Source organism: Bacteroides sp. NSJ-39 (genome assembly GCF_014287315.1).
Lineage (GTDB): Bacteria > Bacteroidota > Bacteroidia > Bacteroidales > Bacteroidaceae > Bacteroides > Bacteroides finegoldii.
On the sequence record NZ_JACOOB010000006.1, the window covers coordinates 115,344 to 173,014 of the forward strand.

Annotated in this window: 41 protein-coding genes, 1 pseudogene and 1 riboswitch (2 of these 43 cut by a window edge); of the genes and pseudogenes, 25 read left to right on the forward strand and 17 right to left on the reverse strand. The window is 43.8% G+C overall.

What is annotated here, in order from left to right:
• Both H8S63_RS09050 and pncB read left to right on the forward strand, forming a co-directional pair.
• Positions 1-543: the 3' portion of an SDR family NAD(P)-dependent oxidoreductase gene (locus H8S63_RS09050; RefSeq protein WP_154031097.1), read on the forward strand. Its footprint begins 237 nt before the window's first position; only the last 543 of its 780 coding nucleotides appear in the window; its start codon lies off the left edge, out of view; the stop codon is at positions 541-543.
• A 152-nt stretch (positions 544-695) separates the two neighbouring features.
• Entirely contained in the window at positions 696-1,871 is a 1,176-nt protein-coding gene (gene pncB, locus H8S63_RS09055; protein WP_055278417.1) for a nicotinate phosphoribosyltransferase, read from the forward strand.
• Between the two features lie 137 nt (positions 1,872-2,008).
• Here the strand turns inward: pncB and H8S63_RS09060 are convergent, their stop codons facing one another.
• Positions 2,009-2,332 carry a co-chaperone YbbN gene (locus H8S63_RS09060; RefSeq protein WP_186926557.1) on the reverse strand — a complete coding sequence of 108 codons (324 nt, stop codon included), beginning with the start codon at positions 2,330-2,332 and terminating at the stop codon, positions 2,009-2,011.
• Positions 2,333-2,502: 170 nt separating this feature from the next.
• Positions 2,503-2,707, forward strand: a riboswitch (cobalamin riboswitch).
• 131 nt (positions 2,708-2,838) lie between these two features.
• Here H8S63_RS09060 and accC point away from each other — a divergent pair.
• From accC to H8S63_RS09075, 3 genes are read left to right on the forward strand one after another with little or no spacing between them, the layout of a single operon-like run.
• Positions 2,839-4,350 (forward strand): acetyl-CoA carboxylase biotin carboxylase subunit, encoded by a 1,512-nt coding sequence (accC, locus tag H8S63_RS09065; RefSeq protein WP_186926559.1) that lies wholly within the window; start codon positions 2,839-2,841, stop codon positions 4,348-4,350.
• Between the two features lie 22 nt (positions 4,351-4,372).
• Positions 4,373-4,882, forward strand: a complete 510-nt coding sequence (locus H8S63_RS09070; protein WP_004306894.1) for an acetyl-CoA carboxylase biotin carboxyl carrier protein subunit — start codon at positions 4,373-4,375, stop codon at positions 4,880-4,882.
• A 20-nt stretch (positions 4,883-4,902) separates the two neighbouring features.
• Entirely contained in the window at positions 4,903-6,438 is a 1,536-nt protein-coding gene (locus H8S63_RS09075) for an acyl-CoA carboxylase subunit beta (protein ID WP_186926561.1), read from the forward strand.
• A gap of 571 nt (positions 6,439-7,009) precedes the next feature.
• Here H8S63_RS09075 and H8S63_RS09080 read toward each other — a convergent pair.
• Positions 7,010-8,008, reverse strand: a complete 999-nt coding sequence (locus H8S63_RS09080) for an N-acetylmuramoyl-L-alanine amidase (RefSeq protein WP_186926563.1) — start codon at positions 8,006-8,008, stop codon at positions 7,010-7,012.
• A gap of 128 nt (positions 8,009-8,136) precedes the next feature.
• Between H8S63_RS09080 and H8S63_RS09085 the strand changes: the two genes are divergently transcribed.
• Both H8S63_RS09085 and H8S63_RS09090 read left to right on the forward strand, forming a co-directional pair.
• Positions 8,137-9,417 (forward strand): O-acetylhomoserine aminocarboxypropyltransferase/cysteine synthase family protein, encoded by a 1,281-nt coding sequence (locus H8S63_RS09085; protein ID WP_007751348.1) that lies wholly within the window; start codon positions 8,137-8,139, stop codon positions 9,415-9,417.
• Positions 9,418-9,603: 186 nt separating this feature from the next.
• On the forward strand, positions 9,604-11,091 hold the full coding sequence (locus tag H8S63_RS09090) for a beta-glycosidase (protein WP_186926565.1): 1,488 nt from the start codon (positions 9,604-9,606) through the stop codon (positions 11,089-11,091).
• An 86-nt stretch (positions 11,092-11,177) separates the two neighbouring features.
• On the opposite strand, the gene H8S63_RS09095 is transcribed toward H8S63_RS09090, so the two are convergent.
• The 3 genes from H8S63_RS09095 to H8S63_RS09105 are packed head-to-tail and all read right to left on the reverse strand — an operon-like array spanning position 11,178 to position 16,876.
• Positions 11,178-12,542 (reverse strand): TolC family protein, encoded by a 1,365-nt coding sequence (locus H8S63_RS09095; protein WP_186926566.1) that lies wholly within the window; start codon positions 12,540-12,542, stop codon positions 11,178-11,180.
• Positions 12,543-12,562: 20 nt separating this feature from the next.
• Complete coding sequence (locus H8S63_RS09100; protein ID WP_186926568.1) at positions 12,563-15,754, reverse strand: efflux RND transporter permease subunit; 3,192 nt, start codon at positions 15,752-15,754, stop codon at positions 12,563-12,565.
• Positions 15,755-15,772: 18 nt separating this feature from the next.
• Complete coding sequence (locus tag H8S63_RS09105; protein ID WP_186926570.1) at positions 15,773-16,876, reverse strand: efflux RND transporter periplasmic adaptor subunit; 1,104 nt, start codon at positions 16,874-16,876, stop codon at positions 15,773-15,775.
• A gap of 154 nt (positions 16,877-17,030) precedes the next feature.
• Here H8S63_RS09105 and H8S63_RS09110 point away from each other — a divergent pair, with 154 nt between their 5' ends.
• The 6 genes and pseudogenes from H8S63_RS09110 (at position 17,031) to H8S63_RS09130 (ending at position 22,286) form a co-directional block, all read left to right on the forward strand.
• Positions 17,031-17,879: an AraC family transcriptional regulator gene (locus H8S63_RS09110; protein WP_186926572.1), complete on the forward strand. Its 849-nt coding sequence runs from the start codon at positions 17,031-17,033 to the stop codon at positions 17,877-17,879.
• A 193-nt stretch (positions 17,880-18,072) separates the two neighbouring features.
• Positions 18,073-18,765, forward strand: a pseudogene (locus H8S63_RS09115) (carboxypeptidase-like regulatory domain-containing protein); the annotation flags it as partial.
• Positions 18,766-18,790: 25 nt separating this feature from the next.
• A complete protein-coding gene (locus H8S63_RS20075; RefSeq protein ID WP_229102190.1) occupies positions 18,791-19,150 on the forward strand; it encodes a hypothetical protein in 360 nt (119 codons plus the stop codon).
• A gap of 6 nt (positions 19,151-19,156) precedes the next feature.
• A complete protein-coding gene (locus H8S63_RS09120; RefSeq protein WP_229102191.1) occupies positions 19,157-20,272 on the forward strand; it encodes a hypothetical protein in 1,116 nt (371 codons plus the stop codon).
• Positions 20,273-20,681: 409 nt separating this feature from the next.
• Positions 20,682-20,846 (forward strand): hypothetical protein, encoded by a 165-nt coding sequence (locus H8S63_RS09125; RefSeq protein WP_186926653.1) that lies wholly within the window; start codon positions 20,682-20,684, stop codon positions 20,844-20,846.
• 3 nt (positions 20,847-20,849) lie between these two features.
• Complete coding sequence (locus H8S63_RS09130; protein ID WP_004321760.1) at positions 20,850-22,286, forward strand: calcineurin-like phosphoesterase family protein; 1,437 nt, start codon at positions 20,850-20,852, stop codon at positions 22,284-22,286.
• A gap of 121 nt (positions 22,287-22,407) precedes the next feature.
• Here the strand turns inward: H8S63_RS09130 and H8S63_RS09135 are convergent, their stop codons facing one another.
• A complete protein-coding gene (locus H8S63_RS09135; RefSeq protein ID WP_115484357.1) occupies positions 22,408-23,616 on the reverse strand; it encodes a multidrug effflux MFS transporter in 1,209 nt (402 codons plus the stop codon).
• A 564-nt stretch (positions 23,617-24,180) separates the two neighbouring features.
• Here H8S63_RS09135 and H8S63_RS09140 point away from each other — a divergent pair.
• The 3 genes from H8S63_RS09140 to H8S63_RS09150 all read left to right on the forward strand — a co-directional run bounded on the left by H8S63_RS09140 (position 24,181) and on the right by H8S63_RS09150 (position 28,286).
• Positions 24,181-25,500, forward strand: a complete 1,320-nt coding sequence (locus H8S63_RS09140) for a TolC family protein (protein WP_115484358.1) — start codon at positions 24,181-24,183, stop codon at positions 25,498-25,500.
• A 79-nt stretch (positions 25,501-25,579) separates the two neighbouring features.
• Positions 25,580-26,614 (forward strand): HlyD family secretion protein, encoded by a 1,035-nt coding sequence (locus H8S63_RS09145; protein ID WP_004321762.1) that lies wholly within the window; start codon positions 25,580-25,582, stop codon positions 26,612-26,614.
• Positions 26,615-26,672: 58 nt separating this feature from the next.
• Complete coding sequence (locus tag H8S63_RS09150) at positions 26,673-28,286, forward strand: hypothetical protein (RefSeq protein ID WP_186926574.1); 1,614 nt, start codon at positions 26,673-26,675, stop codon at positions 28,284-28,286.
• A 126-nt stretch (positions 28,287-28,412) separates the two neighbouring features.
• Here the strand turns inward: H8S63_RS09150 and H8S63_RS09155 are convergent, their stop codons facing one another.
• Entirely contained in the window at positions 28,413-29,528 is a 1,116-nt protein-coding gene (locus H8S63_RS09155) for an acyltransferase family protein (protein WP_004321766.1), read from the reverse strand.
• A 358-nt stretch (positions 29,529-29,886) separates the two neighbouring features.
• Here H8S63_RS09155 and H8S63_RS09160 point away from each other — a divergent pair, with 358 nt between their 5' ends.
• The 4 genes from H8S63_RS09160 to H8S63_RS09175 all read left to right on the forward strand — a co-directional run bounded on the left by H8S63_RS09160 (position 29,887) and on the right by H8S63_RS09175 (position 34,699).
• A complete protein-coding gene (locus tag H8S63_RS09160; RefSeq protein WP_022276287.1) occupies positions 29,887-32,175 on the forward strand; it encodes an NADP-dependent malic enzyme in 2,289 nt (762 codons plus the stop codon).
• 340 nt (positions 32,176-32,515) lie between these two features.
• Positions 32,516-33,850, forward strand: a complete 1,335-nt coding sequence (locus H8S63_RS09165; protein WP_007751388.1) for an NADP-specific glutamate dehydrogenase — start codon at positions 32,516-32,518, stop codon at positions 33,848-33,850.
• A 166-nt stretch (positions 33,851-34,016) separates the two neighbouring features.
• Positions 34,017-34,298, forward strand: coding sequence for a hypothetical protein (locus H8S63_RS09170; RefSeq protein WP_186926575.1), 282 nt, complete (start codon positions 34,017-34,019; stop codon positions 34,296-34,298).
• Positions 34,299-34,375: 77 nt separating this feature from the next.
• Positions 34,376-34,699 (forward strand): PIN domain-containing protein, encoded by a 324-nt coding sequence (locus tag H8S63_RS09175; protein WP_270565904.1) that lies wholly within the window; start codon positions 34,376-34,378, stop codon positions 34,697-34,699.
• Between the two features lie 182 nt (positions 34,700-34,881).
• On the opposite strand, the gene H8S63_RS09180 is transcribed toward H8S63_RS09175, so the two are convergent.
• The 7 genes from H8S63_RS09180 to H8S63_RS09210 all read right to left on the reverse strand — a co-directional run bounded on the left by H8S63_RS09180 (position 34,882) and on the right by H8S63_RS09210 (position 47,914).
• Positions 34,882-36,474 (reverse strand): PCMD domain-containing protein, encoded by a 1,593-nt coding sequence (locus H8S63_RS09180; protein WP_229102192.1) that lies wholly within the window; start codon positions 36,472-36,474, stop codon positions 34,882-34,884.
• 12 nt (positions 36,475-36,486) lie between these two features.
• Positions 36,487-37,371, reverse strand: coding sequence for a hypothetical protein (locus H8S63_RS09185; RefSeq protein ID WP_186926577.1), 885 nt, complete (start codon positions 37,369-37,371; stop codon positions 36,487-36,489).
• The gene (locus H8S63_RS09190) at positions 37,372-38,100 is read right to left on the reverse strand and encodes a hypothetical protein (RefSeq protein ID WP_186926579.1); all 729 of its coding nucleotides are present in this window, start codon (positions 38,098-38,100) and stop codon (positions 37,372-37,374) included. It abuts the gene before it with no gap.
• A 10-nt stretch (positions 38,101-38,110) separates the two neighbouring features.
• Positions 38,111-40,264: a DUF4493 domain-containing protein gene (locus tag H8S63_RS09195; RefSeq protein ID WP_186926581.1), complete on the reverse strand. Its 2,154-nt coding sequence runs from the start codon at positions 40,262-40,264 to the stop codon at positions 38,111-38,113.
• A 2-nt stretch (positions 40,265-40,266) separates the two neighbouring features.
• The gene (locus tag H8S63_RS09200) at positions 40,267-41,535 is read right to left on the reverse strand and encodes a DUF4493 domain-containing protein (RefSeq protein WP_186926583.1); all 1,269 of its coding nucleotides are present in this window, start codon (positions 41,533-41,535) and stop codon (positions 40,267-40,269) included.
• An 11-nt stretch (positions 41,536-41,546) separates the two neighbouring features.
• Positions 41,547-44,039, reverse strand: coding sequence for a DUF4493 domain-containing protein (locus tag H8S63_RS09205; protein ID WP_195545292.1), 2,493 nt, complete (start codon positions 44,037-44,039; stop codon positions 41,547-41,549).
• A gap of 905 nt (positions 44,040-44,944) precedes the next feature.
• Positions 44,945-47,914, reverse strand: coding sequence for a PEP/pyruvate-binding domain-containing protein (locus tag H8S63_RS09210; RefSeq protein WP_007751404.1), 2,970 nt, complete (start codon positions 47,912-47,914; stop codon positions 44,945-44,947).
• 171 nt (positions 47,915-48,085) lie between these two features.
• Here H8S63_RS09210 and H8S63_RS09215 point away from each other — a divergent pair, with 171 nt between their 5' ends.
• From H8S63_RS09215 to H8S63_RS09230, 4 genes are all read left to right on the forward strand, one after another.
• Complete coding sequence (locus H8S63_RS09215; RefSeq protein ID WP_186926586.1) at positions 48,086-50,197, forward strand: prolyl oligopeptidase family protein; 2,112 nt, start codon at positions 48,086-48,088, stop codon at positions 50,195-50,197.
• Positions 50,198-50,412: 215 nt separating this feature from the next.
• Positions 50,413-51,750, forward strand: coding sequence for an NADP-specific glutamate dehydrogenase (gene gdhA / locus H8S63_RS09220; RefSeq protein ID WP_007751409.1), 1,338 nt, complete (start codon positions 50,413-50,415; stop codon positions 51,748-51,750).
• Positions 51,751-52,018: 268 nt separating this feature from the next.
• Complete coding sequence (locus H8S63_RS09225) at positions 52,019-53,182, forward strand: Xaa-Pro peptidase family protein (RefSeq protein ID WP_007751411.1); 1,164 nt, start codon at positions 52,019-52,021, stop codon at positions 53,180-53,182.
• Positions 53,183-53,222: 40 nt separating this feature from the next.
• Complete coding sequence (locus H8S63_RS09230; protein ID WP_007751413.1) at positions 53,223-54,749, forward strand: arylsulfatase; 1,527 nt, start codon at positions 53,223-53,225, stop codon at positions 54,747-54,749.
• Here the strand turns inward: H8S63_RS09230 and H8S63_RS09235 are convergent.
• Positions 54,739-56,175 (reverse strand): CCA tRNA nucleotidyltransferase, encoded by a 1,437-nt coding sequence (locus H8S63_RS09235; protein ID WP_007751415.1) that lies wholly within the window; start codon positions 56,173-56,175, stop codon positions 54,739-54,741. The two genes, H8S63_RS09230 and H8S63_RS09235, sit on opposite strands and share 11 nt — an antisense overlap.
• A gap of 97 nt (positions 56,176-56,272) precedes the next feature.
• Here H8S63_RS09235 and H8S63_RS09240 point away from each other — a divergent pair, with 97 nt between their 5' ends.
• Positions 56,273-57,112 (forward strand): hypothetical protein, encoded by an 840-nt coding sequence (locus H8S63_RS09240; RefSeq protein ID WP_022276294.1) that lies wholly within the window; start codon positions 56,273-56,275, stop codon positions 57,110-57,112.
• Between the two features lie 37 nt (positions 57,113-57,149).
• On the opposite strand, the gene H8S63_RS09245 is transcribed toward H8S63_RS09240, so the two are convergent.
• Both H8S63_RS09245 and H8S63_RS09250 read right to left on the reverse strand, forming a co-directional pair.
• On the reverse strand, positions 57,150-57,287 hold the full coding sequence (locus H8S63_RS09245; RefSeq protein ID WP_007751419.1) for a hypothetical protein: 138 nt from the start codon (positions 57,285-57,287) through the stop codon (positions 57,150-57,152).
• Between the two features lie 11 nt (positions 57,288-57,298).
• Positions 57,299-57,671, reverse strand: partial view of a DUF3843 family protein gene (locus tag H8S63_RS09250; RefSeq protein ID WP_186926651.1) — the final stretch only. Its footprint extends 629 nt past the window's final position; 373 of the gene's 1,002 nt are visible here — the last part of the coding sequence; its start codon lies off the right edge, out of view; its stop codon occupies positions 57,299-57,301.

Genomic DNA, 57,671 nt, shown 5'->3' on the forward strand with positions numbered 1-57,671 from the left:
GAATATCAAAGAATAGACGTACTGATTAATAATGTAGGAGGAACTGATCCCAAACGTGACCTTAGCATCGAGAAGCTGGACATCAACTACTTTGACGAAGCATTCCATCTGAATCTCTGCTGCACGATGTATCTTTCCCAACAGGTCATTCCTATCATGACTGCCAATGGTGGCGGAAACATTGTCAACGTAGCTTCCATAAGCGGACTTACGGCTGATGCCAACGGTACTTTATACGGCGCCAGCAAAGCGGGTGTCATCAACCTGACGAAATATATCGCTACTCAAATGGGAAAGAAAAACATCCGTTGCAACGCCGTAGCTCCGGGGCTGGTACTTACTCCCGCTGCATTGGACAACCTGAATGAGGATGTACGTAATATCTTCCTCGGTCAATGTGCCACTCCTTATCTGGGAGAACCGGAGGATGTTGCAGCTACCATCGCTTTTTTGGCTTCGAACGATGCCAGATACATCACCGGACAAACGATTGTGGTGGATGGCGGACTGACCGTCCATAATCCGACAGTGGCGTTATCATAAAACAACCGGACACCGTATTATCGGTAAAGATGACAGGTTATTAACCGGCAACCATTACAAAAAATAATCTCTTTTTCCTTGATGTTACCGATAGGAAACATATCTTTGTGACCAACTAAAACGTATGGAGATTAGAATAAAGAACGAATGTCATGATTGTTAAGACATTACTAGATACCGATCTTTATAAGTTTACCACATCGTATGCTTATATCAAACTGTTTCCCTATGCAATGGGCACGTTTAGTTTCAACGACCGGAATGAAACTCAATATACCGAAGATTTCCTGAAGGCACTCAAGGCAGAGATCAAGAATCTTAGTCAGTTGAGGTTTACGGAAGAGGAGCTGGAATATATGACGAAAAACTGCAGATTCCTTCCGAGAGTCTACTGGGAGTGGTTGTCTTCTTTTCGTTTCGATCCGAATAAGATTGATATTCATCTGGATGAAGCTTGTCATCTCCACATCGAAGTGACTGACTTGCTTTATAAAGTGACTTTATACGAAGTGCCTTTGCTCGCGATTGTCTCTGAAATCAAAAACCGTTTCTTTGGCAATATAGCAGACATGAACGAGATTCTTTGCAAGCTGTCGGAGAAAATAGAATTATCGAATCAACATCAGCTCCGCTTTTCCGAATTCGGCACACGGAGAAGATTCTCCATTGATGTGCAGGAAACGGTTATCAAGAAGCTGAACGAAACAGCGCAATATTGCACCGGAACTTCCAACTGTAACTTTGCAATGAAATATGGAATGAAAATGATGGGAACTCATCCACATGAATGGTTTATGTTTCACGGAGCACAGTTCGGATATAAACATGCCAACTATATGGCACTCGAAAACTGGGTGAATGTTTATGACGGTGATTTAGGTATCGCACTTTCCGATACATATACTTCCGGCATCTTCCTTAGCAACCTTAGCCGTAAACAAGCCAAACTTTTCGATGGAGTGCGGTGTGATTCCGGCAATGAATTTGAGTTTATCGATAAGCTGGTTGCCCGCTACAAAGAGTTGGGAATCGACGCGACAACCAAAACCATCGTATTCAGCAATGCCCTAGACTTTACAAAAGCATTGGATATTCAAGAATACTGCAAAAACAAAATCCGCTGCTCTTTCGGGATCGGTACCAATCTCACCAACGATACCGGGTTCGAACCTTCGAACATCGTGATGAAACTGACACAATGTAAGATGAATGTCAATCAGGAATGGAGGGAATGTATCAAACTGTCTGATGATGAAGGAAAACATACCGGCAGCCTTGAAGAGGTACAGGCTTGCCTGTATGAGTTACGGCTCAACAGAAAGCAATAAAAATAAAGAAAAGCAGGAAGTACCTCACCGGAGAATACTTTCTGCTTTTCTTTATGCATATTAGAAGTATGCCAGACAAAGACATACCAGCATAGAATCAGCTACGCATATCATTGTAACAAACTATGCAATAATCGTCAGGATTTGAATCCTTTCACTGCTCTTTCCAATCTTTCCAAAGGTAATTCGCCGGATTGTCTCCAGAGCTGTTGTCCTTTTCTAAAAAGAATAAAGGTAGGAGTCGACTCAACTGTATAGAAATCTGTAAGGGCAGGTTCCTGATCAATGTCTACCAATACCACTTCCAATGTTCCTTCCATCAGTTTCTTAAATTCTTCAACAACCGGTTTCATACGTTGGCAATGAGGACACCACGTTGCATAAAACTCTGCCATTACCCAATCACCGTTAGCCAGTTTCTCCTGATTTCTTTCTTCACAAGCTATTTTCTTTTCTTTCATACGAATATCTCCTTTTAATTAATTACTATCAACCTAACAATATCAGGAGAAATATAGTTTAGAAAAGTAGCAAGGTTATACACTAATTAAAGAATCCTTATTTAAAGATAAGCATTGCACAAAAATGAAACTTTCGTGCAAAAAAGGAACATCTTATTTAATATTTATTTATCTTTGCCCCCCGAAATGGTTCAGAATCCGTATCCAACGGACGACGATTAATAGGGAATCGGGTGTAAGTCCCGGACAGTCCCGCTGCTGTGAAGCTCTGTTCAATGTCTTATAATTGAACTAATTTAACGCCACTGATGTTAATCGGGAAGGCAAATAAGACAAGAGTCAGTCAGAAGACCTGCCATTTTGTGTAAGACGCTCCCCTCCTCGTGGGTTAGGAGAAAGAGCATCACTTGTTAAGCCCCAAATCAAAAAAATACTGTTTTTCGTCGGGTGGAGTATGTCCATTAGATGGGAAGACATTAATAAGTATGTACTTAATTGAAAAAAGTATGATAAAAAAAATCTTAGTAGCCAATCGCGGTGAAATTGCCGTAAGGGTGATGCGTTCCTGCCGGGAAATGGAGATAACGAGTATCGCTATCTTCTCCGAAGCAGACCGGACCGCGAAGCATGTGCTTTATGCAGACGAAGCTTATTGCGTAGGGTCGGCAGCATCCAAAGAGAGTTATCTGAATATAGAAAAAATCATCGAAGTGGCGAAAGCAGCTCATGCGGACGCCATCCATCCGGGTTACGGCTTCTTGTCCGAGAATGCTACCTTCGCCCGTCGATGTCAGGAAGAAGGAATCATCTTTATCGGACCCAATCCGGAAACAATGGAAGCCATGGGGGATAAAATTGCTGCCCGTATCAAAATGATCGAGGCGGGAGTACCCGTTGTTCCCGGCACACAAGACAACCTGAAAAGCGTGGAAGAAGCCATAGAGCTTTGCAATAAAATCGGCTATCCGGTGATGCTGAAAGCGTCTATGGGCGGTGGCGGAAAGGGTATGCGCCTCATCCACAATGCCGAAGAAGTAGAAGAAGCTTATACCACTGCCAAGAGCGAATCGTTGTCTTCCTTTGGTGACGACACGGTTTATCTGGAGAAGTTCGTTGAAGAGCCTCATCACATCGAGTTCCAGATTCTTGGTGACAAGCATGGAAATGTCATTCATCTGTGCGAACGCGAATGTTCCGTGCAACGCCGTAACCAGAAAATCGTGGAAGAGACTCCTTCGGTTTTCGTCACTCCCGAACTGCGGAAAGATATGGGTGAAAAGGCGGTAGCTGCAGCTAAAGCGGTGAACTATATCGGTGCGGGTACTATCGAATTTCTCGTTGACAAACACCGCAACTATTATTTCCTTGAGATGAACACCCGTTTACAGGTGGAGCATCCGATTACGGAAGAAGTAGTAGGTGTAGACCTTGTGAAAGAACAGATCAAAGTGGCGGACAACCAAGTACTCCAGCTGAAACAGGAAGATATCAAACAACGCGGACACGCCATCGAATGCCGTATTTGTGCCGAAGACACTGAAATGAACTTCATGCCAAGTCCCGGAATTATCAAACAGATTACGGAGCCGAACGGTATCGGTGTGCGCATTGACAGCTACGTGTACGAAGGATACGAGATACCCATCTATTATGACCCGATGATCGGCAAACTGATCGTATGGGCCACCAACCGCGATTATGCCATCGAACGCATGCGCCGCGTGCTCCACGAATATAAGTTGACCGGAGTGAAGAACAACATCAGTTATCTGCGTGCCATCATGGACACTCCCGATTTTGTGAAAGGGCACTACGACACAGGATTCATTGCCAAGAATGGCGAACACTTGAAACAATGTATCATGCGCACCAGCGAACGTGCTGAAAACATTGCCATGATTGCCGCATACATAGATTACCTGATGAATCTCGAAGAGAACAAAGGTGATGCAACGGATAACCGTCCTATCAGCAAATGGAAAGAGTTCGGACTGCACAAGGGAGTGTTGAGAATCTAATTTTAACAAAAAGAATTCAATTATGGAAATTCATATAGGAAACCGTGTGGCCGAAGTAGAGTTGGTCAGCAAGGAAGATAACAAGGTGGTGCTTACCATTGATGGAAAACCGTTTGAAGCAGATGTAGTGATGGCGGAAAACGGCACTTGCAACATCTTGATGGACGGACGCAGTTCGAATGCACAGCTGATTCGCCGTGATAACGGGAAAAGCTATAAAGTGAATACGCATTATAGCAGTTTCAATGTAGAAATTGTGGACAGCCAAGCGAAATATTTGCGGATGCGCAAGAAAGGGGAAGAGGAACAGAACGACTGCATCATTTCTCCGATGCCGGGCAAGGTAGTGAAAATACCTGTTGTAGTCGGTCAGGAAATGAAAGCGGGAGATACTGCCATCGTTATCGAAGCAATGAAGATGCAGAGCAACTACAAAGTGACTTCGGATTGCCGCATTAAAGAAATTCTGGTTCAAGAAGGTGATAGCATAACCGGCGAACAGACATTAATAACATTAGAACCGATTGCATAATAATAAGAACGGATTGCATTATGGAAGAAATGAATAAAGCATACGCCACGTTCGAGGAACGTGACCGCATCGCTTCTCTTGGTGGAGGCGTTGATAAAATAGAGAAGCAACATGAAAGCGGTAAAATGACTGCTCGCGAACGTATCGAGATGCTGCTCGATAAGGGTACTTTCGTTGAACTGGATAAGTTGATGGTTCACCGTTGTACGAACTACGGTATGGATAAGAACAAAATTCCGGGAGATGGTATCGTGTCCGGTTATGGAAAGGTAGACGGTCGCCAGGTGTTTGTTTACGCTTATGACTTTACAGTATATGGCGGCTCACTGTCAGCTTCCAATGCCAAAAAGATTGTGAAAGTACAACAACTTGCATTGAAGAACGGTGCCCCGATTATCGCTTTGAATGATTCGGGCGGTGCACGTATTCAGGAAGGGATCGAGAGCCTTTCCGGTTATGCTGATATTTTCTATCAGAACACAATGGCCAGCGGTGTGATTCCACAGATTTCGGCAATCCTGGGTCCTTGCGCTGGAGGTGCCTGCTACTCTCCTGCCCTGACCGATTTCATCTTTATGGTGAAAGAAAAAAGTCATATGTTTGTGACTGGTCCGGATGTAGTAAAAGCTGTGATTCATGAGGAAGTAAGTAAAGAAGAGCTGGGTGGCGCAATGACACATAGCAGCAAAAGCGGTGTGACTCACTTTATGTGCAATACCGAAGAAGAATTGCTGATGAGCATCCGTGAACTGCTTTCTTTCTTACCGCAGAATAATATGGATGAAGCTAAGAAAAAACCTTGCACTGACGAAACAAACCGCGAAGATACTTCTCTGGATACAATCGTTCCGGTAGATCCGAACGTTCCGTATGATATGAAAGATATTATCGAGCGAGTGGTAGACAACGGCTATTTCTTTGAAGTCATGCCGAACTTCGCCAAAAATATCATTATCGGTTTTGCTCGTCTGGCAGGACGTTCGGTAGGCATTGTCGCCAATCAACCCGCCTACCTTGCCGGAGTACTTGATATTGACGCCAGTGACAAAGCAAGTCGTTTTATCCGTTTCTGCGACTGTTTCAATATTCCATTGATTACATTCGAAGATGTTCCGGGATTCCTTCCGGGATATACGCAGGAAAACAACGGTATCATCCGTCACGGCGCAAAAATAGTTTATGCGTTCGCAGAAGCTACTGTTCCCAAACTGACTGTTATTACCCGCAAAGCTTACGGCGGCGCTTATATCGTAATGAACTCCAAGCAGACCGGAGCTGACGTAAACTTCGCTTATCCAAGTGCCGAAATCGCAGTGATGGGAGCAGACGGTGCTATCAATATCTTGTTCCGTAAGGCTGACGAAGCAACGAAAGCTAAAGAGCTGGAAGCTTACAAAGAAAAATTCGCAACTCCTTATCAAGCTGCCGAATTGGGATATATTGACGAAATCATTTATCCGAGACAGACTCGTAAACGTCTGATTCAGGCACTGGAGATGACAGAAAATAAGATGCAGACAAATCCGCCTAAGAAACACGGTAATATGCCCTTATAACAACTAGATAAGGTGCTGCAAGACAGCACCAGCCCAACGGACTTACGGAATATCCTACTATCATATCAGGACTTTCGTAAGTCCGTTTTTTTCCCGAAAGGTTCTTTCCGACCAATACCAAAAAACGGCACCTCGATTCACATCGCAGCACCGTCACAACACAAACACAAAATAAAACACGACAAAACTACTATGCAATCTTCCTGTTATGCCGGGGAGGCATATCTTGCTTGACTTATCTATATTCGCATACCCATAAGAAGCTTTATCAGGCGATTTGCATTATTATAACAAACAGTTATATGTTTTGTTCATGAGAAATCAAAAAAAATAAGGGAACACAACCGGACATTACTAAAAAACGGTACTCCGATTCACATCGCAGCACCGTCACAACACAAACACAAAATAAAACACGACAAAACTACTATGCAATCTTCCTGTTATGCCGGGGAGGCATATCTTGCTTGACTTATCTATATTCGCATACCCATAAGAAGCTTTATCAGGTGATTTGCATTATTAAAACAAACAGTTATATGTTTTGTTCATAAAAAACATACTCTTCTACTTATTTTTTCTCTTTATAATCCTTTAAAAAGCCATCCATCAGCCATTTAGCCAATGCCTGTCGGTTGGAATTTATCACTAACCGGCGTTGATCGAAAGTATTTTGAATATTGCCCAACTCCACAAAGACAGAAACGGGAGTGGTACGGGAAAGCACATACAGATTACGGCCACTCACAGTGCCGGAAAAGCCCCGGTTGGGCTGATGCTTATCATATTTCGATTCAAATGTATCTTTCATATTATTCGCCAACCGTTTGCTATGCGCTTTCTTGTTCGAATGATAGAAAAAGACATCAGTTTGCTTTCCCTTGCTTCGACTATCCACATGGATAAAGATAGCCCTGCAATAGGCATAGTTTTTACGGTCTTTCTGATATAAAGCGTTGATCTTATTGCAACGCTGCTGAAGACGTTGTACCTGATTCAATGGAATCGGATCCCCCATACAAGTTTCGCGCTTACTGTTGGACAGATACGATTCATCACGAATTCCATCCTTAGCGTCCTGAATGATAATACGCACATCAGCACCTTCCTGCATCAGAACACGCGCCAGACGAAGAGCAATATCATATGCATATTCGTCTTCGTGAAGCTCATGCCTTCCTGCCCGTCCGATAGCTCCGGGATCGGGACCGCCATGTCCGCTGACCACATAGAAACAAGCACCGGCAAGACGATTGGAAGTAACCTTGACATTTGCCAATTCCTTACCAAACAAAGGCTCGTTAATAGTAGTTCCCAAATTTGCGTTTTTTGATTTCTCTTTGGGAGGAATAATATAACTCACCCCTACTTTAAGTACATTCTTTTTCCCCAGTTTCTTTTTATTCAGCTCTATAAAATCATCCATATATTTTTGGGGAGAACGATTATGTCTCAATAAAAAAGCAGAGATACCCTCACCCGCCTTCGGGGTCGCTTTCTGCTGCGCCCAAAGTGCTGTTCCTGAGAAAAGAAAAGCTAAGAATAAAAGAATATAGAGTTTATTTTTCATATCTGCACAATTATCTCCTTCATGTGACTATCATTTCACTCATAAACAGGGCAAAAATACAATTATTTTCCCTACTTTTGCGCCATTAAAACATTTTTTGGAATAAATCACTAAAACCCGATAACATTATGGCAAAACAATTCAAGCCCGAAACCCTGTGCGTACAGGCAGGGTGGACGCCTAAAAAGGGCGAACCACGCGTATTGCCCATCTATCAAAGTACAACTTTCAAATATGATACCAGCGAACAAATGGCCCGCCTTTTCGATTTGGAAGATAGCGGTTACTTTTATACACGACTGCAAAATCCGACAAATGACGCTGTTGCCGCCAAGATTGCCGCTCTCGAAGGTGGTGTAGCCGCCATGTTGACTTCCAGTGGTCAGGCAGCCAACTTTTATGCCATTTTCAATATTTGCCAGGCCGGAGATCATTTTGTTTGTTCTTCCGCTATTTACGGCGGTACTTTCAACCTGTTCGGTGTGACAATGAAAAAACTAGGCATAGACGTTACTTTCGTCAATCCGGACGCCAGCGAAGAAGAAATTTCCGCAGCCTTCCAACCAAATACAAAAGCATTGTTCGGTGAAACTATTTCCAATCCTTCTCTCGAAGTGCTGGATATTGAGAAATTCGCCCGTATCGCTCACAATCACGGAGTACCTTTGATTGTGGATAATACTTTCCCTACCCCCATCAACTGTCGCCCGTTCGAATGGGGTGCCGACATCGTTGTTCACTCCACAACCAAATATATGGACGGACACGCTACCAGCGTAGGCGGTTGTGTAATTGACAGCGGTAACTTCGACTGGGACGCTCATGCAGACAAATTTCCGGGCCTTTGTACCCCTGACGAATCCTACCACGGACTGACTTATACCAAAGCATTTGGCAAAGGCGCTTATATAACCAAAGCTACCGCGCAACTGATGCGTGACTTGGGCAGCATCCAAAGCCCGCAAAATTCATTCTTATTGAATCTGGGACTCGAAACACTGCACCTCCGTATGCCACAGCATTGCCGCAATGCACAGAAAGTAGCCGAATACCTTTCCAAGAACGAGAAAGTGGCTTGGGTCAATTACTGTGGCCTGCCGGATAACAAATATTACGCTTTGGCACAAAAATATATGCCGAACGGTTCTTGTGGAGTAATCTCCTTCGGCCTGAAAGGGGGACGCGATGTTTCCATCAAGTTTATGGATTCACTGGAATTCATTGCTATCGTCACTCACGTTGCCGATGCACGTAGTTGCGTGCTTCATCCTGCAAGCCACACACATCGTCAGTTGTCGGACGAGCAGTTGATGGAAGCAGGTGTACGGCCTGACCTAATTCGTCTGTCCGTAGGAATCGAAAACGCAGATGATATCATCGCGGATATTGAACAGGCATTGAACGCATAAACATACCTAACAACCTAAAAATGAGTGGGTGTCAGAATTAAAACCAGCAATTGTCGGCTTTAATTCTGACACCTGCTCTTTTTGTTACATCAGTCGTAGTATCTGTTACATATTTGTTCCTCCATACCCCTCTTCTTTTTTACCTTTGTCACCAGTCAACTAATAAATAACACTTTGAATAAAGACATGAGAAACATTGTAAAGAAAACCACTCTGGTAAGTAGTTTAGTCCTCGCACTATCAGCAAACTCCATGTATGCCCAATCTTTCGAATGGATCAGCAGTACGGAAGGTAACACCTGGCAAAAATCGAAAGCCAAGCTACAAACGAATGCCGCACAAACTCCCATATTGGATGTCAGCGGTTCGGAAGAAGGGACTGTTTTCAAAGCTTGGGGAACTTGCTTCAACGAATTAGGATGGGATGCACTCAATATGCTTCCCCGTAAGGAACAGGAAACGATTCTTCACAAACTTTTCTCTCCCGAAGGAGAGCTGAGGTTCACAATGGGGCGCTTTTCCATGAATGCCAACGACTATGCACGTGACTGGTACAGCTGTGACGAAGTGCCCGGTGATTTCCAATTAAAATACTTCAATATCAACCGTGACAAAACAACTTTGATTCCTTTTATCAAAGCCGCCCAACAGTATAATCCCAACATGACTTTCTGGATGTCCCCATGGTCACCCCCTTCATGGATGAAAATCAATCATTACTATTCGGTACGCAGTGACCGTAATCAAAATCAAATGTCTCCCTTGTCGGACGTAGCCCTCTTTGAAGGCAGTAAAGAGAAAAACACGAAGGTTTTCCCGCAACAGCTAGCCGTGAATGATTATTTTATCCAAGACCCACGTTACCTGCAAACCTACGCCAATTACTTTTGCAAATTCATCGATGCTTACAAGCAACAAGGCATTGCCATTTCAATGGTGATGTTCCAAAATGAATCATGGAGCTACACCAACTATCCGGGTTGTGCATGGACGGCAGAAGGTATCATCCGTTTCAACACAGAATATCTCGCTCCTACCCTAAAGAAGCAACATCCGGAAATTAAATTATACTTAGGAACAATCAACACCAACCGCTACGATGTTATCGATCAGGTCCTTTCTGATCCACGTATGCCGGAAACGATACAAGGCGTCGGTTTCCAATGGGAAGGCGGACAGATCTTACCGAAACTCCGTGCCAAATATCCGCAATATAAATATGTACAAACAGAAAGTGAATGCGGATGGGGCTCTTTCGATTGGAAGGCAGCAGAGCATACCTTCGGATTGATGAATCACTATCTGGGTAATGGTTGCGAAGAATATACTTTTTGGAACGCTATATTGTATGATGGTGGTTTCAGCGGATGGGGATGGAAACAAAACGCGCTAATCCATGTAGATTCAAAAGCAGGAACGGCAACCTATACTCCTGAGTATTATGCAGTACAACATTACAGCCATTACATAACGCCCGGTTCAAAAATCTTAGCTTATAAAACCGGCAAAGAAGACAAAACTCCGGTACTTGTCGTTATGACTCCTCAAAAGAAACAAGTGGCTATAGCCGGAAACTTCAACGAAAAAGCGAAAGATATAACCGTTAATTTAGGGAACCGCTATTTAAATATCACTTTACAACCTCATTCACTGAATACTTTCGTAGAAAAATAGGAAAAGAGAATAAAAAAAATACTCACTGCAATGAGATTCCCTCTCATCACAGTGAATATACTTAAGAATTTAGAATAACAACCTCCTTACATCCGGCCTCCTCCCAACGCCTGATATAAAGTAATCATACCCTGGATTTCGGTAAAGCGATTGGCTACTTGAGACAATTGTGCATTAAGCAACGTTTGTTGTGCAGTCAATACCTCCAGATAAGTGGTGTTGCCATGCTTCATCAAAAGACTTATGCTCTTGGCGGCCGTCTGTAAGGAAGCTACTTGCTTATCATAGAAAGCAGCCTTCTCACGGGCCGTCTGATACTGTACCAATGCTTCGTTCACCTCCACGCCCGCATTCAGTAAAGTCTGTTCAAAACTAAGGCGTGCTTCTTCCTGTTGCGCTTTTGCAATCTTGAGTTGTGCGATATTCAGTCCTTTATTAAACAAAGGCTGAGTCAGGGATGCTAAAGCAGAAGCAAGGAATTGTCCCGGATTGATAATCATGCTACCGGCACTGTTTGTCCACCCGGCACTACCACTCAAAGTGATGGAGGGATAGAAAGCAGCACGAGCTGCATTCGTTGTGTAGAAAGCCTGAGCCAGTGAAAATTCCGCACTACGAACATCGGGGCGATTGGCAAGCATTTGCAAAGGAACACCTACTGAGAAGTTCTCCGGCAACTGCTGATTTCCCAGTTTTCCACGCTGAATCTCGTGAGGAGTTTCCGCCAATAACAACGCCAACGAGTTCTCTGCCTGATTGATCTGCTCTTTCAGATCAAGCACAGTCGTACATATATTATAATAGGTAGCCTCTGTCTGCGCCAACCCGGCTTCAGTCACCATACCGGCATTTTTCATGGCACGGGTAGTCCTCACACTTTCCTTCCAAGCCGCTTCGGTAGCAACAGCAATCTCATATTGCGAATCAAGCATTAGCAATGTATAATAGGCATTTGCCATAGCAGCCACCAATTGTGTTTTCACAGCCTGCTCATACTCCTTACTCTGTTCGTAGGCAGCTTTCGCACGACGTTTGGCTGTCGTTACCTTTCCAAAGATATCCAACTCCCACGAAGCCGTGACAGGCAGAGAATAGGTCTGTGTGGCTTTCGCACGGTCTAAACTGCTGACAGCCCCTTCGGGCGCCAAAAACAGGGTAGGCAGATAAGACAATTTGGACGTCAAGAGTGAAGCTTCTGCTTCTTTCACACGCAGGTGAGCCGTCTGCATATCTGTATTCCGCACCAAAGCCGAATCGATCAAAGTCTGCAAATATGGGTCGGTAAAAACCTCCCTCCACGAGAGGTTACCGAAGTTTGCCGTATCGGCGGCAGCGACTGGCTCACTACCATAAAGTCCCTCCGGAACTTCCGACACCGGTTTGTATTTATTGTAAATACCGCAACTGCTCAGTACCAGTGTTGCTGCGGATAATATGATAATTTTTCTCATACTTTACTTTTCTATTTGAGTTATTTATCTTCGTTAAACACACTGCGTTCCGCCAAGCTTCTTTCCTTCTCCAATTCTACTTGTTGGTCCGCCTCCTCATACATCGGCTTACGGATTTTCTCCTGCAAGAACTCAAATGCAATGTAAAATACCGGGACTACAAACAATAATGCCAATGTACCCACAGCCATACCTCCTACGACACCTGTACCCAATGATGAATTACCGTTAGCGCCTGCACCGGAGGAGAACATCAACGGCAACATACCGAAAATCATCGTAAGAACTGTCATCAAGATAGGTCGCAAACGAGCTTGCGCCGCACTGTAGGCCGACTCGATAATTCCCATCCCTTTACGACGCCGTTCGATTGCGTACTCTGTAATCAGAATAGCCGTCTTCGCTAACAAACCGATCAACATAATCACACCCGTCTGGAGATAAATATTGTTCTCCAAACCGAAAATCTTGGCAAAGAGGAAAGATCCCATCAAGCCGAACGGTACGGAAAAGATAACGGCAAACGGTATCAGGAAGCTTTCATACAAACAAGCTAGAATAAGGAAGATCAAAACAATGCAAATACCATACACAAAAAGCGTTTTTGCACCGCCACTGCTGGCCTCTTCACGCGCCATTCCTCCATACTCGTATCCGTATCCCATAGGCAAGGTCTGTTCGGCAACCTCATTAATGGCTTTCTGGACCTCACCGGATGAGTATCCGGCAGCCGGATTCACGTTGGCTGTAATACTGCTATACAGGTTGAAGCGATTGGCAACTTCCGCTCCCATTACTTTCTTGATCGTCACAAACTGGCTGACAGGAGCCATTTCGGTACCATTACGGACATACATATTCTTGAGTGCGTGCTCATCCAAGCGATACTCCGGTGAAGCCTGCATCATAACACGATATACCTTACCGAACTGGTTATAGTTGGATATGTAAGCACCACCACAGTAACTACCCAGTGCATCCAATATCGTAGAGGGCGAAATACCTGCCCGCTTACACTTCGCCGGATCTACTTCTACCGACAGTTGGGGAAAGTTCATGGCGTAGGAAGTATATGCCATTGCCACTTCCGGACGCTGGTTCAACGCACCGAGGAACTTCATCGCATTGTTATAGAATGTAGTCATATCCCCACCAGTCTTATCCTGAAGGTTCAGTTCGATAGAGTTACCCATACCGTAGCCCGGAATCATACCCGGCTGGAAGCAGAAAATCTGTGCTTCTTTAATCATATAGAATTGTCCGTTCAGGCGTGTCATCACCGCATCAGCCGTGTGTTCGCTACCCTTACGTTCGCTCCAGTCCTTCAGACGGATAATAACCGTACCGTACGAAACACCCTGTCCGGCAATCAGTCCGTAACCGGCGACAGTAGTATATTGTTTTACCTCCGGAGTGCTCTTTATCACAGCTTCTACTTTATCGATTACTTTGTTGGTCTCTTCCAGCGTACTACCCGGTGCCACACTGACATTCACCATCATAACTCCCTGATCTTCCTGAGGAACCAGACCGGTTTTGGTTGTCGACATCAGATAAACGAGCAAAGCTATACAGCAAACCAAAGAAGTCCACACCATCCAACGGTGGTGGATAAAGAACATCACTCCTTTCTTATATTTACCCAGCATAGCATTGTAAGAAGCATTATAAGCGGCACGCACACGTCCGTTGATACTTTTCGCGCTCTTAGTGCCCGAAGCCGGACGCATCATCATAGCGCACAATGCCGGACAAAGAGTCAAGGCGCAAATACAGGACAAGCCAACGGAAGTTGCCATAGTGATACCGAACTGCGTATAGAAAATACCGGAAGTACCGCCCATAAAAGTAACAGGGATAAATACCGCCATAAATACACACGTACAAGAGATTACCGCCATCGTCACATCACTTAACGCATCTTTGGTGGCAAGATAAGGAGATGTGTAGCCGGAATCAAACTTTGCCTGCACTGCCTCTACCACTACAATAGCGTCATCAACTACCGTACCGATGGCAAGCACCAGAGCGAAAAGCGTAAGAATGTTGATACTGAATCCGGCTGCCGTCAGACAGGCGAACGTACCGACCAAAGAGACAATGATGGAAATAGACGGTATCAGCGTGCTTTTGAAATCCTGCAAGAAGAAGTAAACCACAAGGATAACCAAGATGATAGCGATGACCAATGTCTCCACCACATTGTGAATAGAAGCGAACAGGAAGTCGTTAGAACTCATCATCGAAAGAAATTCCGTACCCGCAGGCAGGTCTTTCGACATTTCATTCAGTTTGTCCGTTATGGCTTCGTTCACCGAAGTAGCGTTTGCTCCGGCCACCTGGAAGGCCATAAACGTCACGCCCGGATGTCCGTTTGTCTTACCATGAAAGCTGTAAGACAACGCTCCCAATTCCACCTTGGCCACATCTTTCAAGCGAAGTGTAGAGCCATCATCCTCTGCACGCAACACAGTGTTCTGAAATTCTTCCACACTCTTCAGACGACCGCGATATTTCATAGTGAACTGGAAAACATTTTTAGAATCCGCACCTAAAGAACCGGTAGGAGCCTCAAGGTTCTGCTCACCCAGTATTGCCGTCACATCCGACGGAACCAATCCGTATTGTGCCATCAATTCAGGTTTCAGCCAGATACGCATACTATAAGTATCTCCCAACTCCATCACGTCACCGACTCCCTCTATACGTTTAATTTCCGGAATAACGTTAATATCCAGATAATTGGCAAGGAAAGTTTCATCGTAACGGTCGTCCGTACTTACCAATGAATTAATCTGCAGGAAGCTGGTCTGTCGTTTACTCGTCGTTACACCGATCTTGGTAACTTCAGCAGGCAACAGCCCTTGAGCCTTCGATACACGGTTTTGCACGTTGACCGCAGCCATATCCGGATCTGTTCCCTGCTTGAAATAGACTTGAATAGTGGCAGTACCGGAATTGGTCGCATTAGAAGTGATATACATCATATTTTCAACACCATTGATACTCTCTTCCAATGGCATAATCACACTATTCATCACCGCATCAGCGTCTGCCCCCGTATAAGTGGCGGACACCATCACCGTAGGCGGTGCTATATCGGGATATTGCTCCACCGGCAAGGTGAAAAGCGAAATAAATCCAACAATCATAATCAACACGGAAATGGACATAGCCATCACCGGTCGCTTTATAAATATATTTCCTTTCATTTTTTGTATCTTACAGCTTTATTTTACTTGCGTTCCCTCTCTAAGCAGTCCGGCGCCTTGTGACACAATCTCGTCCCCGACTTTCAACCCGTCCAGAACGATATACTCGCGTCCGTCATTGATAGCAGCTACAGTAATCAACGTTGAAGTCGCTTTTCCGTCCACAACTTTATATACGGAAATCTTATCCTGCATTGCCACCGTAGCTTCCTGAGGAATAACAATAACACCTTTGTAGGAATTGGGAAGCAGGACACTGCCCGAAGCGCCACTGTGTAAAATACCCGAAGCATTAGGGAACACCGCACGGACACCTACCGTTCCTGTCTGACGGTTGATCACACCGCTGATAGACTCCACACGTCCTTTCTCGCCATACACCGAACCGTCAATCAGTTTTAATTCTACTTCCGGCATATTCTTCAATGCTTCGTCCATGTTTTTATACTGATTAATCAAAGAAAGCAATTCATTTTCGGTCAAAGAAAAGTAAACGTACATATCCGAATTGTCGGAAACCGTAGTCAAAGCCTGTGGAATGCTCGGTCCTACCAATGCTCCGACACGGTAAGGCAACATAGCTATCACACCGTCGCTGGGACTCTTCACTACCGTATATGAAAGGTTATTGCGGGCGTTCACTTCCTGTGCTTTCGCCTGTGCCAGCTGTGCTTTGGCTGCCAGAAGAGAATTCTTTGCCGTACTCAGATCGAATGCGGAAACCACATTCTCCTTATACAGTTCCTCTTTGCTTTCATAAGTAAGCTGTGCCGTAGCAAGAGCAGCTTCAGCAGACTTCACATTTGCCACCGCCGTCTGCAATGCGGCTTCGTAGGGCACCTGGTCGATAATGAACAATGTCTGTCCGTTTTTTACACGTTGTCCTTCCGTCACACATACTTTTGTCAGCGTTCCGCTCACCTGCGGATAAATATCAATATCCTGGCGTCCGCGAATTGTCGCCGAATATGTGCTCAGAATCATACGATCCGCCGGAGCGACGGTCATAACTTCATATCCTGTTTCCACTTGTGCAGGTGGAGCTTGCTTACATCCCGTAGCAGCAACCAGACAGCAGAGCAATAACAGCCCTTGCTTAACTTTACTAATCTTTCTACTCATTATGTTACCTATTAAATTTTTGAACGCGGCAAAGATAGGCTCTTTTTAGTATAGAAAACTGGTCATACTGTTTTGAGTTTTGTTCATTTTCGGAATATAAAAGCTAATATTTAGTAAAAAAGTCCTATTTTTGTCCGCGAAAAGAGAAATGTGTATGAAAGAAAGAAACTCCAGCCTTGCTATACTCCGCGAACCTTTTATTTCCGGAACCGACGAGAATCTGTCTCCGGTCATGCATCATTTATGGAAGTTGGAAGGAGGTGCCATTTACTTCTGCCGTAAGGGATGGGCACACGCTACAATCAATTTGAAGGATTATGAAATTGTAGAAAACACACAAGTAGTACTTCTTCCCGGTACCATTATCCGCATCAATGGTTGCAGCAGCGACTTCACCGCTTCGTTTTTCGGATTTCCAAAAGAGATGTTCATGGAAGCCTGCATGCGGTTTGAGCCTATATTTTTCCGGTTCATCAAAGAACAGCCTTGCTACGTTCTCCCCCAAGAAAACACCGGAGCCATCAACGGATTGATACGAGCCACAACAGCGATATACAACGACCGTGAAAACCGTTTCCGGAACCAGATAGCCAAGAATCATCTCCAATCGTTTATGCTAGATATTTACGATAAGTGTTACCGCTATTTCGGCAAGCATAAAATAGAAGGTGGTACCCGACAGGATGAAATTTTCAAAAGTTTTGTATCGCTTGTGCACGAGCATTGTGCCTCCCAACGGGAAGTCAGCTTCTATGCCGACAAACTGTGCATTTCTACCAAATATCTGACTGGTATCTGCAAAGCTGTCACTGGTGATTCCGCTAAAAAGATCATTGACGACTTTGCCATTCTGGAGATTAAAGTGTTGCTTCAATCAACCGAACTGACAGTGCAGGAAATTGCCGACCGACTCGTTTTTCCCGACCAGTCGTATTTAGGGAGGTACTTCAAAAGGCACGAGGGGATGTCACCGAAGGAATATCAGAGTAAGTATTCCATGTAATAATCTCCTGCAATATTCTCTTATATCATCAGGCTCGGATTCTTTAATTAGTGTTTACGACACAACACAGATTGTTAACAGATCTGTAATACTATCTTAATCTGCCTTGCATTCCTTTGCACCGTGAAACAAAAACACGGGTGTGAATAACTTTATTGCATTTAATAAATTAAAAGAAGCAAGGTAAAAGATTATGAAAAGAAACAAATGGCTGCTTTCTCTGTCGATTGGGCTCTTGTGCTGTGGCTCTGCATACGCACAGACAACAGTGAAAGGAAAAATCACAAGTGAAGGCGGGGAACCGTTAATCGGGGCTACCGTAGCTGTGAAAAACTCGACAGACGGCACGGTGACCGACATCGACGGAAACTACTCCCTGAAGACTAAGAAAACATTGATTCAAAAGGATTTGCTTGTATTCAGTTATGTGGGATATAAAACGCTACAGAAGAACTATGCAGGCAATACGATGAACGTAAAACTGGCGGAAGAGTCGCAACAACTGAATGATGTGGTGGTGACTGCCCTGGGGATCAAACGTGAAGAAAAAGGATTGGGATATGCCACGGAAACCGTGAAAGGGGATATGATTACGAGTGCCCTGCCCACCAACTGGTCGACGGCACTGAACGGCAAGGTAGCCGGATTGAGTGTTATCTCTTCCGGTGGTCCGCTTAATTCGAGCCGTATCTCGCTGCGGGGGGACGTCTCGCTGAACCAGAACGGAAACGACGCATTGGTGGTAGTGGACGGTGTACCGATGAGTAGTCCGATGACCAATCCGGGTGTTGCCTACGGTGCAGGTTCAAACAGCGAACTTTCCGTGGACTATGGTAACGGATTCTCCGACATCAATCCGGATGATATCGAAAGCATCCAAGTATTATATGTATAATTAAAATATTTAAATTATGGACGCGAAAAAAAACATCTTTCGATTGTTATTTTTAATAATGGGATATTGCCTGACGATGACTTCATGTTCTGATGACAATAATACTGACTGGAATCTTGCACCTTTGTTGACAACTCGTTCAGTGGTAACGCCCGATTTCGATTGGGAAAAAGCTGATTGGATGCCGACTCCTGCAGGATATGCACAAATACCAGTTCCTTGGATTGGAGCAGGGAGTTTATCTTCATTCTATGAAACAGACATACTTAATGATTATAAATCTTTTGATGGATGGGAGATGCTTTATAATGCTTTTAGTTCAGAAGCTTCTAATGTAGTGAATAATCCTTTCTTTGTATTGTATAATAAGTATTGAGGTACAATGAGAATATATTTATATATAACAACACCTTTCGTAGCAACTTCTTCTTATATACAAAATGGCATTTCTGTTATTTCTGCTAGGGAAACATCTATTTTAAACTTTTTAGGACAGCCAGTACTAGATGCAGTAGCAAAAGATCAGAAAAGCTATGTACAACTACAGCCTGCCCCTATTGATGGCTCAATGCCATTAGCTACTAACAGATGGTATATGATGGAATATGAATTGGCTTATGATCAGAATCTTTCTTCTATTCCCTATAATGAAATACGATTTAATTGGTTTTTGAACTACTATAGTGTTTCTAAAATATACTTAGATGGAAAAATGGAAGGAAAGCTTGATGCTATTCTAGGTCAAGGAGCAGTAGATCATTCAAATAAAATGGGGAATATATTACAATCTGATGAATTAAAATCAATAGGGACTGGAGTTTTGGCTGGAATTGGACTAAATTCTTTAGAGAGAAACAAAATATCAGATGCCAAAGATGGACAATCAAATAATAAGTTAGGGCTAAAAAATGGGATCTTTAATGCGTTATATAATGGAGTGAGTTCTGCATTAAAGGGATCTACGTCTGGTCTGCCAGGACTTATTATTGGATTTGTTAGTGGAATTGTGGGTGGAAGTAGCAACAAAGGAATAAATCCTCCGGTAAATTATCAATTGATGACTACAATTTCTTTGTCAGGTACAAGCACAAATAGCGGATCATTTCCTTCAATGCCAATTTCATTTTGGTTACCAGGAACAGAAAATGTTATAAATGCAACAGGTTATGTTCCATTATATAATAAAATACTGGGAGTCGTGAATTTTAAAGGAAAGCCAGATATAAAATCTCACGAACAATACTATGAATATCAGGGATTTGACCCAGAATATGGTGATTATATTAATGAAGTTCATCGCATTGTCTTTGATACAAGTAAAGATTATTCACCTTACTTAGAATTTAATCCAGAAGTAAAGGCAATTGCCGATATACGTGTAATAAATCAAGAGATCGTTTTATATTATAATAAAGAGACTTTATGTAGATCTTTAAAGACATCGTATAATAATGAAAAATATACTTATTGGGAAGAAGGAATTTATACTGACCACTAGAATACAGATTGGGCCAATTTTAACAAATATAACGGAGATGTTTGTGTACGTTTTTTCATCGAAATACAACCTAAAAATGGTGCGCCAGTTTCTCATATAATAAAAACATTCAAATTAAAGGAAAATCGCACTTCTGAAGAGTTAGAGTCAATGCCTAATTATTTAAAGCCTAATTATAACGATTATAATTTAGAGAAAGATTACCATCTAATTTTAAAACCTAAAAGATAAAAACATGAAATAAATTCCGAGTTCTTTGCCTACTTACTAAAAGGATGGAATACACCTTGCCCTCTAGTGTATATGCTGCAAGTCACTCTGCACAACGGGATAAAAAATCACATCGGTCTGCCCAGCGGTTATCTAAAGAATACTTCAACCATTACATCAGCACTGAAAAAAGGAAGAGGTGAGCCGGGAAGTTGCTACATTCAACATGGGTCATATTCTGGATTGCGCCAATGTGATGTGTTTCGATGATAACAGCAAGTCTTTTGAGGAGGCTCTCAAGTCGGCAGATGAACCGGAAGAAATTATCGCATTATTCAATCAGGTTACTTTAAGAAAGTTATAAGCAATGAAAAAGATCAATTTTAGAAAAACGCTGTTTGCAGCGGTTTTGCTTTTCCAGCTGAACGCTATTGCCGCCTTTGGTCAGACGGTGGTGAAAGGTAGTGTGAAAGATAATACAGGTAAACCCATCAGCGGTGTAGTGGTGACAGACGGGGCACATTTCAATACGACTGATGCAGAAGGAAATTATGTTCTGAACACTGATCCGACACGTTATCCAATGGTTTACATCTCTACTCCGGCAGCGTATGAGCTTCCTTCCAAAGAGGGGGTAGCCGATGGTTTCTATCAATATCTGGATGCCGGGAAAAGCGAGAACCAATGTGACTTCGTATTGACTAAACGGCAGAAGCCGGTGGATGAATTTGTCTACATCGTCCTTTCCGACCCGCAAGTGAGAAACGAAAAGCAACTGGACCGCTTCCGCACGGAAACAGTGCCCGATCTGAAACAGACTGCCGACTCACTAAAGAACTTCGAAATCGTCGGCATGGGACTGGGGGATCTGGTGTGGGATGCCATGAATCTGTACGCTCCTTACCGGCAAGCGGTGTCCAACTTGGGAATGACGATGTTCCAACTGATGGGAAACCACGACTTCAACCTGCTCTACAAATCTATAACGCAGACGGATCATCCGGCGGATGGTTATGGGGAACAGAATTATTATCAGTCATTCGGCCCGGCTAACTATTCATTCAATATCGGTAAAGTGCATGTGATAGCAATGAAGGATATTGATTACGACGGCAACAAGAAATACACGGAACGCTTCACGCCGGAAGATTTGGACTGGTTGAGAAAAGATTTAAGTTATGTGCCTAAAGGAAATATCGTGTTCCTGAACGTTCACGCTCCAGTAGCTAATAACACGGTAGCTGCGGGGGGAAATGCGCGCAACGCCAATGCGCTTTTCCAACTGTTGAGGCCTTACCAAGTACATATTTTCTCCGGACACACGCACTTTTATGAAAATCAGTTGCCCGCCCCTACCATTTACGAACATAATATCGGAGCGGCCTGCGGCGCATGGTGGGCAGGACACGTGAATCGTTGCGGAGCACCAAACGGTTATCTGGTGGTACAAGTGAAAGGTGATGATGTGAAATGGCGTTACAAGGCAACAGGGTGTTCGCCGGACTATCAGTTCCGGCTTTACCAACCGGGAGAGTTTGAAAGCCAGAAAGACTATGTGGTAGCCAATATCTGGGATTGGGACTGGACGTATACGGTAAACTGGTACGAGGATGGAGTGTTGAAAGGTGCTATGCAGGCTTTTGACGATGAGGATCAGGATTATATCAATATGGTAAAGGGAAAGAAAACGGGTTATCGCACACGTCATCTTTTCCGTGCACAGCCTTCTAAAGATGCAAAATCTGTCAAGGTGGTGGTTAAAAACCGTTTCGGGGAGATATTCACGGAAGAGATAAAACTGTAGTTTTATTTCAGTCTGTTTATACTGGTAGTAATTATAATTATACTGGTAGTAAATTATAAAAGTCATGAGGGAGTTTAAGCTTTAACTTCCTCATGACTTTTATTTTTGAAACAATCTCACTTTAACGGAAAATCCGGCACATCGCTACTTTCATCGGTACTTTCCTCATCGCCCATAGTGCACAAAGCAGGGAACAGATGGCGCAGACCACAAATGTAACTCCGGTAGATACAAGGATATTTCCCAAGCCGACCAACGGAGAAACAATACCTCCGGAAGCAAAACAGAGTGCTCCCAACAGGGCGGAAGCTGCTCCGGCGTAACGGCGTTCGCTATCCATCGCCAAGGTAGTGGAGGAAGTAAAGGTCAGTCCCATTGTGAAAAGTAATGCAAACATCAGCAGTTCATAGGTCCAAAAGCCGCATCCGTTATACAAGGCAATCATCACACAGACGGACAGGCACAACATACCGATGCATCCGGTCAGCGTCCCAGTTTCAGGTTGGCGGAATTTCACGGAGATAGCTGCTGCCACCCCGATAGCTACCGCATTCACCGCGAAGCAGATACTAAATGCAAAGGGGGAAAATCCGTAATGTTGTTGCACAATAAAAGGTGAGGAAGCTATGTAAGCAAAGAGGATGCCTTGTGCAAACGCCAGTTGCAGAACATAGAGCATGTAACGGGGGTTATGAACGATTGCACCGAAGTTACGGAAAGTAGAAACAATTCCCGTCTTCGAGCGTTTCTCTACGGGAAGTGATTCTTTAAAACGGATGCAGCCTATCCACAGCAGTACGCCAATAAACAGCAATATCACAAAAATCCCTTTCCATCCGATCGTCCCGGTCACCAACCCTCCGATTACCGGAGCTGCCACGGGAGCCACTCCATTAATCGCACCGATCACGGCCAGCATCTTGGCCAGTTCCTTCCCCGAAAACTTGTCCGTAGCCACCGAACGGGATATGACAATACCGCCTGCTCCTCCGATTCCCTGTATCAACCTCAAGGTGATAAACGAATAAATGTCCGGTGCAAAAAGACAGAATACGGTAGACACGATGAACAGTATCATCGAGACGAGCAACAACGGACGCCTACCGTATTTATCACTCAATGGTCCGAAAAAGATTTGTCCCAATGCCAAACCTATCATACTGGTGGTAAGCCCCAATTGCACCATCGACGAGTGGGTAGAAAAATAGTCTGCCATGGCTGGCAGACTAGGCAAATACATATCCGTCACAAAAGGTCCGAACGCTGACAACATACCGAGCAAAATCAGCAAAAATACCTTTGAGTTCTCCTTATTTATTATTGCAGTCATAAACTATTGATTAAAATTCGACTGCAAAGGTATAGGTTTTCTTTTATTTACTTATAGGCTTAATCAGAACAAAAAAGGAGCTTTTCAGAACAATTTTTCTTATTTAGTCGTATAGCTTCACCTTACGGTACATATTATATCGCATCTTTACTTCAGGAGTGGTTGTACTTCTTTCTATTCTTTCTCCTATTTGATATGCTAGCTGCCATTCGTTAAAAAACGTTATATTTGAGCCTATATAGGGTTACAACTTACTTGTTTTTTTTCATAATTTTGCAAACCAAAAATAGAAAAATAGGTATCAAGATGAAACTAAGATATTATCAAATCGCCATTCGTTACAAGAACAAAATGCATGACTTTCACGGTTGGGGTGTAGCAGCGCAGATTTGATAACCCTCCTATTTTCACTACAGAGAACGCCAGAGGACACAGCGTTCAAATAATCTTCATTAACTTGTGTCAACTGACATATTTCAAAAGAAAAAACTCTGTGTTACTCTGTATTATTCCGTGGTGAAGAAAATTCAAAATTCTACTATTAATTAAATTTCTTTTCACTTTATGAGCAAAAAAAGATGGCTCATAGTGCCGCTATGTGCCGTGCTATGCAGTCAGGGACTGTTTGCCCAGACGCTTGACAGGAGAGTGTTGGGCATTGACGAAATGTTCCGTCTGGCAGACGAGAACAGTCAGAGTATTCAAATGTATAAAACCGGAAAGGAAGCAGCCGATGAAGCTTTGAAGGCTGCCAAGTCACAACGTTTGCCGGACATAGGTGCCTCACTCTCATTTAGTTACCTGGGCGACGGATATATATGGGACCGTGACTTCAAAAACGGGCAGAATATCCCTATGCCACACTTCGGCAATAACTTTGCGTTGGAAGCGCAACAAGTGATTTACGCCGGAGGAGCCATCAACAGCAGTATTACTCTGGCTGAACTCGGTCAGCAAATGGCTGCATTGGACTGGCAGAAGAACCGTCAGGAAATCCGCTTTCTCCTGACCGGCTATTACCTGGATTTATACAAGTTGAATAACCAGCTGCAAGTGTTACAGAAGAATCTGGATTTGACGGAACAGGTGATCCGCAACATGGAATCACGCCGCACACAGGGAACGGCCTTAAAAAATGACATCACCCGCTATGAGCTACAGAAAGAGACGCTGAAACTGCAACTGGCAAAGGTGCAGGATACCCGCAAAATAATGAATCATCAACTGGTGACTACCTTACATCTGCCTGCCGGAACAGAAATCGTTCCCGATTCTACCTTGCTGAACGAGGAAGTGACAGCATTAGCCGAAAACGACTGGCAAATGATGGCCAGTCAAAGCAATGTAGGACTGCAACAAGCCCAGCTGGCTATGAAAATGAACGAGCAGAAAGTGAAATTGGAACGCTCGGAACTGCTTCCGAAAATTGCACTTGTGGCCGGTGAACATTTAGATGGTCCTATCACCATCGAAGTCCCGGTGCTCGACAATAACTTCAATTACTGGTATGTGGGGGTCGGTATCAAATACAATCTTTCTTCTTTATTTAAAAACAACAAGAAAGTGCGCCAGGCAAAACTGAACGTCCGCAGAGCACAGGAGGAATATTCACTGGCACAGGAACAAATAGAAAACGGTGTACAGGCGAACTACGTCAACTTTCTCACCTCTTTCACAGACCTGCGTACACAGGAGAAAAGCGTGGAACTTGCCGACCAGAACTATAACGTAACCAGCAATCGTTATAAAAACGACCTTGCCCTGCTCACCGATATGCTCGATGCCAGCAATATGAAACTAAGTGCCGACCTCGGTCTGGTCAATGCACGTATTAACTTGATATACAGTTATTATAAAATGAAATATATCACACACACTCTCTAGCAGAGAAGTAATGACTTATCAAAAAGAATCCAACTTATAATAGAACCAAATTCTCATCTCTCTTAAAATAGAACAGATTATGATAGCTAGAAAAACCCAGAAGATAATATACAACATTGTAATTATCTGTTTACTTATCGGTGGTGTCACTTATGTTTGTTCCCGGTTTATCCACTTGGGAAATATCGAATATACGGATAATGCGCAGGTGAAACAACATATCACGCCGATCAATACCCGTGTACCGGGATTCATCAAGAAAATCTACTTTGACGAGTATCAGCAAGTGCGCAAAGGCGACACGCTTCTTATCATCGAAGATGCGGAATTCCGTCTCCGTGTGGCACAGGCAGAAGCGGATTTGGCGAATGCCACCGCAGGACGCCAGGCCACTACCATCGGTATCGCCACTACGCAAAACAATTTAAGTGTGAGCGACGCAAGTATTGAAGAAGTACGTGTACAGATGGAAAATGCCAAACGTGAACTGAACCGTTTTGAGAAACTGTTGCAGGAAGACGCAGTGACGAAACAGCAATATGACAACGTACATACAGCATACGAAGCTGCCAAAGCCCGTTATGAACAGGTGTCACGGGCTAAAATGTCTACTTCTTTAGTGAAAAGTGAGCAGACTCATCGCCTGGGACAGAATGAAGCAGGTGTCCGCCTGGCAGAAGCTGCGTTGGAACTTGCCCGTCTGAATCTCTCTTATACAGTCATCATTGCTCCGTGTGACGGCACGACAGGAAAGAAAGAAATCCTGGAAGGGCAACTGGTGCAACCGGGACAGACTATGGTTGATATCGTAGACAGCAGTGATTTGTGGGTAATCGCCAATTACCGCGAAACCCAGCTTCCGAATATCAAAGAAGGTGCAGAAGTGGAAATAACCGCAGACGCCGTGCCGAACGTCACATTCAAAGGAGTAGTAGAATCCATCTCCGATGCAACAGGAGCCGCCTTCTCAATGATTCCGCAAGACAACGCCACCGGAAACTTCGTGAAAGTGGAGCAACGTATTCCCGTACGTATCAGTCTGAAAGGAAACAAACCAGAAGATTTGAAACGCATGCGTGCCGGTTTTAACGTGGAATGTGAAGTGAAATATTAACACTCCAATTCTCAATCGCTTTAATTTTTTAATTTTCAATTCTTAATTTTCAATTCTTATGAGTGCTCCTGTTCTGAACGGTCCTTTTGTTTTACCGATGTTCCGCAGCTTCGTGCCGCGGAAAATGCAACCGTGGATTTATCTTTTCATAGCCGTCACCTTCCAACTTTCGGGAGGTGTCTATTTGGGTGCATTGAATCAGATGATCGGCAGCATGTCACTGATGCGGGAGGATATTTTAATGTGCATATATGCCAACCTGGCCGGTATGGCGATCTACTTTCCGTTACTGTTCCGCATGAAGTTTCGTTTTACCAATAAAACCCTGCTTACATCGGCCGCATTGGGAGTATTACTCTGCAACCTGATAGCACCGCATATCACCTTTCTCCCTCTATTGTGGTTGGTCTGCTTCATCGAAGGTATGTGCAAAATACAGGGAACTTTCGAGTGTATGTCAAACATTCAGCTGTGGATGACTCCTAAACGGGATTTCACCGTTTTCTTTCCCTGGCTTCATATTGTTATTTTGGGAAGCATCCAGCTATCCGACCTGATTACGACCCGTTTGATGTATCATTATCACTGGACATACATGAACCTGTTCGTTGCCGGTCTGATGCTGATTGTCTTATTGATACAGTTCACTTGTGTGAAGCATTTCCGGTTCATGCGCAAATTTCCTCTGTTTGGTATCGACTGGCTGGGCGGGATACTATGGGCTGCCTTATTAGCGGAAATCGCCTTCCTCTTCAACTACGGAGACTGGTACGACTGGTGGAACAGCCCGGTCATCCGCCAACTTACCATCGTGATTTTCATCACTTTAGGAATTTGTATTTGGCGCATGATGACCATTCGACACCCATTTCTCGAACCAAAGATGTGGACGTACCGCCATTTTTTGCCTTTATTGGGATTAGTCACTTTAGTGGAAGCGTTCCTCGCCACGGAGCACGTGCTGGAGGAAGTCTTTTACGAGGAAGTAATGAAATATGAAGAACTGGTCAGTTCCCAACTCGATTGGCTCGCCATTGTCGGTATCGTATGCGGTTGTGTGTTTTCGTATTGGTGGATGCACGTCAAGCAGTATAATTATGTACGCCTGGTCATTGTCGGCTTTATCGGGTTGATCGGTTACCTGATCGGTTTCTACCTGACTTTATCCACCGACATCCATATTTCACAGCTTTACCTGCCGACCGTATGTCGGGGCTTCGCTTATGCCGTATTGAGTGCTACTTTTATGGTGTGTCTGGAGGAAATCATGACTTTCCAGCATTTCTTCCAGGGATTAAGTGTGTTCAATATGCTGCACATGGTAGTAGGCGGCGTAGTGGGAGCCGCAGTCTATGCACAGGGATTGGCGTATTATGTTCCCGACAATCTGGCCCGTTACGGTTCAGCCATCGATCATGTAGCTTTCAGCAGTAGTCCGTTCAATCTGGGTCACTATATGGAAGAGTTTATCAGTCAGATAATGGAGATAAGCATCAAGCAGATTTACGGCTGGGTGGCTTATGCCTGCATTTTCCTCTTCCTATTGTTATTGCTTTACGATTTCCCGGCTCGACGCTCACTAAAAAATATACCAAGCTGGAAAGAGGTGGCAAGGGAGGTGAAAAATACGTTCTGGCGGACAACACACACACCGTCGGAGAAAGAAAAATAGGAAGACTGTTTACCTGTATATTTATTGAACTGATAATCAATAGAGTTTATGCCATCCGGCTACGAAAACAAACTGCCGTAGCTATCCGGCATAAACTCTACCTTTTTCTAACTAGTCACTTACCTTCTATATCTTTATAAATAGTTGCTTTTTGTACAGCCCCCATACAATCAGATAATTGAATCCGATAAACAGAAGGCCGTAAATCAGAGAGGCCAGATGAGCATCGGGAAGAACGCTCCAAATGGAAGTGTAAATCTTCTCCTGCAAGCTACTCTCCCCAACTGTAATTACCTCCAGCAAAGTAGCTAACACACCGGCCACTATATAAATAAACAATGGATTCGTACCAAAAACATGGAAAGGATATCCCCATTTCTGCTTTTTACGAATATCAATCAGCCAGGTGAGAAACACAAGCAACAAGGAAGCAAAACCACAAGTCACCAGCACAAAAGTCGGACTCCATACTTTCTTATTCAACGGGCAGCCGTAACTCAACAACCATCCTGCAAACAAAAGAGCAATACCCAGTATGGAGATCTGCAACAGCCGGTGATGGATTTCAGTCTTCTCCCGCAAAATATTTCCGCAGAAATAACCGATAATCACTTGCGCAATGCACGGCAAGGTACTCAACAGGCCTTCCGGGTCGAAAAAGATACGCCCGCCATCCGGCAACCACTCCCGATACAAATGGGCTTCTCCGAATAGTGTGCGATCTGTAACGGCAATAATATTCTGTTCGGAAAGTTCAAATCCGTGTCCCAAAGCCAGCAAGATGGAATAACCTGCCAGAATGATCCCGGAGATCCATGCCAGATTTGCCGGACGCCGGACACCCACAATCAGCAAGGAACCAAAGAAATAAGCCAATGCCAACCGCTGCAACACTCCCAGAATACGTATGTGCGAGAAAGGTTGTTCTACTCCTGTGCACACCAACGAGAACCAGGAAAGAAAAAGTCCCAACAAAAACAAGATCACCGTGCGCCGTACCAGTTTGATGATAAAACCGCGACTGAAATGATGATCGAACCGGGATAAGGCAAAACTCATGGAAACGCCCATTATAAACATGAAGAACGGGAAGACCAAATCAGTCGGAGTCAGTCCGTTCCATTCGGCATGTCGCAAGGGTGCGTAAATGGATTCCCATGTTCCGGGGTTGTTCACCAAAATCATTCCGACAATGGTGATTCCCCGGAGTATATCTAATGAAAGTAAACGTTCTGATTTCATATTGTTCTTAGTGTGAAGATGTGTCGTAATGCACGATGCACCTTCTTCAAAAGCATTTTTATTTCCTTCTTTCAATAATTGAAGTTGCTGGGTGGTAATCATTATAAAATAAGGTTAAATCATATATCGATTCAAAAATAGCGAAATAACTAAATTGACAGATAAAGTATTTATTGAAATTTCAATAAATTAATATTATAGCACCTAAAAAAAATAGGATATAAATACATATCAGATTATAACTTCAGCCATTTTGCTATAAAATTAATAGAAATTACCAACAAGAGACTACAATATATAACTTTTATTCCTACATTTGCAGCCAAATGATAACTTATTAATAAAAAATACAGATACCATGGCTAAAATAACCAAAGAAGCCGCTTTGCTCTATCACTCACAGGGCAAACCCGGTAAGATCGAGGTAGTCCCTACCAAACCGTATAGTACACAAACAGATTTAGCACTCGCATACTCTCCCGGTGTGGCAGAACCTTGCCTCGAAATTGAGAAGAATCCACAAGACGCATACAAATATACTGCGAAAGGTAACCTTGTTGCTGTTATTTCCAACGGTACAGCCGTACTCGGACTAGGTGACATAGGTGCATTGAGTGGCAAACCGGTAATGGAAGGTAAAGGTCTGCTCTTCAAAATCTATGCCGGCATTGACGTATTCGATATCGAAGTCAATGAAAAAGACCCGGAAAAATTCATTGCAGCCGTAAAGGCTATCGCTCCCACCTTCGGCGGTATCAACCTCGAAGACATCAAAGCTCCAGAATGCTTTGAAATCGAACGCCGTCTGAAAGAAGAACTGGATATTCCTGTGATGCACGACGACCAGCATGGTACCGCTATCATCTCCAGTGCCGGATTGGTAAACGCCCTGCAAGTAGCCGGAAAGAAAATCGAAGATGTAAAAATCGTTGTGAACGGTGCCGGTGCATCTGCCGTGTCTTGCACTAAACTGTATGTGTCACTGGGTGCACGTCTCGAAAATATTGTCATGCTGGACAGTAAAGGTGTTATCAGCAAAACACGTACTGACCTGAACGAACAGAAGAAATATTTCGCAACTGACCGCACGGACATACATACACTGGCAGAAGCCATTAAAGGTGCAGACGTATTTCTCGGCCTGTCAAAAGGAAACGTATTGAGTCAGGATATGGTACGTAGCATGGCCCCCATGCCTATCGTATTTGCGCTGGCCAACCCGACTCCGGAAATTTCCTACGAAGACGCTATGGCAGCCCGCCCCGATGTATTGATGGCAACCGGACGTTCCGACTATCCGAACCAGATAAATAATGTAATCGGCTTCCCGTATATCTTCCGTGGTGCATTGGACACTCATGCCAAAGCCATCAATGAAGAAATGAAAATTGCGGCCGTACACGCTATCGCCAATCTGGCAAAACAGCCAGTACCCGATGTTGTTAACGCGGCCTACCATGTAAACAACCTTTCCTTCGGTCCGGAATACTTCATCCCGAAACCGGTAGACCCACGCCTCATCACAGAGGTGTCTTGCGCTGTAGCAAAAGCTGCGATGGAAAGTGGAGTAGCCCGTACGGAAATCAAGGACTGGGACGCATACTGTGTACATCTGCGCGAATTAATGGGTTACGAATCCAAACTGACCCGCCAACTGTATGATACTGCCCGCCGCAACCCGCAACGTGTTGTATTTGCAGAAGGGATCCACCCCAATATGCTGAAAGCTGCCGTTGAAGCAAAATCTGAAGGTATCTGTCATCCTATCTTATTAGGAAACGATGAGGCTATCGGTAAATTAGCAGAGGAGCTGGACCTAAGCTTGGAAGGTATCGAGATTGTAAATCTCCGCCATCCGGACGAGTCGGAACGCCGCGAACGTTATGCCCGTATTTTAGCCGAAAAACGTGCACGCGAAGGCTTTACTTATGAAGAAGCCAACGATAAAATGTTCGAGCGCAACTACTTCGGTATGATGATGGTAGAAACCGGAGACGCTGATGCGTTCATCACCGGACTTTATACAAGATACAGCAACACAATCAAGGTTGCCAAAGAAGTGATCGGCATCCAACCGGGATTCAAACATTTCGGAACCATGCACATACTGAACTCCAAGAAGGGTACCTACTTCCTGGCAGATACATTAATTAACCGCCACCCCGATACCGACACATTGATTGATATAGCCAAGCTGTCCGACAAAACAGTCCGTTTCTTCAACCATACTCCGGTAATGGCCATGCTGTCCTACTCTAATTTCGGTGCTGATACAACAGGAAGCCCTGTAAAAGTGCATGAAGCCGTAAATTATATGCAGAAAGAGTATCCGGAATTGGCTATCGACGGTGAAATGCAGGTAAACTTCGCCATGAACCGCGAATTGCGCGATACCAAGTATCCGTTCACCCGTCTGAAAGGAAAAGATGTAAATACATTGATTTTCCCGAACCTGAGTTCAGCGAATGCCGGTTACAAACTGCTGCAAGCAATGGATCCGGATACGGAATTTATCGGCCCTATCCAAATGGGATTGAACAAACCGATCCATTTCACCGATTTCGAAAGTTCTGTACGTGACATCGTCAATATTACAGCTGTAGCAGTAATTGATGCTATCGTAGACAAGAAGAAAAAAGAAGGCTAATGAGAAGACCGTTATCCAAATCACAAATAGTTTGCATTAGCCTGCTTTGGTTGGCGCTTTGCTATTTAGTTCTCACAAAAGCCGAACGGATCGATGGGATGACAGTAGTAATGCTTGTCATTTCGGCAGCATTAGTATTCATTCCTGTTTATAAGTCGATAAAAAGGAATAAATAAATATCTTTTTTCCTATTTTTAATGCGATAAAATATCAAATTTGATGTTTTATCGCATTTTTCTTTATAAAATGTTTGCTAGTTTAATTTTTATCTTTACTTTTGCAACCGCATAAGAGAAATAGATAATCGAATTTTAAACAACCAATAAAAGAAAAAAAGATTATGAATGCAGCAAAGGTATTAGACGATCTGAAAAGAAGATTTCCCAATGAACCGGAGTATCATCAAGCAGTAGAAGAAGTACTTTCGACTATTGAGGAAGAATACAACAAACACCCTGAGTTCGATAAAGTAAACTTGATCGAACGTTTGTGTATCCCTGATAGAGTATATCAGTTCCGCGTGACTTGGATGGATGATAAAGGTAACATTCAGACTAACATGGGTTACCGTGTTCAACATAACAACGCGATTGGCCCGTACAAAGGCGGTATCCGTTTCCACTCATCCGTGAATCTTTCTATCTTGAAGTTCCTTGCCTTTGAACAGACATTCAAAAACTCACTGACCACATTGCCTATGGGTGGCGGTAAAGGTGGTTCCGACTTCTCTCCCCGTGGTAAATCAAACGCAGAAGTAATGCGCTTCGTGCAAGCTTTCATGTTGGAATTGTGGCGTCACATCGGTCCTGAGACGGACGTTCCTGCCGGTGATATCGGTGTAGGTGGCCGCGAGGTAGGTTTCATGTTCGGTATGTACAAGAAACTGACTCACGAATTCACTGGAACATTCACAGGTAAAGGCCGCGAATTCGGAGGTTCACTGATTCGTCCGGAAGCAACAGGTTACGGTAACATTTACTTCCTGATGGAAATGCTGAAAACCAAAGGTACTGACTTGAAAGGTAAGACTTGCCTGATTTCCGGTTCCGGTAACGTTGCTCAATACACTGCAGAAAAGGTTCTTGAACTTGGCGGTAAGGTTCTGACTATGTCTGACTCTGACGGTTACGTTTATGATCCGGACGGTATCGACCGTGAGAAACTGGATTACATCATGGAATTGAAGAATCTGTATCGTGGCCGTATCCGTGAATACGCAGAAAAATATGGCTGCAAATATGTAGAAGGTGCTCGTCCTTGGGGTGAGAAAGCAGATATCGCTCTGCCTTCTGCAACTCAGAATGAATTGAACGGTGATGATGCTAAGAAATTGGTTGCTAACGGTGTGATAGCTGTATCCGAAGGTGCTAACATGCCTTCTACTCCGGAAGCTATCCGCGTATTCCAAGAAGCCAAAATCCTTTATGCTCCGGGTAAAGCTGCCAATGCAGGTGGTGTATCAGTATCCGGTCTTGAAATGACTCAGAACTCTATCAAACTGAGCTGGAGCTCTGAAGAAGTAGACGAGAAGTTGAAGAGCATTATGAAGAATATCCATGCAGCTTGCGTTCAATACGGTACTGAAGCTGACGGATACGTAAACTATGTGAAAGGTGCTAACGTAGCCGGATTCATGAAGGTTGCCAAAGCAATGATGGCACAAGGTATCGTATAATCAGCCACAGATATAAATAAGCTATAGTTAAAAACTCCCGCCTTCCGAAAGGAAGAACGGGAGTTTTTTCATCAATAAATAAGATAAAAAGAATAAAAAGAATTGTCGGTATAGCGCAAATAGTTATCTTTGTAATACTCAAGTACATAAAAGAAAGGAACAGATCATGAAAACGTTTGATGTAAATATACACTTAGCTGATTATTATTTTTCTGTCCTCAATTCTCTGAGTGATAAAGCAAAGTTGTATTTGGTGAATAAACTAACAGAATCCTTAATAAATAGTGCTGATAAAACTGAAAAAATTAAAGAAGCTGAGAAAGATAATGCTTTCCATAAATTGGCTGGTATATGGGCTAACGATCCGGATATTGACAGAATAGAGAAATCTGTCTTGACAGGGCGAAGAAGTAATAAGACACGTAACCTGATACCATTTGACGAATGACCAAATATTTATTAGACACAAATATTTGTATATTCTTCCTGTAAGAAAAATATAACGTTCCTGCACGTATAAAAGAAATAGGACGAAAAAACTGTTATATTTCAGAAATAACAGTGAGAGAATTATTGTATGGTGCTGCATGTAGTAGCAAAAAAGAAGAACATCTCGCCCAAGTCAACGAATTTGTAAACTTGTTTGTTGTCCTGCCTATTTATCCAATATTACCATTTTTTGCTGAATCTAAAGCAGAATTGCGCAAACAGGGACAGTTAATTGATGATTTTGACATATTAATCGGAGTCACAGCAGTAGCCAATAAAATGACTCTAGTTTCAGAAAACCTAAAACATCTATCACGTATTCCCAACATTAAGACAGAGAATTGGATAATGAAAAAATGATAACATAGAGTACCACAAGAGTTTCCACCGAATCCCTTTCACATTTTATGCACAAGCAACTTGTACGACACCCGAATCTCAGTATACATGAGTCCCGGGTGTCGTCGCAACTATCTTTGCAATAAAAGGTACGCACTATTACAGTTCACAACCGGAAGGAATACATTGAATAAGAGATAAAACTAATCATCATAGTCATATTCCAAACTAAAGTCATCCACCCAAAGAGTAGCACCTTCCCCTCCAGTGAAATAATCGCCATATTTGCTGGCAGAACATACGACCAAAAGATATTTCGGTTCACGATTAACTGCTCGATATTCCAGTTCTAATTCAAGCTTTTGATATTCACTTACCGTCTTTCCTGTATTAAATTCAGCATAGGCAATCACATGAGAATCATTCTTATCAAACAGTTTCCTTTCAGAATATTTAGTATAAACTCCTACCGGACTATCCCAATCACCTAGTGCTATATATATAGCACAAGTATCAGGCTTACCTTTATAAGAAACAAAACGTTTATAATCAAGCGGGGCATTCTTCTCACTCGGCAAATTATCAATCGGAGCCGTTGTATACTTATAATACGCTTTCAACTTTGTAGGCCTTGCCGTAAACGGTTTACCAAATTCCAACTTTCCATTTGTACCTACCGTTTCTAAGTATTTGCCGACATACAAGTTACCTGCTGCAAACTTTCCGATCCCTACCAAACCTACAAATTTAGAAGACAGTTTTGCAGCCTGTCCTTTTCCATTCCAAGTTTCACTAGTCGGCACAGAATTACTATCCCCCATTTTAGTTGCTCCCTTATTACCTGTATCCCATATCTGCTCACCATTTTCAGCCCATGGATTCCAGACTTTATCAACTTGGTGCCAATTATCCAAAGAACCTCCTGGCAATACTACCGCTTCTCCCGTTGTAAAAGTTAGAATTTCGCCATATTTATCGTTAGCAACTGCACGGCAATTATAAGCGGTAGAAGCTTTCAAATGGGGAACGCGCGCGGTGAAAGTTCCCCCATTTACCGTTATATAAGCCTCATCCACAGTTTTCCATTCTCCTGTTGAGACCTCACTGATTTCAAATCCGAAAACAGCCCCTTTCTTCCCTTGTCCGGACAGCCACACTACATTTGTCCAAGCATCAGCCGAAGACGTAACAACATCATCACTAGTAGGCGACACATATAAAGTCCAAACCTCCATTATGTCGTGATAGCTCACAGTGACCGTCTGACCGGACATAAAGTCATGCAAAGCCGAGTAATCCGGTGTCATCGTACATCCTTCAGGACCTAGTTTCAGATCCTCTATTTGAATAGTACGCAGGCTAGTAGAAGTGGTCACATAAGCTACCACTAAACGATTTTCAACATCAAATATGGGCTCTCCAATCTGATCATTTACGACAAACCGACGTTCTATCGTCTGTCGGGCAACAATTGTCCATTCATAATCTTGATATAAAGACAGAGTAATCTTTCGAGGCTTTGTCAAATCCAGAACTGAATTAACTGCCAAATCGGTTTTAGCTCCCTCTGTTAGTTCAAGCTTTGTAACTTTCACCTTTTTCAGGTTAACAGTTTCATCCAAATTCAATGTTATCGTATTGGTTTCCGTATTAATAATAGCATTACCGGATTGACCTTCCACAGCAATATCTAAAAACTGTAACTTAACGACCGGATAATCTATATCATTCTCTATGCATGATGCAATTAATAACATCATCCCCACCATTAAGCCATTTATATATATTCTTCTCATACGTTTCTAAAATTACATACAAAGAGTAATACCAATGTTAATATTAAACAGATTAATCTTGAAGTTAGCGCCACTACTCCTCCGTTTACCAGTTTCTCCCAAATTATTCTTCTGCTTCTCTACCCGGTACTTAAATCCGACAACTCCGAATGAGACTTCAGCGCATACATTCTGCATAACAAACACCGCCAAACCCGGATTTATCCCCAAATGAAGTTCATTTAACGTCGTTTCCGTTCGTTTCAAATTATCTCCCGTTCCACGAGAAAAACTAGATGTACCTCTATTATAAGAAAGAGTAGTTTCATTAAATAAACCGAAACGCTTACCGTGATCCAAGCCGACATAAGAACGGTGAAAGACTGCAGCCGAATAGGTATCTTCCGCATAACGCATATCTTTCAAAGAAACATCCAAATCTTCAACTGCAAGGGAAACATTATCCAATTGAGCAATTGTATGGTTATATCCCAACTTCATACCTACTACCAAATTGTCCCGAATTGCATAGCCCCAGAAAGGCTTGACGGAAAAGGTACGGAAGTTACAATCAAAATCTTTCAGAATAGAAAACAATAACCGACTGTCGTCACTATCAAAATTGACATACGAGAAAGTCAAACCTCCAATCCATTTACCTTTCGGAATGAAACGGTAATTTTTGATTCCGCGATCAAAACGTCCGATAGCTCTCGTATGAATAATATCTGTTGAATCCAGCTGTTCTTCGTATTCCTCCTTCAGAAGAAAAACAGTATCACGAACAATAACCCTTTCAACAATTAAAGAATCCCTTCCATCCATCGTACGGAGAGTATCGCGTTGCTGTGCCTGTATACCCGGTATCCCGGCCAACAAGCCCAATATACATATATATAATACTTTGTACATTTTCATTTATAAATAAAAGGCAATTCCCAAGCCGATAGAAAACAAATTAATTTTAAAATTAGCGCTACTAGACGACCGTTCACCAACATAGACTTGATCTGTAGTTTGTTTCACCTTACTAAAGTTCAACCCAAGCACACCAATACTAACTTCTACCGCCGTATAGTTATTAATAAAAGCTACAATACCGGGAGCTACACCAATGCTGAAATCTGTAGTTGTAGAATAGGTTCCGGTAACGGAATCACCTCCCTTATTTACTACTTTCGACTGGCTTCCCCCCATTCCCAATTGTGTCTCACTAAAGAGTGCAAAACGTTTGCTACTTCCCAATGTCACATAATTACGGAGTACAGCCATTACTGAATACGAATGTTTCAACTGATAAAGATCGTCTACGTCAAACTGATTTTCTTCATCCAAATTGATAGACAATCCATCCAACTTTGTTAATGTCCGTCCATAGGCAAAACGCCCTCCGGCAGCCATATTATCTTTAAACGCATAACAGACCATCGGACTGACTTTAAAAGTATAGCCATCAGAATTAAATCCATCAAGTACCAAAAACTGATAGTTCTGCTCATTATGTTCCGAATATGAAACTGAGCTACCTACAATCCACTGTCCCTTAGGTATAAAGGTTCCCAATTTAATATCTCTTTTGAAATCTTGCGCCCGAACACTGAATATGCCTAAGAACACAAGTGACAAGATAAAAGCTGTTTTTTTCACGTATTTTGTTTTATTCGTAAATCAATTCCAAATCATCCAACCACATCGTACTGCCTGTACTTCCAGCAAAGAAATCACCATACCGACTGGAAGAAGCGACCACAACAATACTAGTAGGTTTACGAAGTCTATTTTCTGATGAATACTCCAATTCTATTGTAAACTCTATCAATCCGTTTCCTCCGGTTGAAGCCATAAAGACTTTTTCTCCATAAGTTATAATATTCTTGTCTGAAGGATCAAACAGTTCTTCCGATTTCGTTCTTATAATATAAGGATAAGACTTTCCTGTTTTAGGTTCTGTTTCCTTTTCTTTATCTGATAAAGCTACATAAATAATTCCCTGATCCTGAGAGCCAATAGCTATCTTATCCCCATTATCGACTTTACCCGAGATATAACGAACATAACCATGCAAAGCCTTAGGGCGGGAAAAGAAATCACGTCCAAAACCTAACACTCCATCAGTACCATCTGTATACAAATATTCTCCTGCAAACAAATTTCCTGCTGCAAACTTTTCATAAAGAGGTGGTAGTCCAACCGATGTCGAACTCAATTTTATCGACTGAGTTCCTTTAACATAAAAATCTGTACTATTAGTCGTAACATTTACACCTACTTTTGCAGACCCATGATTACCACTATCCCAAAACATAGCTTCATTGTTCCTATCATAGATCAAGAGCACTTTTCCATCTGTCGACCAGTTTTCAAAACTACTATTTGGCAACTGCGCAGCTTCTTCCGTTGTAAACGAGCAAACCACAGCCGAAGGAATATTACCGGCCAATGCTTGATACTGATACTCTGTACCGTCTTCCAATCCAGTAAGTTTTGCTGTAAAAGTTACTCCATCTTCCCCTTTTACCGCCTCTACATTAGTCCAATTACTTTCGCCTTTCTTCCGGTAATTAAAGCTCAAGGGTTCCGTTGTCTCATGTATGATTTCTCCTCTCAATTCGGCTCTTGAACTCCATACGTCTCCCACTACTACATCCTTTGTTAGAACAGAAGCGTTAGAAACAACGATTGACAAAATCCCGGTATTGCTCAACCCTTCCGCATCAATCGCACTCAAAGTAAAAGCATAGGAAGCTTCTGCGGTTGTCATCTTTCCAACCAAAGAAGATGTCAATGTCAATGTCAACACCCCAGCTTTTGTAGTCTCATCAAAAGCAGAAACAATCTGCAGTCCATTAGCGGCTAAAGCAGATATTTCATCTTCACCAAGATTAGCCAATTGAAGCGTATTACCCGAAAATCCCCATTCGGTCAGTTTATCACAGGCAAGAGTAGCCTCCGTTAAAGCTGAAGTGACCGCTATTTTAAAAGAGAGTTCACTAGCCGCATTCAAAGCATATATATAAGGTGTACCAAAATCAAAGCCTACTCCTCTAAAAGACGGACGTTGCTTAACCTCCACCTCATCTTCTATCGTCTCCAAAGGAGTCTCGTCCACAGTCACTTGCAAACTAGCACCGCCATCTTCAATATCATCCACAAAATTCAGCTTGAAAGTATAGTGCGTAGCTGATTCTGCCAAAACTTCACCTTCTTTCTCAAATACTTTTTCATTCTGCAACACTCCGGTAAACTTCCACTTCAACGAACTGTCCCCCTCAGACAACATATAATAACCTATAGCGCCGACATTCTCCTGCGTAAAGTCCAATGAACCGAACTTTGTGTATACGGTCATCGTATAATTCTTAAATAATTCGTTCACATTATCACTGAAACTTACTGTAGACAATACATTGGCAATACTGCATTTCACATTCTGCTCCGTCACAGTTCCATTCGTTATCTCGAACGGAGCCATCCCTTTATAATAAGTTTTATCAAAAGAAGCAGAGACCGAATCTCCTGCGGTAACCTTAACATTATAGGCTCCTGACTTCAATTGTAGCTCTTCGGGTACTTCAGAAAGTCCTTTATAATAACGAATCAGCCCCTTGCCATTATAAAGGCGAACCTCACAATTCTTTTCCAACTCCGCCTGTTCATCATCGGTCACAGTGCGCGAAGTTACTACTTTAATGGACGAATCCACGTTGACTTTCATACGTAGTATTCCCTCTCCGTCCAAACGTTCTGTTTCCGTACATCCATTTAACAGCACATACGTCAGAAACACCAATATATAGTAAGCGTTCCTCATCCTTATTCTCCTTCCGCTACCGAAATCAATGTTAATGTTTTCTCTACACTATTTCCGGACTGGTCGATAGCCGTAATAATAAATTTGTGAGTAGCCGGACCATAACTGCCAAGTAGTGGCGTGAATTTAGTAATATCAAACTTCAAAGTCGTTTTGCCCAAAACCTGGTCACCTACAGGAAAGCCTAATGATTCCAATCCCGTTCTCAAATCTCCCGGATAGGCCAAATCAAATTCAGAAGCCAGTCCAACTTCCTCCAATAGCTCCGGAGTCAATGTTTCCGAATCAATCTTCACTTTCAGATTCGAGAATCCATTCTCCGCTTCAATGTTTACAACCACCGTAATACCAATCAGATTTCCACCTTCATCTCTCTTGATAGGCACATCCAAACTCTCATCGATATCGAACCCGTCTCCCACAATAGTCGGCACTTTTCCGCTAGGCGTAGGTGGATTCGGATCTATTATCGTTTCTTCTTCCTCTCTATTTGTAAATCCTTTCTCTATTACTGTACACGTTGCAACGATCACCAGTTTGAGTTTAGTGAATCCTCCCTCAATATAGCCATCATCATTGACATACTTCAAATAGAATTTTATGAGACGATGTTGGCCAGGCTTTACATTCTTAATCGGATAAGGCACTTCCCTTGCCACCCCATCAATAGTTCCGGTCATCACCGCTTTCATAATATTATTGCCATCTACATTCGACTTGAAATATCCATTTCTGGTTTCGTCATACGCAAATGCTAAAGAAGCGTCTCCCACAGTAACAGTGGTTTTCACATCCTCGCCCATCACTTCTTTCAACTTATCATCGTATGTCACAGACACCTTGATATTATTCAACTTACATACCAATGGTTCCAAGTCTTTTACTTTATTAGCCTCAATAGTGAAAGATTCTTCGGCATAATAAAAAGGAACTTCAAACTCTGCCGGTTGCACCTCGTGTGACAAAGCTTGTACTGTATAGCTCCCTACTCTAAGAGTAAATATCTCAGGCAACTCGCTATATTTCCATTCACGTACCAGATTTTGTTCCGCATCGTAAATACGAATCAAATAATTATCCGTATTTACTTCGGACGCACGAGTGATAGGAGTAGAAGAGGAAACCTCAACCGACAAGCCTTTCAAGGAAGCCAGATTCACAGAACCCTCACCCAATTCTACTGTATCATTATCCATCTTCTCACGATCGCAAGCTGTAAAAGAAAGAATTACCGCCAATGCGAAAAACAGTATGTATATTACCTTTTTCATATTTCGTTGTTTTAATATCCAAGTTTCAAATTATCAATTATCAAACGGCTTCCAATGTGAGCATTCCAACCACTTTCCGCATCTGCTAAATCTACCTTAGCATTTTTTTGAGCCTTAGGAGGATTTGCTGTGGATGACCAAAAATGTATATAAATATGTGTTGCTTTCAAACTTTTATAGTCCTCATTATAACTCAAATGTATTATACCATTTTGATACTCAGTATCAGGCGTATTTTGTGATTTCGTCAACGTACCTGAAGCTAAAATCTTCATTTCTCCTTCTGCGCGATTTTGGATTTCAATATAAGCCTTAAACTCATCTGTATCAAAAGGGGTATATTTATATTGGAAAGTAAGACTCAAAGGACGGGAGGTGAAAGTATGCCCACCAGACACAGTTCCCGAACTTCCATTCCAATCATAAGCTCCTATAAATAGCATTCCCGGAAAAATTCCATCATCAACCATTACACTGCTGGAATGTGCATACCCCCCACCAGAAGTAGATCGTAATTCAGCAGCCTTTGTACCATCCGTATTATAAACATAACTCACAGATGAACAAGAAGTAGCCCGGTCTGCTCCCCATGAATTCGCCTGCATCGAACAAGCGTTGTTTGTAGCCCACCATACATCTTGCGCATTCTTTAAAGATGGGAAATAACGATAACAAGTATATTTTTTTATCAATGATTCTAACAGGAATTTACGTTGTTCCGTTGTATAATGCCAGTCTTCAAAATCAGCATTATCAACGTCTGCAGCGACTTCCGTCGTTATCTCCAACTCATTTTCCGCTTTCACATCTCCCGATACAGCTCTCAATGTATATTTATTAGTATTTAGAGGATCTTCAGGCAATCCCGTTATTTCAATGACATCACCATCTTTTGTTTGAGTAGGTATCACCCATGTTCCAGTCTCATACTCCGAAGACTTAATATACTCAATAACAATCGGTTGAGTTTTCATATACTCCTTATCTTTCCCAACAACATGTATAGTAGCTTTTGTTGCCCATACATCCCCTTCAGAAGCTTCCAGACCAAATACAGGAGGATTGACTCCAACAGAAACAGATAAAGTACGCACACCGCAAGTCACATAAACCAGGAAGTTATGCGACGTTATAAAAGGTAAAGCTAATGTTACTTGATGTTGAATACCGTCTGTAAGTACACCAGAGACAGCTATATCCGTTAAGACTTCATCCTTTAGATATTGGAACTTAACTCTGGAAATATCTCCATCCAACGTAACAGGAATAGTAATTGCTTGAAGTCCGACATTTACATTATCCACAGTCCCTACTGCAAACTGATTATCCTGCACGTTCACCTTTATGACTTCATCAACAGCATTGACTCTTCCTGCCTTATCAGTCACCACAAGAGAAAAAGAGACTTCACCATCATCACTCAATAAATAGGGTATTACCTCAGCAAAATCCAACGTAGCCATCTTTTCCACATTAGTACTCAATCCCCGCATGGACAAGCCTAATGATTTCAATTTCTCTAATGTTTCTCCGGTGAGATTGACCAAATCTACAGAAGTCGGCCAACCTTGTGCAAGTAAAGAAGGCGACACCGTAGTCAACACACACTTTTTAATCCCATTACGTGCGGTAACAAGCATAGAAAGAGGAGAAATCGTACTACCCTCTTTCACATCCTGCACCACACCGGATTCATATCCGGAACGAGTAAAAAATGGAGGTTGTATGTTCAATGCTTCATCAGAGACATCTATTTCCACCGGCTTCTCCACAGTAGTTTTGTCAAATGAAATCTTTAATGTAGCGCTCCCCGCATCCACATCCAATTTTATATGATAAAACTCACGAGGCTTTGCCTCATCAATTTCCCCAACTTCCCACTTGGCAGTCTGCCCGTTCTGATTCACGACATTGGCATATATAGTAATAACACCCGGCTTCACATAAGCCGCACGCACTTCATCTTTAACAAAAGTAATAGAATTTCCGCCATCAGACTGTATGACAGTAGAATAATCAGAAAAGTACTTTTTAAATGCATCTGTGTATTCCACAGACAGTTTCACATTCGTCAAATAGCAGGTGATACTAGCTTCAACAGTCTCATCATCTTCCACCGTAATTTCTTGCGTTCCCTCATAATAAGGAGATTCAAAACCCTCTTTTTCCGGATTACCGCAATACGCTTTCAATGTATAAGTCCCCACCGGAACAACAGCATACTTAGGAAACTCGCTAAACTTATCCCACGAAGTTTTAACGACATTTCCATCCATCAAAGCAATCGTAAAGTCTCCAACATCAGGTACTAAATCATCTTCCTCTGTATTCTCTTCTCCACTATCACCGGCCTCAGCACGTGTAGTAGTAGCGTCAATGACATCCTGACTAGTAGCCAGATTCAAAGCAAGCATACCTGTTGCCATATTGGATCGCTTTTGTTCGCTTTCACAAGCAGACAGTACTATTGCCATCAACAACAATACTCTAAAAACTTTTCTCATATTGGTTTATATCTCTAAATTAGCCCGGAATAAATATATCTATTTCTCCTTGTGACATCTTCTTTTGTACTCTTCCTCTCTAAAACTTTGCGCAAAAGTACAGTTTTCTTTCTTTATAATAAAGTATCCAAAGAAAGATTTATCCCGAAATCTGAAAATGAGGACACAATTTGTTTGCTTGACCTAAAAAAAAGACCATAATTTTAAGCATACAACAAAAGATTTCCGTTTTTTAGATGAAAAACAGAACGTTTCCATCTCATGTTTCAAATAAGAACCTACTTATTCAGATAAAAGGAGATTAAAAATTCATCCAAACCAACACGATCGATTCTAGGAAAAGAAAAATGTACTGCAAATATTTCATAGAAACAATGCACCGGTTCATATTAGAAAAGTATTTTTCATCTCTCATATCTCTCATAAAAGCAATATAAATATCATATTACCAAGCCATTACATTATGAGAGATCTTTTTTATTGTACATCTCTCATACTTTCGCCCTACACCTCTCATTGTAAGCCGTATTTTGCAAAACAACTAATGGGATTTTATATAAAGACTACCGTTTAATCTATTGTTTTTCAGTATATAACATCATATTTTCTACAAGATATCACAACCGTTCCACTATAGTAGATAGTTCTGTGCACTAATGTGAACAGTTCCGTGCACTAAAGTACACAAAACTGTTCACTAGAGTGGAAGGTTATGATGTTGGTAAAATAATCCAAAAACAAAGGCTAAATATGCCAACAACATAAGTAAACTGACATATAAACCACTATTAAATTAGAGACAGAAAACACAATGAAAAAAGTCAGTGAAACCTACACAACAATCTATATCCCTGCTCCGGGATATTATGAGAGATAAATCGAGAAAGCATGAGAGATGCAGGGTTCTATACTCCCGGCATCAGCACCACCCCAAGTTTCTTCTTTCCATCCATCTTGACTACTATCGGTTTTTCAAAGCGGACATGGCGGAGGAACTTCGTTTCTTCCACAGCCGGTTGCGCATTGAGGAACTCTTGGTTGTAGACACCATCATTCATAAAGGCATTGATCGTGAAGTAACCCACTCCGAACGAGGTAAGATTCTGGAAGAAATGCGTACCCTGGCTGGGATCAACGCGGTAATTAGTCAGTCCCGCCTCCACTATCACACGGGCTGCCGAGATGTGCGGCCACTTCACCGGAATACCCAGCCACGTGTCGCTGCTTCCCCAACGTCCGGGACCGACAAGCACATAGTTCTTCCCCTCGTTCAAGAACTGCTGATTGATCTTTTCTATCTCCCAAGCAATAGCCTGATTATTGGAAGCACTGTAGCCGTCCGTCTTCACATAGACAACATCCTGAATCTCGTTCATAATGCCATGTCCCAGCGAATTATACGAGCGAAGAATCACCTCATCATCCGGTATATCGTTCAAATCCTCATCCAGCATCTCCTTGCTATCCACAATCGGACGGATCTGCAAAAGATAGAAAGTACCCGTCTTATCCTGATCACGACTTAACGTTGCCGCAAACTCAATCTCAACCGGACGACGCATCTCCTGTTCCCCGTATTTCAAAACCAACTGTAAGATACGAGCCAACGGGAAAACATCATGTTGCAGGATATTAGCAAACGTGATCACCTTGCGTCCTCCCGGATACAAGCCATCCCGGATTATCTGGTCGTACGGGTCGTATGTAGAAGCGATATACTGCAAAGCACCGTCATTTTCCGCCTCTTTCACATGAAGTTTCAACAGATTAAAGCCGTCATCGATCGAAAAGTCATGCCCTGCATTCTTCAAGTCCAACGCATAGAAACGGGTCTGAGTCTCTTTCAAAGCTATTTCCATCTCGCTGGTCTGTAACACCTGATTGGGATGATAAGGAGAAAAACGAAGCGTCATACCGCCATCCACAATATATTTTCCCAATCCAAGAGCCAGATTCACCGTTCCTTCCTCCGCCTTTTCATCACCCAGCGGATAATAATTGAGCGAGCGTGCCACACCGGACATGGAAGGATAATAACGTTCTCCGTATTGATTACCAACGACTTCCTGCAAAATAACAGCCATCTTTTCCTGGTCTATCACGTTCGACGTAGCTTGCATATAAGCCTTGCTGTCACGGAAGTATACCGAAGCATACACTCCCTTGATGGCATCGGAAAGCATACGCAGCATCTCATAGCGATCGTCCAGATAAGGAATCATATACGTATTGTAAATCCCCGCAAACGGCTGATAATGGGAGTCTTCCAACAGAGACGAAGAACGGATGGCAATCGGTGACTTCACCACATCAAAGAAAGTAAAGAAGTCTTCCACCAACCGGTCCGGCAACTTCGCTTTCAGGAAATACCTCAGAATCAAATCATCATCCGCATCCGAAAGGGCAATCTGATACAGATTATTAGTGTCCATAAACTCATCGAACACATCCGTACAAAGCACCACCGTCTTGGGAATGGCTACCCGTGCATTCTCAAACTCATCAAACTCCGGATGACGCTTCACCATGTTATCTATGAAAGCCAGTCCGCGCCCTTTACCTCCGAGCGAACCGTCACCGATACGGGCAAAATTGGAATAACGGTCGAAACGGTCCCGTTTAAAGACGGCAACGACTCCCTGATTCTTCATCTTGCGATATTTCACGATCGCCTCAAAAATGATGCGGCGATGGGCGTCCACATCCTGAAGACTGCTCCATGTTATCGGTTTCAAGAACTCCGCCACGGGAAACATAGCCCGCGAATAAAGCCAGCGGGACACATGATTACGGCTAATGTGATATAAGAATGATTCCGCAGGAACGGCAAACAGAATATTCTGCAACTCTTTCAGATTCCGTACACGGGCAATCTCCTCCCCCGTCTCCGGATTACGGAAAACAAAATCACCGAAACCGAAGTTATCGGAAACGATACGGCGCAGGTCTACATCCATCTTCTTGGAATTCTTGTCAATAAAGCTGGCTCCGTACTTTGCCGCATAGGAAGCATTCTCCGACTCGGAAGACTGGATAATCAAGGGTACGAACGGATCATTCTTACGTATCTCGGCACATAGCTTGATACCCGCCAGACCGTCTTTCTCTCCCCGCTCCACCTTCGGGAAACGTACATCCGTGATCACCCCCAATATATTATTCTGATACTTACGATAAATATTCATTGCCTCCTGATACGTACGCGCCAACACGATTTTAGGCCGTCCGCGCATACGAAGCGTACGCTGGTGCGCATTCAGAGCCTCCGTAGAGAACTCCTGACTCTGCTTCAACACGAACTTATACAGATTGGGGAGAATGGAAGAATAGAAGCGAATGCCGTCTTCCACAACAAGTATCAACTGTACTCCTACCTCCTGCACGTCATGCTCCAGATTCATCTTGTCCTCCATCAGCTTAATGATAGAAACCAGCAAATCGGTATTGCCCAGCCAGCAGAAAACGTACTCGAAAGCACTCAGGTCCTCATTGATAATCCGTTTGGTAATACCGTGACTGAAAGGAGTCAGAATGACGATAGGAATGTGTTCATATTTCTCCTTGATATGCCGTCCGATGTCGAAACTGTCATTATCTCCCGTGCTCGGCATACAAATCACCAGGTCGAATGACATACTTTCCAACTGCGCCAATGCCTCCTCTTCGGTAGACACCTGCGAGAAACGGGGCGGATAACGCAGAGAGAGCGAAGTATATTCATTAAAAATCTTCTCATCGATACGTCCGTCATCTTCGAGCATGAAAGCGTCATACGGGTTGGCTATCAGCAGCACGTTGAAAATTCGCCGGGTCATCAAATTGGCGAACTGGGTATCTTTGAAGTAAAGCTGGTTTAATTTATATTTACTAAGCATAGAATTATTCTCCTTTCTTATACCAAATCGTCTTGTTTCAAAATCACATTTTGCAAAGTTAATTCTTTAAATCTCATTTTCCATCATCTTCTTTATAAAGTTTACTTGTTTATCTCTTATTATTTTGTAGTTTTGTACCAATAAGTTTATTCAAAAAGACTTTTTATTCACATGAAAAAAGTAACTTTATTAATGAGTGGAATCATGGTAATGTCATGCGCTCCCCAACAAAAAAAGCCGGTCTACCCCGAGACGGCAAAAGTAGACACTGTAGACGTGTACTTCGGTACGCAAGTTCCCGACCCTTACAGATGGTTGGAAAATGATACCAGCGCAGCTACCACCGCTTGGGTAGAAGCGCAGAACAAAGTGACAAACGAGTATCTGAGCCAAATACCTTTCCGGGAGAACCTCTTGAAACGACTGACGGAACTGGCTGATTACGAGAGGATCAGCGCTCCTGTCAAGAAACACGGCAAATATTATTTCAGCAAGAACGATGGTTTGCAGAATCAAAGCGTGTTCTACGTACAAGATTCATTGGACGGCGAGCCTCGCGTGTTCCTCGACCCCAACAAATTGTCGGACGACGGCACAGTGGCCCTCACGGGACTTTATTTCTCACACGACGGCAAATACACCGCGTACACCATCTCGCGAAGCGGCTCCGACTGGTCTGAAATCTACGTGATGGACACCGAAAGCGGCAAGTTGCTCGAAGACCACATCGAATGGGCCAAATTCACCGACGCTGCCTGGCAGGGAGACGGATTCTATTATAGCGCTTACGATGCTCCGACCAAAGGAAAAGAGTTCTCCAACGTGAACGAGAATCATAAGATCTATTACCACAAGATCGGCGAGCCCCAATCGAAAGACAAGCTGATTTACCAGAATCCGGCTTATCCGAAACGTTTCTACACCTCCGGCACCAGCGAGGATGAACGTATTCTATTTCTGACCGAATCCGGAGCCGGAAGAGGGAACAACCTGTTCATACGGGATTTGAAAAAGCCCGCCTCTCCTTTCATCCAGCTCACCACCGACCTCGATTACCAATATTACCCAATTGAAGTAATCGGTGACCGGATTTATATCTACACCAACTACGGCGCACCGAAAAACCGGATTATGGTGGCGGACATCAACCGTCCGAAACTGGAAGACTGGAAAGAACTCGTGCCCGAATCGGAAGCAGTGCTCTCCAACGCGGAAGTGATCGGTGGCAAACTGTTCCTCACATACGACAAAGACGCCTCCAATCACGCATACGTTTACGACCTCGACGGCAAGCAGTTGCAGGAAATCGAACTGCCCTCGCTCGGTTCGGTAGGATTCAGCGGCAACAAGGACGACAAGGAATGCTTCTTCGGATTTACCTCGTTCACCATTCCCGGCGCTACCTATAAATATGATATGGACAAGAACAGCTACGAACTGTACCGTGCCCCGAAAGTGCAGTTCAACTCGGACGACTTCGTAACGGAACAGGTGTTTTTCCCCAGCAAGGACGGTGTGAAGATTCCGATGTTCCTTACTTATAAGAAGGACTTGAAGAAAGACGGCAAAAATCCGGTATTCCTCTACGGGTACGGAGGTTTCGGTATCAGTCTCAATCCGGGCTTCAGTTCCAACCGTATCCCGTTCCTCGAAAACGGCGGTATCTATGCCCAAGTCAACCTGCGTGGCGGCAGCGAATACGGTGAGGAGTGGCACGTAGCCGGAACCAAAATGCAGAAACAGAACGTGTTCGACGACTTCATCTCGGCCGCTGAATATCTCATCAGCCAGAAATACACCGATAAAGACAAGATAGCGATTGTCGGCGGTTCCAACGGCGGTCTGTTGGTAGGCGCCTGTATGACGCAGCGTCCCGACCTCTTCCGCGTAGCCATCCCGCAAGTGGGTGTGATGGATATGCTCCGCTACCACAAGTTTACCATCGGCTGGAACTGGGCCAGCGATTACGGCACCAGTGAAGACAGCAAGGAGATGTTCGAATACCTCAGAGGTTACTCTCCATTGCACAACCTGAAACCGGGCACAAAATATCCGGCAACTCTGGTAACCACTGCCGACCATGACGACCGGGTAGTCCCCGCCCACTCATTCAAGTTTGCCGCTACCCTGCAAGCCGACAATGACGGGACCAATCCGACCTTGATCCGCATCGACAGCAAAGCCGGGCACGGTGCAGGCAAACCTATGGCAAAAGTACTGGAAGAGCAAGCCGACATTTACGGATTCATCATGTATAATCTGGGCATGAAACCGAAATTCTAAAGACCGGCTTTCTATTTGCGACACATAGAAGCCCCGTTTCCTGTTTTTTACATCACAGGTAGCGGGGCTTTGCGCTTCTTGGGCTCCAAAACTATCATTTTATCATTATTTAATCAAAATAACGCCTTAAAAATAATCACTTTCCAAATATTTTCCTATATTTGCAGATAGTTAGTTGACATTTTATCAGAATTAACCTTTTAAACTATAGTATCATGAACATCCAAAAAATCATGTCCTCTCTGGAGGCAAAACATCCCGGTGAATCTGAGTATCTTCAAGCTGTCAAAGAGGTTCTTCTGTCCATTGAAGATATATACAATCAACATCCTGAATTTGAAAAAGCCAAAATCATAGAAAGACTGGTCGAACCCGACCGTATCTTTACTTTCCGTGTGACGTGGGTGGACGATAAAGGCGAAGTGCAGACCAATCTCGGCTACCGCGTACAATTCAACAACGCTATCGGCCCGTACAAAGGCGGTATCCGTTTCCATGCTTCCGTCAATCTTTCCATCCTGAAGTTTCTCGGCTTCGAACAGACTTTCAAGAACGCACTGACCACTCTGCCTATGGGTGGCGGCAAAGGCGGTTCCGACTTCTCACCACGCGGCAAGAGCGACGCTGAAATCATGCGTTTCTGCCAGGCGTTCATGCTGGAGCTGTGGCGTCATCTGGGTCCGGATATGGATGTTCCCGCCGGTGATATCGGCGTAGGCGGACGCGAAGTGGGTTATATGTTCGGTATGTACAAGAAGCTGACACGTGAATTTACAGGAACTTTCACCGGCAAGGGACTGGAGTTCGGCGGTTCTCTGATTCGTCCCGAAGCTACCGGTTTCGGCGGTTTGTATTTCGTGAACCAGATGTTACAGGCAAAAGGTATTGATATAAAAGGTAAGACCGTCGCAATCTCCGGATTCGGAAACGTAGCTTGGGGGGCAGCCACGAAAGCCACCGAACTGGGTGCTAAAGTGATTACAATCTCCGGACCGGACGGATACGTTTACGATCCCGACGGCATCAGTGGCGAAAAGATAGACTACATGCTGGAGCTTCGGGCTTCGGGCAATGATATAGTTGCTCCATACGCGGAAAAATATCCGGGTGCGACCTTCGTCGAGGGCAAGCGTCCGTGGGAAGTAAAAGCTGATATTGCACTTCCTTGTGCAACTCAGAATGAATTAAATGGAGAAGATGCACAAAATCTCATAAAAAATGACGTACTTTGTGTCGGAGAAATTTCCAACATGGGCTGTACGCCGGAAGCCATCGATCTATTCATCGAGCATAAAAAGATGTACGCACCGGGTAAAGCAGTCAACGCAGGCGGTGTTGCCACATCCGGACTGGAAATGTCTCAAAACGCCATGCACCTCAGCTGGAGTGCCGCAGAAGTGGATGAAAAGCTTCATGCAATCATGCACGGCATCCATGCCCAATGTGTGAAATACGGCACGGAGCCCGACGGATACATTAACTATGTGAAGGGAGCCAACATTGCCGGATTCATGAAAGTAGCCCATGCAATGATGGGACAAGGCGTCATTTGATAATTAAAAATTAAAGATTAAAAGGTAGAAAATAGAAGGTGGACGGGAGCTGGTTGGCTTGGGATTCACAAATTATTTAATTTTTAATTTCTAATTTTTAATTTCTAGATTCATTTAGAAGACTTTGTTTAGTTGTATTTGTATTTGTGGTTTGCGCCACTCGCCTCCTGTGACAGGACGCGGGTGGCGCTATTTTTATGAGATTAACGTTATTTTCGATGGGAATTAATTATCTTTGCAGCATTATCGAATAAATAACTAAATAAAAATGCTACAACCCGAATTAAAATTCCGTCGCGATAAGATTCGCAGTCTGATGGCGTTGCAAGGCATTGACGCTGCGCTCATTACTTGTAATACAAATCTGATTTATACATACGGCTGCGTTGTCAGCGGTTACCTTTATCTTCCGCTCCATTCACCCGCATTGTTGTTTTTCAAACGTCCCAACAATATCACAGGCGAACATTCGTTCCCTATCCGCAAACCGGAACAGATTGTCGATCTGCTGAAAGAAAACGGATTGCCCATGCCAACCAAGCTGATGTTGGAGGGCGACGAACTTCCTTACACGGAATATTGCCGTCTGGCAAGTCTCTTCCCCGAGACCGAAGTGGTGAACGGCACTCCGCTGATCCGTCAGGCACGTAGTGTGAAGACACCGGTTGAAATCGAAATGTTACGCCGTTCGGGCATTGCCCATGCGAAAGCTTACGAACAGATTCCGAGCGTATACCGTCCGGGAATGACGGATATAGAATTCTCTATCGAGATAGAACGTCTGATGCGCCTGCAAGGGTGCCTGGGCATTTTCCGGGTGTTCGGACGCAGCATGGAAATCTTCATGGGCAGCGTACTCACGGGAGACAACGCCGGATACCCTTCTCCATACGACTTCGCACTGGGCGGACAAGGTCTCGACCCTGCCCTGCCGGGAGGAGCCAACAAGACTCCGTTGAAAGAAGGACAAAGCGTCATGGTCGATTTAGGCGGCAACTTCAACGGATATATGGGCGACATGAGCCGGGTGTTCTCTATCGGAAAACTGCCGGAAGAAGCTTATGCGGCACATCAGGTCTGTCTGGATATTCAGGAAAAAATAGCTTCCATTGCCCGTCCGGGTGTTTCCTGCGAGCAACTGTATGACACCGCCATCCAAATAGCGACGGAAGCCGGATTCAGAGACAAATTCATGGGAACCAACCAGCAAGCGAAGTTTATCGGCCACGGCATCGGCCTCGAAATCAACGAAGCTCCCGTACTGGCCCCCCGCATGAAGCAGGAACTCGAACCGGACATGGTGTTTGCCCTCGAACCGAAAATCGTACTTCCGGGAGTAGGTCCTGTAGGTATAGAAAACTCTTGGGTGGTGACGAACGAAGGTATCGAAAAACTAACGAACTGCCGTGAAGAAATCATTGAGCTGAGTTAAACTCGTCCGGACACAAACCTTATTCAAACAATCCAATAATATGAATTACGCATCTGTTTCATTCATCGGCAGTGCTTTACTTTTGCCTACATTATCCATCCATGCGCAGCAAAGAAACGCCCAACCGAATATTTTATTTATTCTCTGCGATGACATGGGATATGGAGATTTGGCCTGCTACGGTCAACCGTTTATCCGCACCCCTCATATCGACGCTATGGCAAATGAAGGGATGCGCTTCACGCAGGCGTATGCCGGTAGCCCTGTCAGCGCACCTTCAAGAGCTTCAGTCATGACGGGACAGCACAGCGGTCATTGCGAAGTGCGGGGAAACAAAGAATATTGGAAAAATGCTCCCACCGTGATGTATGGGGACAATAAAGAATACGCGGTAGTAGGGCAACATCCATACGATCCGGAGCACATCATACTGCCGGAAATAATGAAAGACAACGGATATACTACAGGAATGTTCGGTAAATGGGCAGGAGGCTATGAGGGCTCCTGCTCCACTCCCGACAAACGGGGTATAGACGAATACTACGGCTACATCTGCCAGTTTCAAGCGCACCTCTACTATCCTAATTTCTTAAACCGTTACAGTAAAGCATTGGGTGATACCGGAGTGGTACGCATAGTTATGGACGAAAACATCAAGTATCCGATGTTCGGTCCCGAATACCGGAAACGTCCTCAATATTCCGCTGACATTATCCATCAAAAAGCTTTGGAATGGCTGAACAGACAAGATGGCAAGCAACCGTTCTTCGGCATATTCACTTACACTCTTCCCCATGCGGAACTTGTACAGCCGGAGGACTCGATTCTGAACGAATACAAAGCGGAGTTTAGTCCTGATAAAATTTTCAAAGGTAGTAAATGGTCACGTTATAATGCGGTTACCCATACGCACGCTCAATTCGCCGGCATGATTACCCGTCTGGATTATTATGTAGGCGAAGTACTGAAAAAGCTGAAAGAGAAAGGGCTGGACGAGAACACATTAGTCATTTTCTCCAGCGATAATGGTCCTCATGAGGAAGGTGGAGCCGACCCTACTTTCTTCGGTAGAGACGGAAAGTTGCGCGGATTGAAACGCCAGTGCCACGAAGGCGGTATACGCATTCCGTTCATAGCTCGTTGGCCGGGACGTGTGCCCGCCGGTGAAGTGAGCGACCACATCTGCGCTTTCTATGACTTAATGCCTACTTTCTGCGAAGTGGCGGGTATCAAAAATTATGAAAAGAAATACCGCAATAAAAAGAAGGAGACCGACTATTTTGACGGAATCTCTTTTGCACCGACATTACTGGGAAAGAAAAAGCAAAAACAACATAAATTCCTGTACTGGGAATTCGACGAGACAGACCAGATAGCAGTGCGCATGAACGACTGGAAGCTAATCGTAAAAAAAGGAAGTCCCTCATTGTATAACTTGAAGACGGACATCCACGAAGACAACGATATAGCCCTCCAGCACCCGGACATTGTAAAAAAAATGAAAGCCATCATCTTTGAACAACATACTCCGAATCCACATTTCTCGGTAACATTACCTAGCCGATAACCGGTGTCAGCCCCATCTTCTTTGCCCGTGCCAACATAAAGGTGCGGGCAGCTTCATATTCATTCGGGATCACTCCATCCAGAATCGCATCCTTTATCGCACTTTTCAGAGTCCCCACCTCCCGGCACGGTTGCAATCCGAAAGTCTCCATGATCTCCTCACCGCTCACAGGGGGCTGGAAATTGCGAATCCGGTCTTTCTCCTCCAGGTCTTTCAGCTTCTGCCGCACCAGTTGAAAGTTATTCAGGAAACGTTGCTTACGTTCCATATTTTTAGAAGTGATGTCCGCTTCACAGAGCGTCATCAGGTCGTCGATGTCATCCCCCGCCTCAAAAAGCAGACGGCGGACAGCCGAATCCGTCACTACATCATCCGCTATCACGATAGGACGCATGTGGAGACTGACCATCTTCTGCACATACTTCATCTTCTCATTCATCGGCAGCTTCATCTTCCGGAAAATATTCGGAATCATCTTCTCACCGATAAAATTATGATTATGGAAAGTCCATCCCGCCTTCGGTTCCCAACGTTTAGTCACAGGTTTGGCAATGTCGTGCAGCAAGGCAGCCCAACGCAACCAAAGATTGTCGGTCTTTTTGCTGATATTATCCAGCACTTCGAGCGTATGATAAAAATTATCCTTATGCGAACGCCCGTTCCGGGTTTCCACCCCCTGCAAGGCAGCCAGCTCCGGAAAAATCAACGGGAGCAGCCCGCTACGGTCCAAGTCAATAAAACCTTTCGAGGGAATCGGTGAAAGAATTATCTTATTGAGTTCGTCGGCAATACGCTCGCGCGATATAATTTCAATCCGGTCCTTATTGCGGCAAAGAGAATCGAACGTGTCATCGTCAATATAAAATCCCAACTGCGTGGCAAAACGGATACAACGCATCATCCGCAACGGATCGTCACTAAAGGTGATGTCCGGATCGAGCGGAGTGCGGATCGTCTTCTCCTTCATATCCTCCAGTCCTCCGAACGGGTCTACCAGTTCACCGAAGCGTCCCTTATTGAGGCAGACGGCGAGGGCATTAATTGTGAAGTCACGACGGTTCTGATCGTCTTCCAACGTCCCGTCCTCCACAATCGGCTTGCGAGAATCCCGTTGGTAGGACTCTCTGCGCGCCCCCACAAATTCCACTTCCGTACCTTTATATTTCACCTGTGCCGTTCCGAAGTTCTTGAAGACAGAGACATGAGCGCCGCGTCCCAGATGTTTTCCGAGCGCTTCCGCCATCGCTATCCCACTGCCTACCACCACCACGTCTATATCTTTAGAGGGACGTTGCAGAAAAATATCACGAACATAGCCGCCTACGACGTAACACTCCAGACCGAGCGTATCAGCCGTTTCGGCTATCTTCCCGAAGATGGGCTCGCTAAAATGCTGCTTCAATTCCTCTTGAGTCAACTCTATCATTCTTCTTAGTTATAAGTTTTGAGGGGACAAAATTACAAAAATAAGGGATATATTCGTACTTTTGCCCTAAATAACCAAATAGTAAACAGAATTTGTGATGAAAAAACTAACAATCTTCTTTTGCGGAACACTGGCACTGGCTGCCTGCGGAAATGGAATCGAGAAAAAAGCCAATGAGAAACTGATGGTTGCCCAAGCGGCCTACGAACGTGGCGACTATGAAGAAGCCAAGTCGCAGATCGACAGTATAAAGATTTTGTATCCCAAAGCGTTCGAGGCACGCAAAGCGGGACAGGCATTGATGCTGGATGTAGAGACGAAAGCGCAGCAGAAAACGCTTGCTTACCTGGACAGCGCCCTCCGGGCCAAGACTGAGGAGTTTAATGCCATCAAAGACAAATTCATCCTTGAGAAAGATGCGGAATACCAACAGGTGGGCAATTATCTATGGCCTACGCAGACTGTCGAAAAAAACATGCACCGTTCTTTCCTCCGCTTTCAGGTGGACGAGCTGGGCAAGATGAGCATGACTTCCATCTACTGCGGTTCCGGCAACATCCATCACGTAGGGGTCAAAGTGATTGCTCCCGACGGCAGCTTCGCAGAAACTCCCGCCTCCAAAGACAGTTATGAGACAACCGACATGAATGAGAAAATAGAGAAAGCGGACTATAAACTGGGGGAGGACGGTAACGTTATCGGCTTCATCAACTTCAACAAGGACAAAAATATCCGTGTGGAATTTATCGGCGACCGCTCCTATAAAACGACTATGAGCCCGACCGACCGCCAGGCTGCGGCAAATGTCTACGAATTGGCGCAAATCCTCTCCGCCATGCAGGAGATAAAGAAAGAACAGGAAGCCGCCAACTTGAAAATCGGATTTATCAATAAGAAGAAAGAACGGAAAGCACAGGAAGAACCGACGGATAAATAATAAAAGCCATCACTCTAAGATAAAAAAGACAGACGGGTCACTTCACCCGTCTGTTCAATTGATTATTAGCCTTTCCGGGCTTTGATTTCCCCACTCGTTTACCGGAGCCTTTCTTTTTCCCGGTTCCTGTCTTTGCCTTTCCGGCAAAAGGGTTGTTATTTTTCTTGATCGGCATAACGCTACCTATTAGTCCCCCTCATAAAATTCTCTCAGGAACCAGCGAGCCACGAAGTCCCAGTTGTCGTGAAGCAATGCCTTTCCGTTCTCAAACGGGAATTGCGCCTCCGGCAACAAGTTATGTTCCATGCCATACTTCAACAAATCGAACGGGCACAATCCCCCTTCACAGAACATCTCGTATGCTTCCTCCTCCGTCGTCGCAGCGTCATACAACGGATTATTCCCCGCTGCAAAGTATTTGGCAACATCCGGAGCCACCAGCACGCCTTTCGGATTGCCATAGACAACGAAGTTGTCAAACTCCGCCAGTTCGGGCAACAAAGTCTCTTCATCGTCTTCCCATTTCAGAGAATGGACGAAGAAAAACTTCAGGGCATCA

What these genes read in the sequence shown, in the direction of transcription:
- pncB (WP_055278417.1), top strand. Translation starts at nt 696, where the DNA reads ATGATTGTTAAGACATTACTAGATACCGATCTTTATAAGTTTACCACA.
- H8S63_RS09060 (WP_186926557.1), bottom strand. Translation starts at nt 2,332, where the DNA reads ATGAAAGAAAAGAAAATAGCTTGTGAAGAAAGAAATCAGGAGAAACTG.
- accC (WP_186926559.1), top strand. Translation starts at nt 2,839, where the DNA reads ATGATAAAAAAAATCTTAGTAGCCAATCGCGGTGAAATTGCCGTAAGG.
- H8S63_RS09070 (WP_004306894.1), top strand. Translation starts at nt 4,373, where the DNA reads ATGGAAATTCATATAGGAAACCGTGTGGCCGAAGTAGAGTTGGTCAGC.
- H8S63_RS09075 (WP_186926561.1), top strand. Translation starts at nt 4,903, where the DNA reads ATGGAAGAAATGAATAAAGCATACGCCACGTTCGAGGAACGTGACCGC.
- H8S63_RS09080 (WP_186926563.1), bottom strand. Translation starts at nt 8,008, where the DNA reads ATGAAAAATAAACTCTATATTCTTTTATTCTTAGCTTTTCTTTTCTCA.
- H8S63_RS09085 (WP_007751348.1), top strand. Translation starts at nt 8,137, where the DNA reads ATGGCAAAACAATTCAAGCCCGAAACCCTGTGCGTACAGGCAGGGTGG.
- H8S63_RS09090 (WP_186926565.1), top strand. Translation starts at nt 9,604, where the DNA reads ATGAGAAACATTGTAAAGAAAACCACTCTGGTAAGTAGTTTAGTCCTC.
- H8S63_RS09095 (WP_186926566.1), bottom strand. Translation starts at nt 12,542, where the DNA reads ATGAGAAAAATTATCATATTATCCGCAGCAACACTGGTACTGAGCAGT.
- H8S63_RS09100 (WP_186926568.1), bottom strand. Translation starts at nt 15,754, where the DNA reads ATGAAAGGAAATATATTTATAAAGCGACCGGTGATGGCTATGTCCATT.
- H8S63_RS09105 (WP_186926570.1), bottom strand. Translation starts at nt 16,876, where the DNA reads ATGAGTAGAAAGATTAGTAAAGTTAAGCAAGGGCTGTTATTGCTCTGC.
- H8S63_RS09110 (WP_186926572.1), top strand. Translation starts at nt 17,031, where the DNA reads ATGAAAGAAAGAAACTCCAGCCTTGCTATACTCCGCGAACCTTTTATT.
- H8S63_RS20075 (WP_229102190.1), top strand. Translation starts at nt 18,791, where the DNA reads ATGGACGCGAAAAAAAACATCTTTCGATTGTTATTTTTAATAATGGGA.
- H8S63_RS09120 (WP_229102191.1), top strand. Translation starts at nt 19,157, where the DNA reads ATGAGAATATATTTATATATAACAACACCTTTCGTAGCAACTTCTTCT.
- H8S63_RS09130 (WP_004321760.1), top strand. Translation starts at nt 20,850, where the DNA reads ATGAAAAAGATCAATTTTAGAAAAACGCTGTTTGCAGCGGTTTTGCTT.
- H8S63_RS09135 (WP_115484357.1), bottom strand. Translation starts at nt 23,616, where the DNA reads ATGACTGCAATAATAAATAAGGAGAACTCAAAGGTATTTTTGCTGATT.
- H8S63_RS09140 (WP_115484358.1), top strand. Translation starts at nt 24,181, where the DNA reads ATGAGCAAAAAAAGATGGCTCATAGTGCCGCTATGTGCCGTGCTATGC.
- H8S63_RS09145 (WP_004321762.1), top strand. Translation starts at nt 25,580, where the DNA reads ATGATAGCTAGAAAAACCCAGAAGATAATATACAACATTGTAATTATC.
- H8S63_RS09150 (WP_186926574.1), top strand. Translation starts at nt 26,673, where the DNA reads ATGAGTGCTCCTGTTCTGAACGGTCCTTTTGTTTTACCGATGTTCCGC.
- H8S63_RS09155 (WP_004321766.1), bottom strand. Translation starts at nt 29,528, where the DNA reads ATGAAATCAGAACGTTTACTTTCATTAGATATACTCCGGGGAATCACC.
- H8S63_RS09160 (WP_022276287.1), top strand. Translation starts at nt 29,887, where the DNA reads ATGGCTAAAATAACCAAAGAAGCCGCTTTGCTCTATCACTCACAGGGC.
- H8S63_RS09165 (WP_007751388.1), top strand. Translation starts at nt 32,516, where the DNA reads ATGAATGCAGCAAAGGTATTAGACGATCTGAAAAGAAGATTTCCCAAT.
- H8S63_RS09170 (WP_186926575.1), top strand. Translation starts at nt 34,017, where the DNA reads ATGAAAACGTTTGATGTAAATATACACTTAGCTGATTATTATTTTTCT.
- H8S63_RS09180 (WP_229102192.1), bottom strand. Translation starts at nt 36,474, where the DNA reads ATGAGAAGAATATATATAAATGGCTTAATGGTGGGGATGATGTTATTA.
- H8S63_RS09185 (WP_186926577.1), bottom strand. Translation starts at nt 37,371, where the DNA reads ATGAAAATGTACAAAGTATTATATATATGTATATTGGGCTTGTTGGCC.
- H8S63_RS09195 (WP_186926581.1), bottom strand. Translation starts at nt 40,264, where the DNA reads ATGAGGAACGCTTACTATATATTGGTGTTTCTGACGTATGTGCTGTTA.
- H8S63_RS09200 (WP_186926583.1), bottom strand. Translation starts at nt 41,535, where the DNA reads ATGAAAAAGGTAATATACATACTGTTTTTCGCATTGGCGGTAATTCTT.
- H8S63_RS09205 (WP_195545292.1), bottom strand. Translation starts at nt 44,039, where the DNA reads ATGAGAAAAGTTTTTAGAGTATTGTTGTTGATGGCAATAGTACTGTCT.
- H8S63_RS09210 (WP_007751404.1), bottom strand. Translation starts at nt 47,914, where the DNA reads ATGCTTAGTAAATATAAATTAAACCAGCTTTACTTCAAAGATACCCAG.
- H8S63_RS09215 (WP_186926586.1), top strand. Translation starts at nt 48,086, where the DNA reads ATGAAAAAAGTAACTTTATTAATGAGTGGAATCATGGTAATGTCATGC.
- gdhA (WP_007751409.1), top strand. Translation starts at nt 50,413, where the DNA reads ATGAACATCCAAAAAATCATGTCCTCTCTGGAGGCAAAACATCCCGGT.
- H8S63_RS09225 (WP_007751411.1), top strand. Translation starts at nt 52,019, where the DNA reads ATGCTACAACCCGAATTAAAATTCCGTCGCGATAAGATTCGCAGTCTG.
- H8S63_RS09230 (WP_007751413.1), top strand. Translation starts at nt 53,223, where the DNA reads ATGAATTACGCATCTGTTTCATTCATCGGCAGTGCTTTACTTTTGCCT.
- H8S63_RS09235 (WP_007751415.1), bottom strand. Translation starts at nt 56,175, where the DNA reads ATGATAGAGTTGACTCAAGAGGAATTGAAGCAGCATTTTAGCGAGCCC.
- H8S63_RS09240 (WP_022276294.1), top strand. Translation starts at nt 56,273, where the DNA reads ATGAAAAAACTAACAATCTTCTTTTGCGGAACACTGGCACTGGCTGCC.
- H8S63_RS09245 (WP_007751419.1), bottom strand. Translation starts at nt 57,287, where the DNA reads ATGCCGATCAAGAAAAATAACAACCCTTTTGCCGGAAAGGCAAAGACA.